Annotated in this window: 33 protein-coding genes, 1 pseudogene and 1 riboswitch (1 of these 35 only partly in view); of the genes and pseudogenes, 14 read left to right on the forward strand and 20 right to left on the reverse strand. The window is 44.1% G+C overall.

Annotated features, from left to right (window positions below):
- The first annotated feature begins 592 nt into the window (after positions 1 to 592).
- The 4 genes from IP485_RS07470 (at position 593) to uvrA (ending at position 7,934) form a co-directional block, all read left to right on the forward strand.
- Positions 593 to 2,254 (forward strand): DEAD/DEAH box helicase, encoded by a 1,662-nt coding sequence (locus IP485_RS07470; RefSeq protein WP_197176780.1) that lies wholly within the window; start codon positions 593 to 595, stop codon positions 2,252 to 2,254.
- A gap of 193 nt (positions 2,255 to 2,447) precedes the next feature.
- Entirely contained in the window at positions 2,448 to 3,692 is a 1,245-nt protein-coding gene (locus tag IP485_RS07475) for a DUF819 domain-containing protein (RefSeq protein WP_198326686.1), read from the forward strand.
- A gap of 191 nt (positions 3,693 to 3,883) precedes the next feature.
- The gene (locus tag IP485_RS07480; RefSeq protein ID WP_198326687.1) at positions 3,884 to 5,110 is read left to right on the forward strand and encodes an acetamidase/formamidase family protein; all 1,227 of its coding nucleotides are present in this window, start codon (positions 3,884 to 3,886) and stop codon (positions 5,108 to 5,110) included.
- Between the two features lie 265 nt (positions 5,111 to 5,375).
- The gene (gene uvrA, locus IP485_RS07485) at positions 5,376 to 7,934 is read left to right on the forward strand and encodes an excinuclease ABC subunit UvrA (RefSeq protein WP_198326688.1); all 2,559 of its coding nucleotides are present in this window, start codon (positions 5,376 to 5,378) and stop codon (positions 7,932 to 7,934) included.
- Positions 7,935 to 8,037: 103 nt separating this feature from the next.
- Here the strand turns inward: uvrA and IP485_RS07490 are convergent, their stop codons facing one another.
- The 7 genes and pseudogenes from IP485_RS07490 to IP485_RS13880 form a co-directional block, all read right to left on the reverse strand.
- On the reverse strand, positions 8,038 to 9,438 hold the full coding sequence (locus tag IP485_RS07490; protein WP_198326689.1) for a reverse transcriptase family protein: 1,401 nt from the start codon (positions 9,436 to 9,438) through the stop codon (positions 8,038 to 8,040).
- Between the two features lie 3 nt (positions 9,439 to 9,441).
- Positions 9,442 to 11,658: a hypothetical protein gene (locus tag IP485_RS07495; RefSeq protein WP_198326690.1), complete on the reverse strand. Its 2,217-nt coding sequence runs from the start codon at positions 11,656 to 11,658 to the stop codon at positions 9,442 to 9,444.
- Positions 11,655 to 19,403 carry a HEAT repeat domain-containing protein gene (locus tag IP485_RS07500; RefSeq protein WP_198326691.1) on the reverse strand — a complete coding sequence of 2,583 codons (7,749 nt, stop codon included), beginning with the start codon at positions 19,401 to 19,403 and terminating at the stop codon, positions 11,655 to 11,657. The genes IP485_RS07495 and IP485_RS07500 overlap by 4 nt, the downstream gene beginning before the upstream one ends.
- Positions 19,404 to 19,473: 70 nt before the next feature.
- Positions 19,474 to 22,860, reverse strand: a complete 3,387-nt coding sequence (locus IP485_RS07505) for a BRCT domain-containing protein (protein ID WP_198326692.1) — start codon at positions 22,858 to 22,860, stop codon at positions 19,474 to 19,476.
- Between the two features lie 595 nt (positions 22,861 to 23,455).
- Positions 23,456 to 24,196, reverse strand: a complete 741-nt coding sequence (locus IP485_RS07510; protein WP_198326693.1) for a peptidase — start codon at positions 24,194 to 24,196, stop codon at positions 23,456 to 23,458.
- Positions 24,197 to 24,230: 34 nt separating this feature from the next.
- Entirely contained in the window at positions 24,231 to 25,016 is a 786-nt protein-coding gene (locus tag IP485_RS07515) for a transglutaminase family protein (RefSeq protein WP_198326694.1), read from the reverse strand.
- A 957-nt stretch (positions 25,017 to 25,973) separates the two neighbouring features.
- Positions 25,974 to 27,560 (reverse strand): annotated as a pseudogene (locus IP485_RS13880) (circularly permuted type 2 ATP-grasp protein); the annotation flags it as partial.
- Positions 27,561 to 27,790: 230 nt separating this feature from the next.
- Here IP485_RS13880 and IP485_RS07525 point away from each other — a divergent pair.
- Positions 27,791 to 28,429 (forward strand): GDSL-type esterase/lipase family protein, encoded by a 639-nt coding sequence (locus tag IP485_RS07525; protein ID WP_198326696.1) that lies wholly within the window; start codon positions 27,791 to 27,793, stop codon positions 28,427 to 28,429.
- Between the two features lie 152 nt (positions 28,430 to 28,581).
- On the opposite strand, the gene IP485_RS07530 is transcribed toward IP485_RS07525, so the two are convergent.
- Together IP485_RS07530 and IP485_RS07535 are read right to left on the reverse strand one after the other, a co-directional pair.
- Entirely contained in the window at positions 28,582 to 29,664 is a 1,083-nt protein-coding gene (locus tag IP485_RS07530) for a DUF2855 family protein (RefSeq protein WP_198326697.1), read from the reverse strand.
- Between the two features lie 50 nt (positions 29,665 to 29,714).
- The gene (locus IP485_RS07535) at positions 29,715 to 31,154 is read right to left on the reverse strand and encodes an NAD(P)-binding protein (RefSeq protein ID WP_198326698.1); all 1,440 of its coding nucleotides are present in this window, start codon (positions 31,152 to 31,154) and stop codon (positions 29,715 to 29,717) included.
- 119 nt (positions 31,155 to 31,273) lie between these two features.
- On the opposite strand from IP485_RS07535, the gene IP485_RS07540 reads away from it, so the two are divergent.
- From IP485_RS07540 to IP485_RS07555, 4 genes are all read left to right on the forward strand, one after another.
- On the forward strand, positions 31,274 to 31,861 hold the full coding sequence (locus IP485_RS07540; RefSeq protein ID WP_198326699.1) for a TetR/AcrR family transcriptional regulator: 588 nt from the start codon (positions 31,274 to 31,276) through the stop codon (positions 31,859 to 31,861).
- 222 nt (positions 31,862 to 32,083) lie between these two features.
- Positions 32,084 to 34,138, forward strand: coding sequence for an autotransporter domain-containing protein (locus tag IP485_RS07545; protein WP_198326700.1), 2,055 nt, complete (start codon positions 32,084 to 32,086; stop codon positions 34,136 to 34,138).
- 174 nt (positions 34,139 to 34,312) lie between these two features.
- Positions 34,313 to 35,056, forward strand: coding sequence for a zinc-dependent peptidase (locus tag IP485_RS07550; RefSeq protein ID WP_198326701.1), 744 nt, complete (start codon positions 34,313 to 34,315; stop codon positions 35,054 to 35,056).
- A gap of 73 nt (positions 35,057 to 35,129) precedes the next feature.
- On the forward strand, positions 35,130 to 36,125 hold the full coding sequence (locus tag IP485_RS07555; protein WP_320159123.1) for a virulence protein RhuM/Fic/DOC family protein: 996 nt from the start codon (positions 35,130 to 35,132) through the stop codon (positions 36,123 to 36,125).
- Positions 36,126 to 36,264: 139 nt separating this feature from the next.
- Here the strand turns inward: IP485_RS07555 and IP485_RS07560 are convergent, their stop codons facing one another.
- Positions 36,265 to 36,933, reverse strand: coding sequence for a hypothetical protein (locus tag IP485_RS07560; protein ID WP_198326702.1), 669 nt, complete (start codon positions 36,931 to 36,933; stop codon positions 36,265 to 36,267).
- Positions 36,934 to 37,157: 224 nt separating this feature from the next.
- Here IP485_RS07560 and IP485_RS07565 point away from each other — a divergent pair, with 224 nt between their 5' ends.
- Entirely contained in the window at positions 37,158 to 37,664 is a 507-nt protein-coding gene (locus IP485_RS07565; RefSeq protein WP_198326703.1) for a hypothetical protein, read from the forward strand.
- A gap of 529 nt (positions 37,665 to 38,193) precedes the next feature.
- On the opposite strand, the gene IP485_RS07570 is transcribed toward IP485_RS07565, so the two are convergent.
- Complete coding sequence (locus IP485_RS07570) at positions 38,194 to 38,733, reverse strand: TetR/AcrR family transcriptional regulator (protein WP_198326704.1); 540 nt, start codon at positions 38,731 to 38,733, stop codon at positions 38,194 to 38,196.
- Positions 38,734 to 38,861: 128 nt separating this feature from the next.
- Here IP485_RS07570 and IP485_RS07575 point away from each other — a divergent pair, with 128 nt between their 5' ends.
- Positions 38,862 to 39,380: an HPP family protein gene (locus tag IP485_RS07575; protein ID WP_198326705.1), complete on the forward strand. Its 519-nt coding sequence runs from the start codon at positions 38,862 to 38,864 to the stop codon at positions 39,378 to 39,380.
- An 87-nt stretch (positions 39,381 to 39,467) separates the two neighbouring features.
- On the opposite strand, the gene IP485_RS07580 is transcribed toward IP485_RS07575, so the two are convergent.
- Complete coding sequence (locus tag IP485_RS07580; protein ID WP_198326706.1) at positions 39,468 to 40,397, reverse strand: DMT family transporter; 930 nt, start codon at positions 40,395 to 40,397, stop codon at positions 39,468 to 39,470.
- A 114-nt stretch (positions 40,398 to 40,511) separates the two neighbouring features.
- A riboswitch (FMN riboswitch) is annotated at positions 40,512 to 40,677 on the reverse strand.
- Positions 40,678 to 41,037: 360 nt separating this feature from the next.
- The gene (locus IP485_RS07585) at positions 41,038 to 41,526 is read right to left on the reverse strand and encodes a hypothetical protein (protein WP_198326707.1); all 489 of its coding nucleotides are present in this window, start codon (positions 41,524 to 41,526) and stop codon (positions 41,038 to 41,040) included.
- A gap of 1,007 nt (positions 41,527 to 42,533) precedes the next feature.
- On the opposite strand from IP485_RS07585, the gene eat reads away from it, so the two are divergent.
- The 3 genes from eat to eutC all read left to right on the forward strand — a co-directional run bounded on the left by eat (position 42,534) and on the right by eutC (position 46,533).
- Positions 42,534 to 43,976, forward strand: coding sequence for an ethanolamine permease (gene eat / locus IP485_RS07590; protein ID WP_198326708.1), 1,443 nt, complete (start codon positions 42,534 to 42,536; stop codon positions 43,974 to 43,976).
- A 186-nt stretch (positions 43,977 to 44,162) separates the two neighbouring features.
- A complete protein-coding gene (locus IP485_RS07595) occupies positions 44,163 to 45,557 on the forward strand; it encodes an ethanolamine ammonia-lyase subunit EutB (RefSeq protein WP_198326709.1) in 1,395 nt (464 codons plus the stop codon).
- Between the two features lie 43 nt (positions 45,558 to 45,600).
- Positions 45,601 to 46,533 (forward strand): ethanolamine ammonia-lyase subunit EutC, encoded by a 933-nt coding sequence (gene eutC / locus IP485_RS07600; protein ID WP_198326710.1) that lies wholly within the window; start codon positions 45,601 to 45,603, stop codon positions 46,531 to 46,533.
- A 163-nt stretch (positions 46,534 to 46,696) separates the two neighbouring features.
- On the opposite strand, the gene IP485_RS07605 is transcribed toward eutC, so the two are convergent.
- From IP485_RS07605 to IP485_RS07635, 7 genes are all read right to left on the reverse strand, one after another.
- The gene (locus IP485_RS07605) at positions 46,697 to 49,096 is read right to left on the reverse strand and encodes a TonB-dependent receptor (protein WP_198326711.1); all 2,400 of its coding nucleotides are present in this window, start codon (positions 49,094 to 49,096) and stop codon (positions 46,697 to 46,699) included.
- Positions 49,097 to 49,281: 185 nt separating this feature from the next.
- Positions 49,282 to 49,944 (reverse strand): RraA family protein, encoded by a 663-nt coding sequence (locus IP485_RS07610; RefSeq protein WP_198326712.1) that lies wholly within the window; start codon positions 49,942 to 49,944, stop codon positions 49,282 to 49,284.
- Between the two features lie 97 nt (positions 49,945 to 50,041).
- Positions 50,042 to 52,147: an IucA/IucC family protein gene (locus IP485_RS07615; RefSeq protein WP_198326713.1), complete on the reverse strand. Its 2,106-nt coding sequence runs from the start codon at positions 52,145 to 52,147 to the stop codon at positions 50,042 to 50,044.
- 4 nt (positions 52,148 to 52,151) lie between these two features.
- On the reverse strand, positions 52,152 to 54,077 hold the full coding sequence (locus tag IP485_RS07620) for an IucA/IucC family protein (protein WP_198326714.1): 1,926 nt from the start codon (positions 54,075 to 54,077) through the stop codon (positions 52,152 to 52,154).
- 120 nt (positions 54,078 to 54,197) lie between these two features.
- Positions 54,198 to 55,682 carry an MFS transporter gene (locus IP485_RS07625; RefSeq protein ID WP_198326715.1) on the reverse strand — a complete coding sequence of 495 codons (1,485 nt, stop codon included), beginning with the start codon at positions 55,680 to 55,682 and terminating at the stop codon, positions 54,198 to 54,200.
- The gene (locus IP485_RS07630; RefSeq protein ID WP_198326716.1) at positions 55,682 to 56,284 is read right to left on the reverse strand and encodes a GNAT family N-acetyltransferase; all 603 of its coding nucleotides are present in this window, start codon (positions 56,282 to 56,284) and stop codon (positions 55,682 to 55,684) included. The genes IP485_RS07625 and IP485_RS07630 overlap by 1 nt, the downstream gene beginning before the upstream one ends.
- Positions 56,285 to 56,354: 70 nt before the next feature.
- Positions 56,355 to 57,671, reverse strand: partial view of a lysine N(6)-hydroxylase/L-ornithine N(5)-oxygenase family protein gene (locus IP485_RS07635; RefSeq protein WP_198326717.1) — the 3' portion only. Its footprint extends 81 nt past the window's final position; 1,317 of the gene's 1,398 nt are visible here — the last part of the coding sequence; the start codon falls outside the window, past its right edge; it ends in the stop codon at positions 56,355 to 56,357.

Below are 57,671 nucleotides of genomic sequence, written 5' to 3' on the forward strand. Positions count from 1 at the left end.
TGCCCATACTTTGCATGCGGAATACTTACTATTTCGATAATTGAATGAATTTATCATCAGTGATTATCAGTAACAGCGGTCTTATTTACCCAGTAGTTAAAGAAATAGCTACACATAACGTTTTATTGTGATATACTGCGTCGCCACGTTAGCTTAGCTTTCGTGAATTATGAGATTGATAACATCGCCTGCGATTTTGGGTCTAGGATGACCATAAGTAATTGTTGCCGATGATTTTGTGTACTTAAATAACCTTTTATAAAAATATCCGTTATTTTTGACTCATATCTTATCTACTGGCCTATCAATAGGGTCTAGATTGGTTGTTGTTTGCCTTTATCTGCTTTGGACAAAGCATTGATAACGCGCTTATGTCAAGCAAGGATAAGACACTCGGCACTACCACCAAAATACGTCAGACAGCACGAACGCATTTATTATAGAGATTCTGAGCTTTATTGGCTTAGCTTCTGGTTATCGACACTTTTTGTGGTTCGATGATTCTTTGATAAAAGCAGCGTGGTGAACGGTTATCAGTGGTATGCATCAAGTTTGCTGAATTTACAGCAACTTATACTTACCAAGGATTCCTATGACTGACATCTTATCTGCAATTGCCGCTGAAAACGGTATCATCGAAAGCACTGACACCCCAAACACTAATACTCAAGCGGCTGCTACTGACGCTGTTGACGAAAACCAAGTTACTTTTACTGATCTTGGCATCGCTAAACCTATTCTAACTGCACTTGATCGCAGTGGTTACACCAACCCAACGCCTATCCAAGCACAAGCGATTCCTTTTGCTCTAGCAGGTCGTGACCTTTTATTGTCAGCGCAAACGGGTAGTGGTAAAACAGCTGCATTCGTTATCCCTGTTCTTGACCGTTTGAGCCGTGCTACTAGCTTTGACAAACTAACCAAAGCACTTATCCTAACGCCAACGCGTGAACTTGCTCAGCAAGTACATGACAGCGTTCGCACTTATTCTAAAGACATGCGCGGTTTGTTCTGTGTGCCACTAGTTGGCGGCGCACCGTACAATGGTCAGATCACTGCTTTGAAAAAAGGCGTTCAAGTTATCGTTGCGACTCCTGGTCGTCTACTTGACCATATCAATGCAGGCCGCGTTGACTTGTCAAACCTAGAAGTATTGGTACTTGACGAAGCTGACCGTATGCTAGACATGGGTTTTGCTGATGACATCAGTGACATCTTGCGTGCTGCTCCTACTGATCGTCAAACCATCATGTGTTCAGCAACTTGGGATGGCCCAGTAGGTAAAATCGCTGCCAGCTTCACTAAGAACCCTGAGCGTGTATCTATCAAAGTAGAATCTGCACACATCGAAGAAAAAGTGTACTACTGTGATGATTTCGAACATAAGAACCGTTTGCTTGACAAAATCGTTTGCCAGCAAGATATGGAACAGATCATTATCTTTGCTGCTACCAAACGTAGCACTGAAAAACTGGCCAAACAGCTACAAGAAGCCGGTCATAAAGCCAGCTTCCTACATGGCGACTTGCCACAAAGCAAGCGTAACCGTATCGTTCAAGATTTGCGTAATGGCAAAGTAAAAATCCTAGTAGCGACTGACGTTGCTGCTCGTGGTCTAGATATCCCAGCTATCTCGCACGTTATTAACTATGATTTACCACGTCAAACTGAAGATTACGTCCATCGTATCGGTCGTTGTGGTCGTGCTGGTCGTACTGGTGTGGCTATCAGCCTATGTAGCATGGATGATCGTCCACAGCTAAACGCCATCAACCGTTATCTAGATCGCAAAATGGAAGTATGTATCATCGAAGGTATGGAACCTAAGAAGACTTACGTACCTAGCGAAAACAAAGGTAATGGTCGTGGCCGTGGTCGTGGTCGCTCTAACGGCGGTGGTAATGGTCAAGGCCGTGGTCGCTCAAGCGGTGGCTATCAAGGCAATCCTGCTAATGCTCGCGGTCGCTCAAGTGACAGCAGCGCAGCAACTGGTCAACGTGCTAGCAATGACAGCGGTTATCAAGGTAAGCCACGTGACACGTCAGGCAAACCAAATGAGCGTTCAGGTGGCAAGCCTTATCAAGGTAAGCGCACTGGTGGCCCTAGCCGCGGTGATAGCACTGGCGTTCCACGTGGTGAGCGTGCTGCAACTGGTCGCGGTCGTCCAAGCGGCAGCCAAGGTCGTCCAGCTGGTCGTTCTGACAGCCGTGGCCAAGGTCGTCCAAACGGCGGCAATCGTGGTAACAACTCGTAATACCGCTATCGTTAATGATTGATAGAGGGTGAAACAACCGACTATCAATTGCATGACTTAGCATCAAAAAGCCAGATACTTGTTATTTGGCTTTTTTGTGTTTGATAATTCTGTATTTATCCTTGAATGAGTTTTTTGGCTTGTCTATACTGAGTCACTTTTGCCCATTGTATCTCTCTCTCGGAGCACCCTGATGCCTAACGCCTCAAACTTAGCAATCGATAGCCTACCATTAGCGTTCGGTATCATCATGGCCATTATTGGCCTAGTTTTTTACACCCAAGGGCTGCCTGGAAAGTTTTGGCAGAGATTCTATGCGGTACTGCCCGGTATCGTACTGTGCTGCTTTATCCCTGCCACGCTTAATAGTTTAGGCGTGTTCGCTGACGGTATTGGCTCACAGATTTATGGCTTTACCGCCACGTATCTGCTGCCAGCAAGTTTGCTGCTGATGACCTTGTCAATGGATGTGCCAAAAATACTGGGGCTAGGCTGGAAAGCGATCGCGATGTTCTTCGCTGCCAGTATCGCTATTATCATCAGTGGTCCGATCAGTTTAGGGATTGCCAAATGGGTATCGCCTGAAATGTTCACGGACGATACATTATGGCGTGGGTTCTCTGCTGTAGCGGGTAGTTGGATAGGCGGCGCGGCCAACCAAGCCGCGATGAAAGAGTTGTTTGGGGTCAGTGATGATTTGTTTGGTATGATGATTTTGGTCGATACGACCAATGCTTCACTGTGGCTGCTGGCTATCTTGGTCATGGCAAAACACAGCGAAAAGATAGACCGTTTTTTACGCGCGGATACCAGTAGTATTGATAAGGTAGTCAAAGCGGTTGAGAGCTATGAGCGTGATCATGCCCGCCCAGCCACCATCAATGATTTGATGGTGATGTTTGGTTTGTGCTTTGCTATGGTCGGCGTGGCGCACTTTGTCGGTGGCCAGATTGCTGATTTTTTTGCGCCATATCAATGGGCAGTGCAATATAGCTTTGCCAGCGCATTTTTTTGGATGGTGGTGATTATTACGGTAATAGGCGTCATTTTTTCTTTCACCAAGATTCGCAGACTCGATCATGTTGGTGCATCAAAAATCGGTACCGTATTTATCTTCGTGTTAATTGCAGCAATCGGTATGCAAATCAATCTAGCCGGTATCGTCTCGCAGTGGCGACTACTGCTCATTGGTCTATTATGGATGAGCATCCATGTCTTGATTATCTTTGCTGTGGCTAGGATGATTCGAGCACCGTTTTTCTTCTTAGCAGTTGGCTCTAATGCTAATACGGGCGGTGCATCCTCTGCGCCAATTGTCGCAACCGCATTTCACCCATCACTGGCACCTGTTGGGGTGTTTTTGGGTATTTTAGGATATGCGGTGGGTACGTTTGGTGGTTATATCAGCACGCAGCTGATGCGCTTGGTAGTGTCTTAATATATTAGGGTGTATTTGAAGTACCTTAATGCTCTAAAGAGGTTCTTTTTATTCAGCAATGCACTACATTAAGTCAAATTGATGCCATAAAATAGTGCTTTTTTTAGCTAAAATGGCGTTTAGGAGATGGCATAAAACTTGCCAAGTTATAGATGTACTTATAATCTATTTAACTATTAAGGGTATCTTTTATGTTCAAAAATACAGTGCTTTCCTTGGTTGTTCTTAGCGCACTTGGTACTTCAGCATCTTACGCAGACAGCTTTATTATGCTTAAGCAAATGTCTGACAAACCTGTTCAGTTAAAAGAAGGCGACTATAAAGGGAATTATTACGTACCATCGACTTTAGATACCATTACGTGGGGTTATTTGCCCAACAAAGACGCCAAGCCAGTATTATCTGTGGCGTCTGGTAGTACTGTCACATTTGATACGGTGTCACATGAAGGGTTACTTGAAGATCAGGGGCGTGACGCTGAAAAGTTTTTCACCTCAAAAGGGGTTAACGCGGCATTCATTTTAGATGAAGCAAAAGCTATCACTAAATCTACATTGGATCACGATTTTGATAAAGATGGGCCTCATATTGTTACAGGTCCTATTGAAATAAAGGGCGCGAAACCTGGTGATGTATTAAAGGTCGAGGTGTTAAAGGTAGAGCCGCGTGTTCCTTACGGTGTTATTTCTAATCGTCATGGTAAGGGTGCTTTACCTGGAGAGTTTCCCAAAAAGACACCCCAAGCAGGTGCCTCTGCCGCCAACCCTGAACGCTATGGTAATGTTTCGGTATTCACACCCATAGAAAAAAATGCCTCAGGTGATTATGAAGGTGTCTTAGAGACTGCTTCTGGTCCATCTATTCGTTTTCCGCTTAGTCCGTTCATGGGCTTAATGGGTGTTGCAGCTAACACCTCAGAAAAGGTGCATTCAGTACCTCCTTCGCTTTATGGTGGTAATATAGATATTAATGAATTGGGTGCTGGCTCTACTGTTTATTATCCAGTGCAAGTAGATGGTGCTTTGTTTTATACAGGTGACAGTCATTTTGCACAAGGTGATGGTGAGGTGGCACTGACAGCATTAGAAGCATCTGCTCGTGCAACATTTAAATTCACATTGTTGAAAGCTGGAAAGGACCCTGTACCTGGCAAAAAAATTGAGCAGCCATTGGCAGAAAACGCTGATTTCTGGATCACCCCTGGCTTAGATGCAGATTTAGATGAGGCAATGAAGAAGTCTACTCGTGAAGCGATTCGTTTTTTGAATCAGGAGTATGGTATCGATGAGTCAACAGCTTATGCTTATTTGAGCGCCGCAACCGATTTTGAAGTGTCGCAAGTGGTTGATAAAACCAAAGGCGTTCATGCAAAAATTCGTAAGTCAGATTTCAAGGAATTTGGAAAAGACGCTAAGTAAGCACCTAATTGATGCGCTTGGTCGTGTCTTAATCTCCAAGTCATCATTATCCTAATAGTATTTTTTGCTAAACGAAACCCGCGTTCATGCGGGTTTTTTATTGTCAAAATATCAGCCATTTAAGTTATCGTTTTGTCTATCTATGCTATTGATACGTAAGCCTAACCATAGTTTTGGATAAGTACATGTTAACCTTTCTGCTAATTCAATAAAAACAACTAAGCACGTTAAGAATAAACAACGATTCGATAGGAACAGTAGCATTATGGCAAACCCAAAAAAATTAGAAGAAAAAACAAGCGAAGTTAGAAACACCCTTCATAATTCTGACCAAGAAAACATTCAGGTCAGAGGCGCGCGCGTACACAACTTAAAGAACGTTGATGTTGACTTACCTCGCAATGCACTAGTGGTCTTCACCGGTATATCAGGCTCAGGGAAGTCGTCATTAGCATTTGGTACGTTGTTTGCTGAGTCACAACGCCGCTATCTTGATTCAGTATCGCCTTATGCGAGACGGCTGATCGATCAGGTTGACGAGCCAGACGTCGATAGTATAGAAGGATTGCCACCAGCCGTTGCTTTGCAGCAGAAGCGGGGTACACCTTCAGTGCGCTCGTCCGTGGGTAGCGTAACGACGATATCCAATGGTCTACGCATGTTGTACTCACGCGCAGGAGAGTATCCAGCTAATCAGGATATATTGTACGCAGATGCGTTCTCTCCCAATACACCAGATGGTGCTTGCCCAACTTGTTCAGGTATTGGCCGCGTATTTGAAGTCACTGAAGAGTTACTGGTGCCAGATAACACCAAGACCATCCGTGAGCGTGCGATTGCAGCATGGCCACCAGCGTGGCAAGGACAAAACCTTAGCCGTATATTGACCACATTGGGCTATGATATTGATAAACCATGGCACACATTGCCGAAAAAAACACGCGACTGGATTTTGTTTACGGATGATACGCCGACGGTACCTGTCTATCCTGAATACAACATTGAGCAAACGCGTGATGCGATAGAAAAAGGCGAAAAGCCAAACTATATGGGTACTTTTACCAGTGCCAAAAACTTCATTTTGCACTCTTTTGCCACTACTCAAAGCCCGCGTACTAAAAAACGTGTCTCGCAGTTTATGCAGATATCTGAGTGTCCAGAATGTCATGGCAAGAAACTAAAGAAAGAATCGCTATCGGTTAAGTTTGAAGGACTCGATATCGGTGAGCTATCACAGCTAACGCTAACAGAAATGGCGGAAAAATTAGAAGTAACCGCTCGTACCAAGGTAGCCGATAACACACCAAACCGCGAAAAAGCCATCGTCGCCCAGCGTATCGCCAGTGACATTCTCTCTCGTGTTGAAGCGCTGACAAGGTTAGGGTTGGGCTATCTCTCGCTTGAGCGTACCACACCGACACTCTCTCCTGGTGAGCTACAGCGACTGCGATTAGCCACTCAAATTCGCTCGCAGTTGTTTGGCGTAGTATATGTCCTTGATGAGCCATCGGCAGGTCTGCATCCCGCTGATACTCAAGCATTACTAGATGCATTGGATGAGCTGATTGCAGCTGGGAATTCGGTGTTTGTTGTTGAGCATGATGTGAGTGTCATTAGACATGCTGATTGGATAGTCGATGTCGGGCCAAAGGCAGGCACGCATGGTGGCGAGATTGTTTATAGTGGGCCTATAGAAGGCCTTCGTGAGGTTACACAGTCGCATACTGGCCAATATCTTTTTGCCAATGCCATGTCTAACGCACAGTCAAAATCTAGTACAAGGCAACCGACAGAGTGGCTTAAGCTTGCAAATATCGAGCGAAACAATATCACAGGATTAGACGTTGAGTTTCCGCTTGGTGTGATGACCAGCGTCACAGGGGTCTCGGGCTCAGGCAAATCAAGCCTCGTCAGTCAAGCACTGGTAGAGCTTATCAATGAAGCACTGGGGCAAAAGACAGTCATAGAAGCGCCTGTCGGTGAGGCGGACTTACTTGAGCAGGAGCTTGAGTCAGTAACTGGCGGTGAAATCGTCGCTGGCATGGAGCACGTCCGCCGTCTTATTAATATCAATCAAAAAGCGATTGGTCGTACACCGCGATCTAATTTGGCAACCTATACTGGTTTGTTTGACTATGTACGCAAGCTGTTTGCAGCGACTAAGCAAGCAAAAGAAAAAGGCTGTGATGCTGGCAGGTTCTCGTTTAACACTACCAAAGGCCGCTGCCCAAATTGCGAAGGCTTAGGGTTTGTCAGTGTTGAGCTGTTGTTTTTGCCAAGCGTCTATGCGCCTTGTCAGGTTTGTCATGGTCAACGCTATGACGATGAAACACTGGCAATCACTTATCGAGACAAAAACATCGCTGAAGTCTTGAACTTGACAGTGGAAGCAGCATACGAATTTTTCGTCGATGAAGCACCTATTTTGCGTGCATTAGAGGCGTTACTACAAGTTGGACTTGGCTACTTACGTTTGGGTCAGCCTGCTACAGAGCTGTCAGGCGGCGAAGCGCAGCGTATTAAGCTTGCCACCGAGCTGCAGCGTGTGCAACGAGGCGACACGCTATACATATTGGATGAGCCAACCACAGGTCTACATCCTGCTGACGTGTCTATGCTCATGGCACAGTTAAATGGTCTCGTCGATGCGGGCAATACCGTCATCATGGTTGAGCATGATATGCAAGTGGCGAGCAATAGCGACTGGATCATTGATATCGGGCCAGGGGCTGGGTATGCAGGCGGGCTAATCGTCGCTCAAGGCACACCATGTGACGTTGCCCAATCAAAAGGAAGTCGTACTGCACCGTTTTTATTGGTGTAATGGCAGTATATTTATATCAGTGTCTTTACATCAGTACATGTTACCGATGTAAAAATGAGTATTAGAAATAGAATTTTTCTAATACTCATTTCTTTATAAATATTTATGCAGGTCTCTCTTCTTGTACTTGCAAACGTTCAATTCTAGCTAGATGACTGTGTCCTAACTCTGGCTCTGCCGAGGCTATCCAAGCGGCATATCCTGACAGCGTATTTAAAGTCTCATCAGCGCGTAATGTACCGCCTGACTCTAGGTTATGGACAGCTGCTCGTAACATGCGCTTAATCTGACGAGATACCCTAGGTACGCCTTGTCCATTGACCACCATACCAGTAACGTTATGCTGATTGCCTTTACGAATCACACGTGTCTTGTCGTTATTCAGCGCAAAACCTTCTTCACGTAAGATTTTATTCACTGATCCTAAGAGCTGACCAATCAATTGGTTGTGCTTAGTGTCTAAATCGCTCTTTGCAGAGGTGGATTTCTGACTGGATACTGGCAAACTAAACGTTAAATCATCGGCATAGCGGCTATAGCGCAAGCCAATTTTGTCAGCCAGTCCCGTTAAGCGTCGATCTAAATTTAAGCAGACAATATTGGATAGTGCAGGGCTAGTGGGTGCGCCTTGTGGCAAAGCTCTATCACCCAACGCCACATAGTAGGTAACGCCATCTTGTTTGATGATTTGTCTAGGCGCTTCGGTGCACAATAGCGCCAGTAGCGTGGATATTTGTTCTTGATAACCGGCATGACGGAACACGCCTTTGACGCGGCGCCAGCTGACACTAGGGAAAAAGTCTTTGACATCCAGCTTAATAAGCAGCTCACTATTGCTGTGTACGGCTGCATTGGTCACGATGGATTTGCCACGAACAAAACCATGTGCGGCATCATGCGTTGTTAAGTTGTTTAAGACTTGGTTCAAAATCCAACGCTGCACGAATTTTAAGCGCGGAATGGGCGACCATATTTGACGCGGCGACCCATTGCGTTTGGCAATAGTGAAATGCGAGTAGGCCAGATTGGTTGCGACGTCCTTTTGGTAGCAGAGCCCTTTCAACTGGGGTACGGTTAGGTTAACTGCGTCTGCCAGCTCAGTATGCTTGTTGAGTATTGGCAATTTATTTTCAATAAGGCGATTGGATGCGTCTTTGATATCCCATTTATCGGAACTGGTGTCATCTGACCAGTAGACTTGGTGACCAAGATGGACAATATGGTGAGCTTTGTAGGCTTGCCAAGCAGCCTTTTTGAGACTTTTTTCTTCAGCTGCTTCCTTTTTTAAGGCTTTTTTATAGCGATCCCGTTCTTTTGGGCTCATGTTATCGACAGGTTGGCGATCTACCATAAAGCCGTTCTTCACGAGCTGCTGCTGAACGTATTGATAGCGTCCGCCTGCCAGCTCAATGTCTTGCCATAGTTGCTGCCACTGTCGCTCAAAGGGCGTGGCATTAGGCACAGGGGTTATATAATCATTCTGCTGCTCTGTCTGCGTCGTCATACCTTACACCCCTTGGTTTTCGATAAAGCCTTTGGCTTCAAATCTGGCAATATGTTGTAAATAAGCCGCTTTGGCTTGAGCAGGTTGGTTAAACACAAAGTGCTGATGTGTACTGTCATCACCCGTGGTCTGCTCAATCGTTATTTTTTTATGTGCGATGGTCAGATAGATATAAGTGATACAAGTCTCGTCTGTTGTAGCAATCGCTTTATCTTTGATACTGTCTGTCTTATTATCTAATGATGGTTCTGATAGTTGTGCTAATGCAGATAAGTCCATCACCAAATCTGAGGGTGCTGTGATAGCCTCGTTTTTATACTGAGTGGCAGCTTTAGTGGAATGGCGAATAGAGTGGCGAATAGGCACACGCTGACTCAATATACGAGTGTCATGCCAGCTGTCGTTTTTGGCAGTAGTACTGTCGTAATTGTTATAACTGAGCCTTAATGCTATGAGATGCGCACACACACCTTGTGTGAGTCGGTGCTGTAAATACTGCGGACAGCTACATTCTGCTCGGCTGACCAGTGCTTCATCACCCAGTTGTAGCTGACTGTGGTAAGTACGTCGATCCTCTTCAACATAGATATCAGCACTGATGCTCACGCCTTTGGTAGCGACAGTCTCGACAGAGAACTTCTGCACAGCATCCGTACGGCCAATCAAATCAAAGGCCTGTTTTTCTGCCTCATTATGATAAGCAAACTGCGCCATATCGAGCGGTGTCTGCGTCAATGGACGATAATAATAGCTCCCTTGCGCAATATCATAACGAATCAAGCCTTGCTGCGTTCCCGCTAGCAGCCACTGTCGCACTTGTGCTTGCGTGATAGGTGCTGATTTTAATTCTGACTCTTGCGTTGTTAGCTGCTGGGTCAATACTTCTACCGTACTTGGGCGGTGAGTAAGGCTATCAACGACCTTTACTAAATCACTATCAGTACTTTCTAATACTTGCTCACTATCCGCGCTAAGTGTGTTTTGCTGTGGACGCTTAGGCAGTAATAAGTCAAAGTTCAATGACTGTGACCAATTGGCTTGGCTAAAGCCAGTCATAGCAAAGGTGAAATGAAAGCCTTTGCCTTTTAGTGTCCAATAGCTTGGCATGCCTTGACCCAGTAGCGATACCGAAACGCTGTCAGTATGTGGCAACAGACGTTTTAATAGGCTGAGACGACGGCGACCCCATAAGCGAATCAGCTTTGCCTGTTGACCTTGATAGGGCTTTTGCTGTTGGCTGACTTGGCTAGTAACAGTGATGTCAAATGGCTCTAATATAATCACTGGCAGCTGCTGAGGTCTGAGTTCAATCAACAATCCACGCCGTTTGCCTTTGATATCAGCATGCATGCGCAGCTCAAACAACACGTTGTATAGCGCGATTGGATCAAGATGAATGGTATCTTGTGGCAATTGACCTGCGGATTGAACTTGTAGCAGTGCTCTGATCCAGCTTTTGGGCACATTGATGCGCTTTTCTATGATCTGTTTTTTTACGGTGGGCGTGGTTACTGTACTGTCAGTATCTGCTTCAGCGGTCTCTGGCATAGTTTCGAGTAACTGTAAGCCGACCGCTTCATGACCAATGTCTAATACCGTTTGTTGATGGTCACGAATTTTTTCAATGCCGTTAAATAAGGCCGTACTGTAATCAATACTTGTGGTACCAAGGGTAGGCTTGGTACTTTGCTCAAAAATCTCATTGGTCAAGGTCAATTGAGCATAGCAACCTTCATCACGGCTAAATACCTCAAAGCTGACACCTTGCTCATGCACTTGAATAATTGGGTCTAAAATACAAAAGGCGAGTGGGTCATTGTCGAACAACCACGTGAAATAATCACGCTGTGCAGTAAATAGGTTTTTATTGCTGCTGGCACGGCGCATCTGCATAAAGACCGTATACGCTGAGCGGTCTTTTGGCACATAACGGTAGTCACTACTCACCACATCAAACAGAGCTAGCAAACTGTCACGAAAGACAAGGGGAGACTTGACCTTACCGTGGAAGTTAACCTCCGATCGATTCAGCTGAGTAAATAGTGCCACATGCTGAGTGTGTTCGGTCGTTTGCGCCTCCGACAATGAATCTGACGATTCATTAACTTGACTGATTTGGCTAGGTGCGGCGTAGTCCAACTGCATCATCAGGCCATCAGTGTTTGCCATTACTTCTGACTCTGTTTCTGATGCTTGGTCTAATTGATTGTCTATAGTCATTGACTGTCTCCTTCACCCTGATTGCTTTTTTGACTGCTGTCCTGACTATTTTGTGCTGCGATGGTCGAGCTAGGTTGCGATTCCATATTGCCAGATGATAACGGACGCTTTTGCTGTGCTCGTATCATGGCACGTTGCCAGCGGCGTAGTACTTTATAAGCAAGCTTCTGAATGTCTGAGTTTTCATGAGCCATGAGCGTCGTCAGCCATTGTTCGATATTTGGATCATGTAGCTGTCCAATCGCTTCGATAGCACGGATACGAACCGTCAGCTCCATGTTGTCATTACCTGCACAATGATAAAGTGCGTTAGCATCTTTTGCTTTGGTCCACTGTAGCAGCTGTTGATTGATTGGTATCTCGGTAGACGAGCTCTTATGTTTTAGCGCATTCTTTACTACCGTTATTATGGATTTTTGGGTAGATGTACCGCTTTGTTCAATACGAGCAATCACAGTTCCTAGCAAGGCTTGGTTGTCGTAAGTGAGCTGCGATTGAGTTGCTGTCGAGACAACGCTCAACGTTGGCAAGATACTTGATAGCACCTTATCTTCAGCGACAGGTCTAGCCAGCAATGCCAACAACGCTTGCTGCCACCAACCGCTAACAGTCGTAGAGAGCAGTGGGACGGAAGTGATGGTCAATGGTTGACGAGCATCATTGAGCCAGTCAAGCATTGCCGCGATTTGCTTAGTAGCCGCTTTATCGACAGTTCCTTTGGCAGTTGTAATGGCTATATGACGCATGATTAACCACACCAGTTGCGAGATGGTGGTACCCACTTGCTCAACCATATCAATCCACTGACTATTATTGATGGTCGTTGGACTGCGGTTGATGGTATCGATAAGCGTGTGCCATTGCTCGCTTGCAGCACCAAAACGCTGCTGCAACATCGCAACCATTTCTTTGTCTAGATAGTTGGTCGGACATTGGGTCAGATAGCACAGTCCAATATGCTGTGTCAGGGGATTACTACTACTAATCAACGCGGTAAGCTGCGATGTCGGCATGTCTTGCTTGGCCATAATGGCATTTTGCAGTGCCATCAGGGTATCGGCTGGCAAGTGCGCACTATGCTGGGTGATGAATGTTGCCAGCTCATCGATGCTGCTATTATCAATAATACGCTTTAGGCTCAAACGCTCCGTCTCTTCTACAAAGTCATCATTATGGCTTTGGATGGCTGCCCAATCATAAGGGTAAACCTGCGATGCGAGGCTGCCCCAAGTTTTCTGTGCCGCCGTATAAGCTGCCATAAGCACAGCATGGTCTAAACTGTTCTGCTTTAAGATATCTAAGATTAATGCTTTATTGGCATCGTTATTATTCATCTGCAATAGCCATACCGCATGCCTTTGCGGACGGAAAAATATGGCTTTATCAAGGTGAGTGCGTATATAACTGCGGATTTGTTCCCAAGCAGGCGTTGTGTTGAGCCAGCGCAGTCCATTTAACCAATGGACAATGGCGGGATTGGTGAAATGGACTGCGGGGTCTGACAAGTGCGATTTTAATAGCTCAAAAATATGCGAACTATGCTCAAAGTCACCACCTTGTGCAAGGCGACCTAAGGCTTCACTGGCCACGTCTTGCAGGTAATGCTCATCATCTTCGGCCAGTTTGATTAACTTATCATAGGCTTTGTATAAAGTATGAACCTGTAAGTTTTTATCGGCATTGTCCGCAGGTGAGCTAGCATTAGGCGAGTGAGTATTTTGACTTTGGTTGTTACTGCCTAGCAACTCGCCAATGGCTAACACACTGCAGCTGCGGAATTCAGCATCAGGGTTGTAATCTATCGTGGCCATCAAGATATTGACCCCATCAGCGTGACCACATTTAGCCAGTCCTTCAGCCGCGGCAAATTGTACATCGGCGTCTTTATTACGCAGGGCGTTTTGTAATGAGGCAATGCTGCCGTGTCGTCTTTTGGCTCGATATGCCAGTGCCTCGACCAATTTAAAGGTATGGTTAGCTGGCATCTGCTCGTAGGCGAGCGCCAAAGCACTATCAATGCGCGAGGATAAATCGCTGTCGTCCGATTGTACCCATGCCAGTGACGGCAATAGCTGCGCAGCAAGCGCATAGTCACTATGATTCATAAGGGTAGTAAACAGTGATAGCAAGACTTGCGAGTCTCTTGGATGCTGACGTTGTAACCAGCGTGTGTCTTCACGCTCATCTAGGTAATCATCGATGTTTTGATCGTAACCGCTGATTTTTACTAAGCTATCAAATAAGTATTTACGCTCTTCTTTGTTTCTTTGCGGCGTATGCTCAAACAGATTTTCTAAACGCTGTAGTAATGGCGCCACGAGATTTGTGTTACGCAGGTCAGCAATATCACTATAAATGAACTGTTTAGGTTTGTTGATATGTGGATCATCGAGTAAGGCTAGTAATCGTAAGTGCGCCTCATTCGCGACCTGTTCAGCAGTAGCAATATCAAAGCTACTCTCTAAATCATTATTAAAGCCACCATCTAAAATATTCTTATTGATGAATTGGTACGACGTGAGTGCATCGACAAGCAAATTCCAGCTACGGTACTTTTCATTGCTCGCTTGAGCGTCTTCAGCAAAATCAAACAAGCTATCAAATAGCGTGCTGTCTGCAAAGAGTACGTCATGAAACTCGACCAGTTGACTCAGTGCTTGATATTTTGCATTCCAATCATCACTCTTCACAGCGTGCAGCAAAAACGTCAGTTTGTCTTGACGCTGCACTGACGGCGATTGACTGTTTGCAAAGGGTGTGACAATGACTTGTTTCCATTCAGCAACGATCTGAGGCAGTAACGACTGACAATAAGTCTGTAGCCCAAGCAAGCTGGCTGGCAGATGGCCTAGTCGGCCTTTTAGCAGCTGATAGGTCTCTTCTGCTAAGGTGTGATTATTGGTTTTTAACAAATCAATGAGTTGTTGATCAGCGCTACTGACAGTAGCCGATGGTTTGCTTTGCTGCTGTACGGCATTATTATTTGCGGTATCTAACAATAAATCTAAGCCGCGTTTTACCATATCTCGGTAGGGCGTACTCATGGCATAGTCAGCCAGATTTTTGGCAGGCATGTCCAGCTTATACAAGCATGCCCAAGCCAGATCACGAGTGTCAAAACTACTGTGGTTCAGTAGTGGCAACAGCACGCGACTGGTACTGTCTCGCCAGTCCTCATCGTTATTAGTGTTGTTATTGGTGTTAAGCTCTGATGGTTGAGTAGCAAGCCACATTAACCCTCGAATGGCTTGGTCTGTGGTGCTGCTATTCGCATAATAATCATCGCCTGCGCGTATGACGCCAATCCAAGCACCAAAAGCAAGAGACTGGTAAGGATAATCTACTTCCTGACAGTCTTGTTTGTCAGTAGGCGAGCTACCTACTGTTTGTGCATCGCCTGCTACCTCATTAATGGTGGCCGTAACTGGGTGAGCACTTAACAATGCCTGCAAACTGCGTTGCCATTTTTGTAATGTCTCAAAAACATCGTCCTCGTCGTCATAGTAGTCATGGGCGAATAATTCAGATAAGTTGCAAATGACACTAATGGTTTGTGCGCGTACCAATGGCTGCTGATGTCGACTGAGGTTGGCGAGCTGTTGTAAGTTTTCGGTACTCACCGTCGTTAGAATACTTGCTCGGATAGAGGCCGTATTATTCGACTGTCCTTTAACACCACCTTTATCTACCGTGTTTGGCATGGCATCCATCATCATCGTGATGACTTCAGAGTGAGCGGATAAAATACCGCCTACTTGACGTGACAAGTAATCATTTAAGTACTGCCACGTTGACGATAGTGCTGGCTGATTATTAGTGTGTTGTACGTCGTTCGGGTAACGAGCGAGTATGTTGGCATAGACTACTGCCGTGTCATTATCCGCAAAGCTTAGGGCTTCTATCAGTCGATTGGGCCTGACAGTGCTAGTAGCGGTCGCTTCAGGAGCTTGCCTGCCACCTTGCAAGCCATTCTGTAAATCATTAAATATCAATAACAGTCTGGCTGCTACTGCATAAGATTCTGACTCAAACAAAGGCTGTAATTGCCGTGCATGTGTAACACCTAAACCGTGCTGTGCTTGAAGCCAATGCGTAGGTGTCATCGGTGCGACAAGCGTACTCAGATTGTCTGTTTCGTCTCTTATGTCATGAGTAAGGAAGTACTGCCCGCGAGCGTCACCTAAAATAGCCAAACATAAACTGGCTGATTGACTGATAATGGCGTGCTCATCTTTCTGCCATTTCACCAGTAGATCAATGTCCTCAAGCGAGACTATCTGCGTAATCTTTGGTGCAAGAGGCTTAAAATCAGCATCAGGGTGGTGTAGATATTTAGCATACCAACCTAGTGCATCATGCTTTGATGGATATGCCAGTTTAGACAAGCCAGACAGTGCTTGGCTAACATGACTGTGCCACTGAGTATAGCTATCACTTTTCTTACCTTGAGAAGGCATAGGTATCTCTAAGTAGTGCTTAAAGACTTCGTACGCTTGTTCATCACTCCGCTGTGCCTGTTCTTCGTCAGCATAGAGGCGTGATTGGCTGGCCAGTAGTTGAGCGACTGTCAGTTGGATGTCAGGATAAGGGCTGTTTAAGGCTGCGGTAATCAATGCTTCGTGATGATTCGGTTGATCATCGGTGCTACTATCATCTAGGCTGCTGTTATCCGCTAAAACAGTAGGCTTTAAGTCTGTTAGTGCCAGAGCGACCGTTAAGGCTTGTTTACGTAGCTCAATACTGTCATCAGCGAACATGGCCACGAGCGCTGGCATCAGTTGTGTCAGCTGAGTCATATTCGCTCTGGCTTGCACCGTCGTAAGGGCTAGTTGCTTGGTATCAGCATAAGGGCTGGCAAGCGCGTTCAGCATTACGTCAGCAAACCCCAAATGCTTGCTTTGCTTAAGTGTGATGTCAAAGGCTTGCTTACGGATAGCGGCAAACGTATCTGCAAAAAACAGGGTTAAGACGGCTTGATTGGTCTTTTGGCGGCTGGTTTCTTCAGTGTTATTGGCTTTATGCTTCGAATTCATCGCTAGCAGCAGTCGTTGCCATTCTTCTATCGCAACTTGATGTACATCTTCAAACAGGCTTTGCTGCAATAGCTTGATGATGTCAACGATAGCGCTGTCAGAAGTGTTTTTAGAAAAATTGTCAGATGACTGCTCGAATTGGCGGTTTAATAGAACTTTAACCACTTCTAACCGAATACTGGTAAAAGGGTTGTTCAATGCCTGTAGCAGTATGTCCGTCATCTCTGACGACATCTGAGTGTTTTTATCACTGCTATCACCACTATTTGAGCTATCTGGCGTAACATGCTTTAAAAATAGTGCCAATGACTGCTCATGAATATCTTGATGTTTAGAAGCAAAACCTGTCGCTGCCCAAGACAATGCATTGTCTGCCAACTTGCCATAGGCTTGCATAGCCACTTGGCGCACGCCAGCGTCCTTATCGTCCAATAATGTCGGTAGGACTGCTTTGGCGTCTTCTATATTTAAATGACCAAGCGCGGTGGCCACACCAGCACGGATGATGGCACTGTCTTCATGGCTCATCAGACTAATCAGGGTGCCAAACGCACGTTTGTCTTGTAGACAGGCCAGCGCATAAGCCGCTCGAAAACTGATATCTTCATGACTATTGCTTAAGCTTTGTAATAAAGGCTCTAACGTGTCATTGCTTAGATTTATAGATTCAGTAGCAAGCTTCTTGGATTTGGCCGTTTTAGCCTTACTCTTAGATGCTTGGGTATTATCTGCTTGCGAGATAAAATCTTGCGTAGATAAGGTTAAACGGATCGCCTCATCGGATTGTTTAACATTATTATCATTTGCCGCTGTGCTGCTAGCATTATCTAGTAGCGTGCCGCGCAGTAAGCGAAAGTCATCAAAATCAGACAGGGTACGTAATGTTTGCGTGTCGCCTTGCTGTTTGAGCGCTTCTATCAATTTAGGCTGAGACAGTAATGAGACGTAAAACGCCGTTTGCCTAATCTCTGTATTACGATGGTTCTGTAGCAGCATCAGCTGACGCGAGATTTCAAGGTGGTTTAGCATGCCGCGCTGATACAGACGAATCAACCCTGACTGGACAATGTCTGACTGATTGCAGTCTAGTGCCATTAAATCTGCTTGCGGGCTGTTGTCTGGCAACAGCGTCTCAAGTGAGGCCAATGCTTGCTTACGAATATTCGCAAAACTGTGTGACAACGCTTCTCTTAAAATAGGTAAGATGCGGCGCTGGCTCGTAGCATCCTTCATCGCGACCTTTAGGTAACCTTGTAACGCAGAAGCCACCACTTCTTCGTAGTAACGGTTTTTAAAGGCTTCTTCTAGATAATGCAGCGGGCGCTTCGCCGTACTTGCGCGGTCGGCCAAGGCATGAAAAGCAGCAAGACGTACTTTTGCACTGTGCGCCGAGCTTAGTTGCTGCTCTAAAACCTGTGCAGTTTTATCAAGATTAGTAGTAGCAATCCACTGTACCAGTTGCAATGCTTGATTGGCCGTGAGTGTGTCGCTATCAGCAAGTAATTTTTTAACCAGCTCTAATGTTTGGTTATCTGCTTGCGCCTGTAGCAGCGCCAATCCTTCTTTAAACGACACATCGTTATTGTTTGAGGCATCTGTCAGTAATTGAGCGATTCTCTGATAGCCGTCTTTGATGATATAAGTGACTGGGAGCAGCTTGCTATTTTTTGCCGTACTATTTTGTGAGGTGCTATTCTGTGCCGTACTTTGAGTATGGTCAATAGGTATGAAACGTAAGCTCTGATCAGCACTGACTACAATGAGCGTTGGTTGTTCAGCATAAGAAGATAAGACGATCTGTCGAGCCTTGGTTAGATCCTCTTTACAGCTATTTGGTTGACCCTTATCAAATGCCCATGATTTAACACTCTTGTCATCGGCGGCAGTGAATATCCGAGTGTCTGAGACACAAAGCGCGGTGATCATTTCACTGTGTTGGCTGGACTTGGCTCTATCAACAGGGTGTAGGTCGCCTTGGACATGTGTGCGGTATAAGCACTTATCTGCGCCTGCTGAGAAAAAGTACTGACCAACCGGCTCAAAACAAAGCGCGTTTACTTTACCTTGGTGGAGCTGTTTGCGACTACTTAGATTGAGCTGTGCACCATCTGATACCCATTGATAGCTACTAACATCTCCTGTTTTATCTGCCACAACGAGCCACGAGCCATCATTCGAGGTTGCTTGCGCTGTTAATGCGGATTCTTTACCTGATGCTGCTATAGAAGACGAATAAGGCTCAATGATGACAGTACTGCTGGCTTGGCTGTCTTGATAAGGCCATACTACGATATGTTTCGGATATAAAATAGCCAGTGCATCTTGTAGTGGTGCCATTGCTACGGCACGGCCTATAGTACTGTTATTATTTTCAGGTGCATCGAGTAAGGATTTGGCACTGGTCTTCTTAACTTTCTTGGCTTGCCAATCCGTTTGATAAAGATGACCATCGTCACCAATCATTACCACCGTACTATCATCTATTTTAGTGATGGCTTGCATCGCACAAGGCAGCGCAGTTGTCGATAAGCTAAATTGCTCACCTTGTTGATCAAGGACGTATAAGACCGTAGTAGATGCTTGCTGCTGGCGAGTAATAAAAAGACTGCGCCCATCTTGCTTGGTTGTCTTTTGAGTTGCCGCTTGGGTACTGTTGGCCTTACTGACTAAGCCAATAATTTGACCCCAATAGGGGAGTGTTATTGTTTTCATGGTGTTATCTCAGTTGAGGTGACGTCATATTTTTTAAGTATCTTTTATCTATATCTGTTTGCCAAAGCCGTTAAGCCGATGCCACTGGCTGCAGGTTTTTGGATAGCTCAGGATAGCGATGTAATAACCGTGTGACGGCAACCAAACACGCATAACGCTCCATCTTGCCTGCCGAGTGCGTAAAGGTGAACAGTGTGGGCATAATGAGCGCCGCAAAGGTGCTGTCAGTCAACGCCACATCACGGAACGTTTCAATCAACGCCAATTTGGCACGACTCGCAGATATGGGTTTTAGTGTGATATTGCTATCTGACTCAGCTGCCTCATATGACTGTGATGATGCTGAGTTTTTATCTGAATAACGTTGTTGCTTATGTTTATTGCTGTCACTAGTACTTGGCTCTTGTGAACCGCCTAGACGTCCCGGTGGTAGCTCAAAGAGACCACGACGTAGCAGCATTAATAACTGATCAACTTCTGCAGGTAAGCTTGCCAAACGTTTATCTGTCTGCTCTGTTATGACTGGTTGAGCGATGCTGTCTTTGACAGCATCTTTATTGATACTGGTTGGTTGCCAGTTTGGAGACACGTGACGCGCCTTGTAGTGTTTCCATAGCATGGTTACGGCGGCATAACGTACTTCGCGGTCTGTGCTTTGGGTCAATCGATATAGAGACTGCACATCTTGGAAATTGGCATGACGCTGCAGCAAGGCGATGCCGATTTGGCGAGCGACTCGCGCTTTGCTTTCAATCAAAGCGTTCAGCATGCCAGCATTCAATTGTTCTGACTGGATGTGATAACGTCGATTGGCAACAGATGGCTTGTCCAATAGCGCACGCTTTAGCAGTTGAGTGATATCCGTATAGGGAGATTCTGCCATCATCAGCCATAGGGTTGGCGTTGGTTGCCACGTCGCCATCTCATACTCACTCAGCAACAAGCCAAATTCTCGCAGCTGGCTGTTACGGTGTTGCAGTAAAGGAATGACACGCTCCGCATCAAAGAAAGAAGAAGGGATAATCGCATCGGGATCGACTGGTCTGTCTGTCAGTGCCATACAGATCTGTTCATGATGATGACTGAGGTAGCTAATCGCAAGCTCACTGATAGGTGCAGTAGCGTCATCTGTTGCCATATGCCACAGGGCGTTGGCACCTGCAAAAGTATCGTCTTCAGACACCTCTCTCGATTGACCACTCAGCATCTGTAAAAAGGCGGTTTCGGAAATAATCTTTAGCGGCGCACCATCGGCGATTAAGCTTTCGGCTTTAACTTGCTTGCTACCTTTACGGCCATTACCGTATAACGGTGAACCATCATCACCGATGACCAAGTAATCTAACTTGCCGTTGACAGCGCCACTGATGGCACCATTAGCCGCTTTCACAACTTTTTCGGCCTCGCCACGAGTCATACTTTGCATTTTGCCTGTGAATAAATAGCGTTGGCCGGTCAAATCTACTTCAGTAGCAGCGTCGCTATTTGAGTTTTTATTGTCAGTGCCATTACTGGAAGCGTTGTCAGTAGAGGCGCCTTCATTGCTGTCAAGATATGCGATAAAGTCGGCAGGCAAGAACCCTTTGTTAATGCGCTCAATAGCAAATTCACGATAGAGTGCTTGTTCGCTATGCGCAAGGTTCATAAGCCAGTCGAAACCTAAATCTATCGGCGCAAACCGGCGCACATCAGACAGCCAGTCACGCACGTTTTCTGCTAAGTACTCATCAAAGGCCAAGTGCTTTTGCCAGTTTTTAATAGGAGTGTCAGCAAATTTTAATTGTTCAACATATTCACTCACTTGCCAATCAAGCTCATAGGCAAGCGCATGCCAATAGCTCATATCAAGCGTCGCCGCTGACAGTACATCTTCATCAAACCAATCGATAATAGTCGCTTGCGATAGTGAATGTAACAATAGCATTTGCCATACTGCCGCGTTTACTTGGCTCAAATCCAAACGTCTGAGCTGGTCCAATGCAAAGTCCATGCAGTAGCTGTCGTTATAAGCAGAGAAATCCTGTTGCTCTGGTATATCTAATTGCTGGGCAACGCGAATAAAGTATTCAGCACCCAGCTCTTTAGCACTATAAAGCTCAGGCAGTTTTTTTATGGCAAATTTTACGCTGTGTGTTCTACCGCTAGTCAATAGTTCAAAAAACCACTCAGGGGTCAAGTCACGTCGCGTAAAGTGTTTGCTAAGTTGTTTGCTCGCGGTTTGATAGTGATGCTCTGTGTCTAATAGCTGACCCCAACCGTTGACACCGATATCAGAGACAGAATCACGACTTAAGATATTGTTGATGGCAAATACTCTAACAGGCTCATAATCTGACATGGCCAGTAGCATCAGCTCAGTAAGCGATAAGTCCTGAGCGTAGCTTTTGGCATAGCTAATCGCATACTGATAGGCGGCAGGATAGTGTGAATGGAGTAGCTGTAGCACCACTTGATGCAAGCCCAATGTTTGAAATTTAGACTTTTCAAAATGTGGTGCGTTCTCTAATAGCCAAACAATCATCTCATCACGCGCTTTGCTATGCGCTTGTCCGGCAGATAAATATTGTAGCGTCTCACCACTCACATCACGTAATTGGGTTTTGAAATCGTGCTTTAGGCTATCGGTTGCGAACTGTCTGATAGCCTCGTTTTTGGCGATGGCCAGCAACTCAATAAGTGGCTCAGAGTCTCGTTGCCACGCCTCAGAAAACGCGCGACCTTTTGCATCAAAGAGCTTGCGAGGTGAGCGACTGCTGAATCGATTGACGCCATAATCAAGACTGTTATGGAAACAGATATGATTAAGTACCCAGCTGTTCGTTTGTTCAAGGCTGCCTGCCGTCATAGTTTCGTCATAGCTGGCGAGTACAGAGACGGCGGCATCAATGTAGCCAATTGGCATTTGCTGTCCTAGCTGGCGCAGATAACGCCATGCTCTGAGGCTCATATAGGTTTTGGTGGCTAGGCTGACCGCAGAGTTGGCGGTTTGATTAAAGCGCTGTAAATCAATCTTGGCGGCAATTTGTCCGAATATCTCATAATCTTGAGAAAATTCTGCTTGCTTATAAATACGTTTTAAACCTTTCCACACACCATAGCTGACTGGCAAAGCCGTAATGGCTTGTTTTAGAATAGTTCTAGAATAGGCGCTGCCATCTTCCCACAGTGCGGTTAATATTAAATGGATTTTGTAGCGATCAGGGAGAGGGTAGACGCCTTCGTCTGCCTCAAGCTTGGCAATCATTGCCACACGCTCTGCAAACTGTACTTCGGGGTTTTGCTCTCGGAACTGATGACTTAGAATTTTGTCCAAAAATCGCTCAAATGTCAGTTCGTGCTCGGGGATGGGCGACTCAGGAATATCATCAACTTGTGTTGCTAATAAACATAACTTATCAACCAAGCTAGGGTCTTGAACTTGCCAAGCTTGCTGAATTTGTGCGAAGGACAGACTCATAGAAATTTGCCTTGATTTTTATTTTGTCGGTGCGCGTGGTTTTGTAGACCCATAAAAGCGCGTTTCAGAGAAAATATCAAGGACTTTTGTAAGGAGGTATACAACCTGCGACACCTAGTGTCGTACATAATTTGGTTTTGCAATTATGTATTGACAATAATAACTGTTATGAGGCAAACTTAATGCGTTGTGAGATTTAGCGTTTCACCGTTTACGGTGAGGGGCGACGTTGCGTCGTCCACGAGTCAAGCCATTACATTTTACCCAAGGAAGACTGTTTCAGTCCTGCTAATACCTAGATAAAGGCCCTAGTGTCATTAGCTCGCTGGCGCAATCACGCAATCGTGATTGAGCTAATGCACTAGGGCCTTTATCTAGGTGCAGTCCAGTGAGTCTTCCATGTACCAGGTCATGAGGTAGATTACACAACAATTGAGTGTGATATCACTATGATGGCATTCAAGGTCTTTAAACCAAAACCGGAATAGGGCTGTTTATTCAGCGCTAATCTGGTTTTTTATTGGCTATAAGAAAAGCCCTTTGTCTATCACAAAGGGCTCTTTAGTACAGAAAATATGATTTTATACGGAACCATTTATCCCCAATAACCATCAGGACATTTAGGCAATTCAACCAAAATACGGCGGAGCTCCTCTGACCATTGATGACGAATACTATTAAAATACTCATCATTCTCATCAATACGTCGGCCATTAGGCATGGCTAGGCTGTCATTGTCATAAAGTACAAAATCTATTGGCATACCCACTGACAAGTTAGATTGAATGGTTGAATCAAATGACAGCATCAACGCGCGGGCTGCATGTCTTACGTCCGTATTGTAGCTGACAGAACGATCTAGAATGGGTTTGCCATATTTGCTTTCACCTAACTGAAAAAACGGTGTGTCTTCAGTGGCTTTGATACAATTGCCTGCAGGATAAATCATGTATAACTCAGGCGGCTGCCCTTTGATTTGACCACCCAGCATAAAAGAGCTGGTAAAGGCACCATCGACACTAGCATTAGCGACTTTTTTTGCATGGTTCATTTTTTCACGCATGCATTCACCAACCATTTGCGCGGCATCAAATAAAGTCGGGACCGTATTGAGATTGCTCTCAAGACGCTGGTCAATATCGTTTTGCAGTTTGTTAAACACCGCCTGCGATGTCGCTAAGCTGCCAGCTGTCTGTAACACTATAAAGCGCTCGCCCTCAACGCCATACTGATAGAGTTTTCTAAAGGTTGAGATATGATCAACCCCAGCATTGGTACGTGTGTCGCTAGCAAAAACCATCCCTTCTTTCAGACGTATAGCGGCACAATAAGTCATAACTGATCCTTAGTAGAATAGGCTTAAAAATAGCCTATGATAATCTCGAAACCAATACTTGACTGTAAAGGTTTTCATAACCGCCGCCCATTCTAACACCGCGGACAGGAGCTGTATCTAAATAGTCTCGACCAATGGCAACGTAGACATGAGAGCTTGGCTGAAACAGCTGATTTGAGATATCAAAGGTGTACCAGTAACCGTCCAGCCATACTTCTGCCCAGGCGTGACTGGCCATATGGTTTTCGGTATCGTCATACAGATAGCCTGACACATAACGGGCTGGGATATGCTGATCACGTAAGCAGCCTAAAAAAACATGGGTGTGATCTTGGCACACGCCAGCGCCTGTCGCAAAAGACTCAGTCGCTGTCGTACCTACATGGGTCACATCTTTCACAAACGGCATTTTCATGATGAGGGCATTGGCCATCGATTTCAGGCTGTCATGTGTGGGTTTTTTTAGATAGGGTGCTGAAAACTCACGCATCTCTTGTGAGCATTTGGTCAATGGTGTTTGTACAGTAAAGAGCAGATAGGGGACATGTGCCATATCCTCTAAACGTTTGGTCTCTGTATCAATCTCCACGATACCTGACGCTTGCATCTGCAAGTTATTATGTGCCTCATTACGGCTTAGCGTGAGCCAGTCATTGCCAAAGCCGTCCTTTTGATTGGTCGCCACTTTAGGGAGCATAACCTCCCATTTGTGAATGATTTGGTGCGGCATCTGCATGGGAGTCATACGTATATACTGGACACTGCGCTGTGCAAGCTCGCCGTAATAATAGTTGGTTTGATGGCTGATTTGAAGTTTCATGATAGCTTCCTATTTTTCTGTTTATTTCATATGTATGGTCAATCCCATATAAATCGGATATAGCGTCAGGCGAGCTTAGTCTACTATTAGTAGTACTGTTACTCGCCTTCCTATTATCCAAATTATCTGAAATCGACTGTATCATTAGCGCCTGTAATCATCTTGCGGCTAGACACCTTGACGCAAGATGATATTAAACTCCTTGCTAATCAGCTCGAAATCACTAAATTTCTTCGATCGGATCATCTGATTGGCCAGACGTGTCAGCTCACGCCAGCGTGTGTTTTCAGGCAGCTCATTGATCCAATATTTAAATTCAAGACTAACTTCTATTGAGTCTTCCTCTAGTAGCACAGCCCGCTCAAGCTGCTCGAAATGACGCCCTAATTGCCAGAAACAAGTCACGGTTGGGTGCTCTTGTTTCATCGCAGCATTACACGCATGTAGCTGCAAGGTCGCAGCACGATAAGTACCAGCACTTGAGAGCCGCTTAATCAAGTTATATAACTCAGCGGTGTCTTTACCAATGACGCCTTTGGCCTCTTGTACATTGTCATCTATCGATTGAACGATGTTTGGTATGATATTTCGTTCCAAATCAGACATCATCTGTGCTTTCATGGTCTTAAACGATTCATCCGCATCCACATCAAAACCTAAGTGGCTGATCAAATGCTTAAGCTGTGATTTTTTTAGATCGTCTTTAACCAGTTGCTTCATGACATTATCATAGTAATACAGGCGCTCGCTGTATCGGCCTAGCCATATGAGATGGCTGGCAGTGGAGAGTAGCAAGATCATCGGTGCATCATCTAGCATCTCATAGCCGGCTTCTTTAGGCTGTACACGATCATAATAGTTGGCGTGATCTGAGGTATTGGTCTCTGATGATAAAGGCGAGCATTTACCAGATTCACCATTGCCGTTTGGTTTTTTGGTCGAAGACTGCAGATGACTGTCATCGACGACCCACGTGTCCTTGATACCGCCCCCTTGAGATGAATTGACGACTAAGGAGCCCTCAACCATGGCCACACGAGTCAAACCACCTGGCACAATATCTACCGAACCATCGCCATGACTTAAGATAAAGGGACGCAAATCAATGTGGCGCGGTGCGATGCCATCGCTGACAGCAGTAGGGTTGGTAGATAGCGAGATAGTCGGCTGGGCAATGAAACCGGCTGGATTTTCAAGTAGGCGCAGGCGATACTCTTCAATCTCTTTCTTGGTGGATGTCGGGCCAATGAGCATGCCGTAACCACCTGAGCCTTGAGTTTCTTTTACGACCAGCTTATCTAAATTATCAAGCACATATTTGAGCTCATCAGGCTTACGGCATTGATAGGTTTCTATATTGGGTAGGATAGGCTCTTCATTTAAATAGAATTTGATCATATCTGGTACAAAAGGATATAGACTCTTATCATCAGCCACGCCTGTACCTGGCGCATTCACAATGACGACATTACCAGCACGGTAAGCGCTCATCAGCCCTGAGACGCCCAATATCGAGTCAGATTGAAAGGCTAGCGGGTCGATATAGGGGTCATCAATGCGTCGGTAAATAACATCGACTTGTACCTTGCCACGAATACCTTGCATGTAGACCTTACTGTCCTCAACCACCAAATCATAACCATGTACGAGTGGCACGCTCATCTCGTGTGCTAAAAATGCATGTTCATAGTAGGCGCTATTGAAGCGGCCAGGCGTCAAGATAACGATTTGTGGATCATATTTGGACGTTGAGCTAGCAAGACAAGCTTTGAGGCGATTGGGGTAATCACTGATGCCCATAATAGGCGTGTCAGAAAACATATCAGACAGTAGTGTCTCTGATATGTTACGGCTCTCAAGCATATATGAGACACCTGACGGAGTACGCAAATTATCCTCTAACACACAGAACTTGCCAGACTCATCACGAATCAAATCGATACCGCTGATGTGTGAGTAGATTGGTTTGTCCAGCTCAATACCCATCATCCAAGGCTCATAGCAGCCGCTGGCATAGACATAGCTGGCAGGCACGATGTCGGCCTTCATGATGGCTTGGTCATGATAGATGTCATGCAAGAATGCATTGAGAGCGGTGATACGCTGCTTACAACCAGCTTCTATCAGACGCCATTCGCTTGCCGCGATAATACGGGGGATAATGTCAAACGGTATCATTCGCTCGATGTTTTTGGCATCGCTATAGACGGTAAAGGTGACGCCTTTACGGTAAAAGATGTTTTCGGCTTGTTCGTTTAGATAGTTAAGGGCATCCATGTTGATGTTATCAAGCCAGTTGCCAACGGTTTGTGCCACTGGGCGATACTTACCCTTACTTATTTGCAATTCATCGAAACTTTTTGCTTTTTTCTCAGGTTTTTCTAAAGCCTCTTTGCCTTCTAAAGTCTCTTTGACCGTCGTGGAAACAGGACTTTTGGTAGTGGGCGCTTTGATGGATTGACTCTGACTCTGGGTTGGATGGTCAGCGTTTTCTTTGTCTTGAGTGTTATCGTTAGACTGACTTTGAGATGCTGTTTTATTCATAAATACCCCACGTATCCTTGGTAAAGTTATACTTTATGATGAATACACTGTCTATGCTAAGCCGCGTAGCACTTGTATTGCGCCCAACAGGTAATCTATCTCCTGTATTAACTATACAACGTATACTGATTGATATACAACAAAAGTTAAATAATGGATTTTGAGTAGTCTCAAATTATTAACGCAAATAAATCTAGCTCAATTGGTGAGGATGTGGGAGTGGAACAGATATGAATCTAGATGGTAGATTTTTAGCGCTGGCAAGCATGGGACTTGCCGCAGCGATTGGCATGACAGGCTGTAGTAATGAGCCAACACAAACGGCTTTACCTGCAGGCAGTACAGTGGTTGCACTTGGTGACTCACTGACCTATGGCTATGGGGCAAATACTGAAACAGCGTATCCCGTGGTACTGGCAGAGCTAAGCGAATGGAGGGTCGTTAATGCGGGTGTCAATGGTGATACTTCTGCAGATGTACTGACTCGAGTGAATGAGATCACTGAGCAACATCCTGATTTGGTACTGCTGGGTGTGGGCGGCAATGATGTATTGCAGCGCATTGCACCTGATACGACGCGGGCCAATATCATCGAGACTATAGACACCTTACAATCCAAAAATATCGACGTTGTTCTAATCGCTGAGCCGCATCTGAGTACTAGTGCCTTGTTTGGCAAAGCCAGTGATAATCCACTGTATGAAGAGATTTCGGAGGCTGAAGGCATACCGCTATATTCTGATGGTTGGTCGACTGTGCTATCAGATGATGCGCTGAAATCTGATAAAATCCATGCCAATGCGGCAGGCTACAGACAGTTCGCCGAAGGGCTACATGAGTACTTAACAGAGCAAGGCTTGGCACGTTAGTGCCATGAAAGGATAAGTAGAACAGGTATTTGGTTTAAAGCCCTACTACACCACTAAATGAAACGAAAAAAGAGAGCTCTTTTGAACTCTCTTTGTCATTCATTACTAATACCTTGATTCAGCTGATGCTTATGATGGTAAGCATGCATGTATCACATAACCACGATCAGACCTTCATCAGCGGCTATCTTGCCCTCACAGATGTCTTGATAAATATCTAGTAAATCACTAATCTCATCAAGCTCTTTAATTTTTAGCCATGCATTGGTTTTTGCAGTGCTGTTCATGATATAGCCCATAGAGCGTTTATTAAATTCTTCAGGGCCCCATTCTTTCATGCATTGCTGTACATGACTGGGCGCAAAAAACTGCTGGCTACGTTCTTGAATGATACCGTCTACATGGCGCGGTTCGTCCCAATGCGTGATACCGACATTGCTGGTGTAGCGCATGTTTTCGCCTAAGTGCTTATGTAGTCTACTCAGTACATCGGTATTGGCCGACATATCGACAATGACTGTTGGTTTGCTGGCGTCAATCTGCTCAAGCGTGTCATAGCTCAATACGCTGTCATAGGCGCCGATTGACTTAACAAAATCTATATGACGGTTTGAAGTTAGGCCGATAACGTGCGGCGCGTCTTTATCATCAGTGAGTCCATAAGCTAGGCCAATACTGGTTTTACTAGAGGCACTGATAATCACCACTTGCTCTGCACCAAACCAGTCATTGCGCTTTAATAAATCATGCAAGCAGAATGAGGTTAAGTGCAATACGAACAACAGCATGCGCTGATTGTCATTGGCACGGTCATAACCCGGTTCGTGGTTAACGCGCTGATACATATTGTAGCCAGGCGGCAGCTCGGCACGATGAGCACTACCATCGAGCAGGCTGGTCTGCGTGACTCGCTTGGGGGTAATCACCAATTCGCTGGCAGGCGGAAAGTAACCAAATAGTCGTTCACCGACGGGCAGCGCCTCGCTATTTGATTCGATGACGTCGGCAAAGCCCCATACAGGAATAATGCCCCATTTTTCGGGTTCATTCCCATTTGGCGGAAAAAACTGCCAATAGCGTAATTGGTCGCCCATGACTGCATAAGTAATATTATTCGCAGTAAAAGCAAAGCGATCAACTTTGACGCGTACTTCACCATCGCCGAGAGTGTGTATAGGCGTCTCTTGCAGGCGAGCTTGGGTTAGGTTTGCTTTGTTGGTTTGAAATTCTGGCATAGTCGCTTCCTTGATAGTTGTTCTTGATAGATAGTATTGGCAGTCATTTTTTAGGCATTAGAGGTCTTGGCTTGACGTGCTGCCGTTATTTGCATAATTTCACCCATGAGTTTGGGCATGTTTGCAGCGGCTTTTGGTCCTGCTTCCTTTAGACGCTTAAGAATAGCCAGCTCTTCAGGTGGCGTATTTTCGCTGGCACGTACCAATTTAGTGAAGCCATCTAAGCGATTGTTAATCATCCATTCACGTAGCGCAGGCTCTTTTGACCAACGCATCTGGTTTTTCATTTGTTTAACGAGCCCAACTAGAAAGTCTGTGTCATGATTTGGGATCGGTACCACTTGGCACAACTCATTTTTGACAGTTTCATCATCATAATTGGCTTCAATGTGAGCGATGAATGCCGCACTAAATACAGGCTGATAGGTACGTACGGTTTGTACCACCACAGTATCACCTTTGAATACATCGTACGTCTCTGTCACTGGTACTGCCCGTGCAGAGCAATCAATATGCATCGTGTTGGGCGTGGTAGCAATACTGTCATCACCGAAATAAATCTTATCAGCATCTAAACGAGTCACACGACCTTTACGCACAATGTTTTTAACACGGCGTAACTGCTTAAGCTCTTCACTACTAATGGTAGCACCATGGAACATTTGCGGGCGTACATTTGGATCAATACGCATTAATACGCCGCCTTTTTCTAAACGATTAAAAAGGTCTTCGATGCTTTCTGCCTCAGCAATCGCCTCTGCCTGAGTAGCCTGCGCCCCTATAGTGTTCACAAAAAAATCACGAGAAGGCTGGGTGTTCTGACGATCGATCAGCCAAGCGTCTCTTGGCATAATCCATGTAATGTGGTCTGGGTCAATTTGATTCTCTAGTAACCATAAAACCGCATCAATACCTGTTTTACCACCGCCGATAATCACGTAACCATCACGGGGTTTGGTTAGACTCGGTAGATTATTTAATGGCTCAAACTTAACGCCTTCAGAAATTTCAAAGTTTGGGGTATGGGTTGCTGGTACTGAAGTTTTGAAGTAAGTGCCATCAATGATTTTTTTGTTGACCTTGACCTCATAGCTGGTATCAGACAGTAACGATGAAAATTTACCATCGCCTTGATACTCACACCTCGGGAAGTATGTCACACGGCCACTCGGTAAAAACGTATGCTTCATGACTTTATCAAAGTACGACATGACTTCTGCGCCTGATGCCAGCTCAGACAAACCTTTGTTTAAACCAATCTTATCAATCATACCGCCGCAAAGCTCACGTGAGCTCACGCCGTAAAACGACGATGGCTGATGTAAGGTAACAAATGAATAAGCGTCATTCCAATGACCACCTGGCTTATGATGTTTATCGACGATAATAATATTAGCATCTGTCTCTGTAAGTAGTATGTCGGCAAAAGCCATGCCCACCGCGCCACTACCAATGATTAGATAATCTGTTTCTAGCTGTTGAATACTCATAGCGTCCTTACTCTTAAGTTAAATTTCTATCAATACAATCAATTTATAATCGTTTGTGTATAACAGTGTTATATACTAGAATAACGCTGTTATAATTGTCAAGAGATAGTGAGAATCTAATGGATGCCAGAACCAAAATACTAAACGCCGCATCTGAGCTTTTTTTAGAAGGGGGCGGGGATGCCTTAAGCGTGCGAGCCATCTCTAAACGTGCAGGATTGTCCACTATTGGTATATACAGTCACTTCCAAGGTAAGCAAGGCATACTGGATGCGCTGTACATAGAAGGGTTTAATCTCGTTCGTGAAGCCATGAATGTCATTCCGGATGGTAAGGCAAATAAAGAACAAGTACTAGAGGCGTGCTTAGGGTATCTCAACGTCGGAGAAAAATATGAGGCGCATTATCGACTGATTTTTGGGGAGTCTGATGCAGGATATCAGCCCTCAATCGAGGCCATTGCAGCAAGAGATAGCGCGTTTTCAAAGTTGGTTCGGGTGGCTGGTTCTTATTTATCAGAAGATGCTAACGTGACGGAACGTCGGCAAATAGCGTTAGATATCTGGGCCATCGTACATGGATATGTCAGTATCAGCCACCACATGGTGTTTACCGATGACATAAAATTGGATTGGAAATCAATGGCACTGCGAGTGGTAGCAGTGCAGTTGGATGCCATTGACACAACTAAAGCTAAACCTTCTTAAACAACCCGATAAATCAGCAGTATGAAGGTGAAAATGAATACCGAACAGCGATTCGTAAGTACTGATCACGGATAGCTAACTACATAGGTACATAGCGTTTCGATGATTCACCATTATGCTCAAAAAGTAAATAAACAGACATATGTCTTTTATCTTGTAAACTGCATTATTTTAGGTTATTTTTTACTGTTGATTACAGTTCTTTAACCAAGGAGAAGCAGTTTGGATACTAATTTATCACCGCTTAAGATTTCAGTGGTTGCGGCGCTGACACTGCTTACAGGCTCGCAAGTATTTGCAGAGGCCAAGTACGGTGATTATGGTACAGAAACGGCGCTGACGCTTGCCCGTGATTATGCTGGTCGTTATACAGGTTCCGATAAAGAAGTCCAAGCTGCTGATTATATGCAGCAGCGCATGACCATCGATGACAGTAACAACCAAGTCAATCGTCAAACTTTTGATTTCGTAGCGCCTCGTGGTTTATTCAGAGGTCAAACGTTAACGAGTAATAACGTTGTCGTGACCCAAAAAGGCAGTGCTGATACCAACAGAACGCTATTTGTTGGCGCACATTATGATTCTGCAGTAGCCTATCCAAACTATGCAAATCTAGAAGCATTAGACGATAACGCTTCTGGGTCTGGCGTCTTAACTGAGTTGACAAAAAACCTGACTGGCATTGAGACAGAGCACGACATTCAGTTTGTGGCATTTGGTGCAGAGGAGGGCGGCCTTAATGGGTCAAAGGCATTTGTTGAGCAGCTCACTGACGCAGAAAAAACGACAGCACTGGGTATGATTAACTTAGACAGTTTGATTACAGGCGATAAGATGTATGCCAATGCAGGGCGCAATGCTTACGACGATGATGGCAACGAAGTGGCTGCCAATGTAAGTTTGCGTGAAAATGCGCTGCGTATTGCTAAAGAGCTTGGTATTACACTAGAGGTCAATACAGCCATTATTGCACCAGGTGAGACCGAACCCTACGAGCCTTATGGCGTTGGCTGCTGCAGCGATCAGGAGTCTTTTGATAGTGTCATGCAAGTCGTCGGATTTGAGGCAACCAACTGGGGCCTTGGGCCTGATTATGATGGTTACACACAAACTGAAAACCCAGATATTCCAGGCGGCTATACGTGGCATAACCCTGCATTAGACAATGAGGAAGTACTTACTGCTGCCTTTGGTGAAGAACGCATAGCGCAAAGAATGCGTGACTACTCTCGTATCATCAGCAGGTTGATTGTGGAGCAAACCAATGCTGATATCATTGCATCAACCAAAAGTGCGCTCAATCTGCAAAATACGATGGGCTTAGCTTTACAGGACAATGCCACCGACTCACACTCAGCAGTGCTTGAGCGCGCCAATGCTTTGGCATTACATACTCTCGATGATGCGGAGCCTTTTGATTCCGAGTCGCGCACCCAGGTTTGGGTAGATGGCTCCCAAAGCTATGTAGATGCTGAGGACGCACAAGAGGGCACTCGCGCCAATATTGGTCTATATGGCGAATATACGGTACAGCCAAGCTGGCGTGTTGGCGCAGGTGTGCAAGCGGCCAATCAAAACAATAACACCGTAGAAAACGGTATTAAAAAAGATACGAGCTATGGTATTCAGGCCTATTCTTTATTGGGCGGAAAAGACACGGCTTGGTGGAATACCACATCTCTGAGCTTATCTAAACATGACTTGGACGTTAATAGAACTGTAAAACTGGATGGTAATGACGGCATAAACATTATCAACAATAGCGAACGCGGTGATGCCGATGCCGATGTGTTTAGCGCATACAATGAGCTTGGATATAACTTTCTTATCAAGAAAAACGTCGCGCATGGCGCCTTTTTGGGTCTGAATTACAGTGATACAGATATAGATGGTTATACCAGTGGCAATGCTGATTCTCGCACTGCATTAAAGGTTGATAGCACCTCTAGCGAGGCATGGAATTCAGAGCTTGGTTACCAGTTACAATATGGCTTTGATTTGATGGGCACACCTGCCAAACTTCAAAGTAAAATCGCTTACGTGCATGTTATCGACGGTGGTTTAACAGATAGTTTGTCGACAACGTCTTTAGCTGATGGTCAAACAAGAGAGGTTAGCATCACTCAAGCAGATAAAGATGACGACTATGGACGTTTTGAGCTGAGTGTGAGTAATAAGGTTCATAAAAACGTTTATGCGTATCTGAATGGCGATACCACCTTTGCACGTGATGATAAAGACAGCTCAGTACAACTAGGCTTGCAATATCAATTTTAAATCTTAATGTGTGAATGTCAGACTGCGCTGCTCAATAATTCATTTATGAGCAGCGTTTTTTGCTTATGCATGTCAATATATTAATTATAAGTGCGTATTACTGATTACCGTTACAGTACTCAGATTCAGTAATACCAATGTGTGCGAAATATTAAAAGAATAGGGGTGGCGTGTATGTTTGGCATCATAAAAGACTGGCGTGAGCAGCGCATACTAGATAATAGCGAGTTTACCCATGCCGATTGGGAGCAGGCGGCTGAGCGTATCGTGATACTCGACAGATTGAGTGCTGACGAGATGAAGCATTTATTTGAGCTAGCAACGTTATTTTTGGCTGACAAATTCATCACTGGTGCACAAGATTTTGAAATTACCAATGCTGTCAGACAGTCCATTGCACTGCAAGCATGCCTGCCGATCTTGAATCTAAGTCTTGATTGGTATGCTGGCTGGTCATCCATTATCATCTATCCGGGTTCATACAAAAGCGACAGAACCACCGTAGATGAATTCGGTATCGTCCATGAGGGCAGCCAACACCGTAGCGGGGAAGCGTGGCTACGTGGGCCCGTCATCTTGTCTTGGAAAGATGCCAAACACTCAGGTGAGCGTGATGGGCATAACGTCGTCATTCATGAGTTTGTGCATAAACTTGATATGATGAATGGCCGTGCCAATGGCTTTCCGCCGATGCAATCTGATATGGATCCTGCTCGGTGGACACAGATTATGTCGCGAGATTTTGAAGACTTTCAAACACATCGCAAGTCAGGGCTTGATCGTTATGGTACGACCAATCCTGCGGAGTTTTTTGCGGTACTGAGCGAGGTGTTTTTTGAGACACCACAGAAGCTGGTAGATGCTTATCCGGATATTTATGAGATTATGGTGAAATTCTTTCGTCAGACACCGTTATGAGTGATACTTATAGAGATGGTGACAGTAAGCTGTATTCAAGACAGCATAAGCATATTGGAATTAGGCAGCTAAGGTGATTAATACTATAAATAATAATGTGGCAAAAGTAGAAATCTATGAAAGTGCTGATGGAAAGGCGCAAGTAGATGTACGTTTTGGGCAAGAGACAGTCTGGTTGTCACAAGCACAAATGACCGAATTATTCGGTCGTGACCAGTCAGTGGTTTCTCGTCATATCGCTAATGCTATAAAAGACGAAGAAATCGATGAAAAAAGCAATATGCAAAAAATGCATATTGCAAATTCAGACCGTCCGGTGACTTTTTATGACTTAGATGTGGTTATATCAGTCGGTTATCGCATCAAATCTCCTCAAGGTGTGCAATTTAGGCGTTGGGCAACACAGCGCCTACGTGAGTACTTGGTACAAGGCTATACGCTCAATCAACAGCGCTTCGATAAAAACTCTATTGAATTGCAACAAGCGCTAAAACTAATCAAAAAAACCGCACAAAGTCCCGAGCTTAAAACCGACGAAGGACGCGGACTGGTTGAGATTATCAGCCGTTATACACAGACATTCTTATGGTTACAGCGCTATGATGAAGGTCTACTGGATAGTCCTGCAGGGCAAGATGGTGGTATCTTACCCAGTACGGCTGAGGCCATGGCAGCGTTAACTGATTTGAAAGCGCAGCTGATAGATAGGGATGAGGCGACTGAGTTATTTGCCAAGCCTCGTGGTGATGGTTTGGATAGTGTATTGGGTAATTTGCAACAAACGGTCTTTGGTGAGCCTGCGTACCCGACTATCGAAAGTAAAGCGGCACATCTACTGTACTTTATGGTAAAAAACCATCCTTTTACTGATGGTAATAAACGCAGCGGCGCTTTTTTATTCGTGGGTTTTTTGCACCGTAATCACCGACTGCTGAATGATAAAGGCGACATGGTCATCAATAATACAGGGCTTGCGGCATTAACCTTATTGGTCGCTGAATCTGACCCCAATCAAAAAGAGACTTTGATCAAACTGATTATGAATATGTTGTCGTTAGAAGGGCAATAAACAAGCTTGTCATCAAAAACCAAGTAACATAAGTTGGTATATATTAATATTTGAATATATTGTATTCATAAGCAGATAGAGCAGTCTGCCACTTTAAACAGGCCCTATAAAAGTGGTCAGTCAATCGTTTCTATACACTTTAAACCGTCCATTGGTCATTAATGATCGCCACCAGATAACGCTTGCCTTGATACTCATCAAATACCAAGCGCAATACACGCCAGTCCATACCATCATATTCATCAGTGCCTTTATCATAAAACTCTACAACGTATGACCTTTGGTATATCTCTTTTAAATTATTGATTGAATTGCCATTATTTTTGAATTCATTGATGCTGATATTGGCATTATTGAACTTCTTACCATCTACCCACGTATCCAAGTACGTTGGCAGTGGCGTGATTAATACATCACCCGTGCCGTCTTTTTCACCCCATGTAAAGCGAATATTGGACTGTTGTAGATACTGTGCGTATTGTCCGCGACTAAAGACTTTGTCAGTCTCGGGCCGCACATAAGCATACATGGAAAAGCGAACGCCACGTGTGGGATGAATATCATTGGTGATTCTAGAAAAGTCCTTATTGGCCAGTGCACGCTGTATACGTAGCGCTTGCTGTCTAAGGGTTTGTTGACTGATGTCAGCACTAATAGGCGTTGATGAGATACTGGTAGATTGAGAGACAATAGCCTCGCTGGACTCAGAAGCAGACTGGCAACCAGTTGCGCTCATAGCGAGCAATAAAAGGCTACTGGAGGCCAATGTCGCAGATTTTCCCTTAAAAAAAGCAGGCAATATAGTCATAAAATTGTCCTTCCCACAGTTGTTAGCGAAAGTTATTAGCTAATAAGTCATTAATAAAACACTATAAATTGTCATGAGAACAAATAAGGAAATACCATAAAAGCGCTATGTAATCGAGATACTAGTAAGTAAACCTGAATGATACGATAATACAGCAGAGTCCTAATATGGCTATGATGTAATAGACTGTAACATTCATAGGATAAAAGCTCGTAGAGAACGACATGCCAACATATAAATCGCTGACATTGACACTAACCATAGCACTGACGACTGTTGGTACTGCTACAGCAGATGTGGCAACAGCAGATCAGAAGCAATCTGGGATGGAAGCTATGAAAATTGTGACCATTTCAAAAATGTATCAACAAGACATAGATGAGCAAGGTATGAGTAATCCTGTGGTGCTACAGCAATACGCCAATACTGAATTACAAGCAGCGATGGCACTTGAGCAAGCGTATTTTGATAAAAATCAAATGTCCTGTAATGTCGATTATGATGTGCTGTGGGATTCTCAAGACCCTGACTATACACAAGACAAAAAGCTTTCGATGACTGAGCAAGATTTAGTTCAGGTCAGCTTGGCGCAAGGTAGCGATATTTATTATGAGTTGTCGTGTGCTGACAATAGCAATAGTGATGGCAGCACAGATTGCCAAGTTGCAGATGTCAGCTTGAATGAGCATGGCAAAACGTTACGCAAATATTTGATCGAGACTTGTCGTTAGTAGAAAGCTGAGGGTGATATCAAAAATTTCTGAGCTAAAAGTATTTTTATTCAAAACTTATATTCAGCACTTAGCTTAGCAAGATGTGCGAATGACAGTCGGTAAATTATTATGTACCAACCTTTTTGAAACCGTTGGTTTGTTTTCGCATAATGTATATTATGTTAAATTAAGTCTATGTAGTACTAAGTTTATAGCCAGAACTTAAAGATGAGTTCATATCTCTATAGCTATATGATGCTTGTCTAAGTAATCACTGTGATCATTACTAGGTTCAACATGAACTGAATCACTCTAATTGATTATTATAGAATATTTTTAGATTCTAATCTGCTTATGCTCAAGCTTGATTTGTTCTGCCTCAAAAATCTTTGATGGTTTTTTCTGCATATCAGCACCAGACTGGCTACCTCTGCAAGAATGCTCATTCACTCAATAAATGATTTATCCAGCCCCTCATTTTTAATCACCATAACCATGGCACAATAATCCAATCCGCTATCATGGGCTTATTGATAACGGATGCGACCTAATCAATACTATATAAAAAATCAGTATCTAACGTTAATGACTCTTGACCGGTCTGCGCGGCAACGATAAACCCTTCGCCAAATACAAACAGCGTGTCAGACTTCTGCTTAGCATCCTTGGCACTTACCTTTTTAAACTCAGCGAATAGCCATTGCCTAATATCAGTTTTGTGCTGATGGGCTATTTTATGTGGCGAATACTGAGTGTCTGAATACTCGGCACAAGCATTGATAAACAGGCAACCATAAAACCCCTCTGATGATGTCCAGTCTTTTAAAAAGGCTAAATAACGCCTTGCAACAGCTGCTGCATCCTTACTCTCAACATCATCAAAGCACGCTTTTAATTGAGTCATAAACATCTGATGACGATACTTAAGTACCTCCTCAATCAAGCCTTCCTTATTGCCAAAATGAGCATACAAGGTTCGCTTGGTCGTGCCTGCCTGTTTTGCTAATAGCTCTACTCCGCTATTATGAAAGCCTTGCTTATAAAGCAGCTCATAACTTTTCTGTAAAATAGTATCTCGCAATTCCATTGGTTCTGATTCCTATCGTTCAATAAAAAAATACTGTGTTAATATACCGTTCGGTATACTTAGCTAATATACTGACCAGTATACCAGTAGTAATACTGTTAATTGTTTATTTATTCATAGGAAGTCGTATGCATTCATTTTTTAATTGGCAGAAGTTAAATGGTCAAGTCAGCCAATGTCCAGAAAGATTGCCTTTATCAATGATACTCGTCGCTTGGCTTGGTGGTACCATTGCTATATCAACGCTCGCTATACTAGGAAGCTCAGTAGAAATCATTATGATTCTAGGATCATTTGGCGCAAGTCGTTTACTGATGTTTGCCTATCCTGCCAGCCCTTTTGCTCAGCCAAGAAATGTCATAGGCGGGCATGTGATTGCTACTTTCACAGGATTAGCATTTATGGCGTTATTCGGTATTTACTGGTGGAGTCTGGCAACGGCTGTAGGCACTGCTATTGCGTTGATGTTGTTATTTAGAATGCCGCACCCACCTGCTTGCTCTAACCCTTTGATCGTCATGCTGGGCGCGGTAAAGTGGAGTTTTTTAATCACACCGACTTTGCTTGGCGCTATCACTTTAGTAATCGTGGCGCTCATTTATAATAATGTCGGTAAAGACAGACAGTATCCAACGTATTGGTGGTGATAATCTCATATTGAGACAGCACAAAAAATCTAATTGATGACACGCCCTAGTTTTTTGTGCTGAAAGATGGTTCATCTGTCGCGTGTTTTACTGTAGCACAGGGCTTAATTCATTCCTTCTCAGTTGTTTCATGCGCAGGCCGATGTTACCCAGTATCAGCATCATGCCACCAATGATTTGGTAGCCGGTCAGCCCCATGTCGAGAAAGACCCAGTTGATTACGGCTGCGAAGACAGGAAAAGACAATTCGGCCAAGGTTGCCAGTTGCGCGGGGATGGTTTTCAGACCTTGGTAATAAAACCACATGCCAATAAAGCCACTTAGCAAGGCCATGACAACGACAAGGATCAGATCCACCGGCGTCATCAGCGACAATCCATCCGACTGCACCAAGGCCATGGGCACAAGGACTAATAGCCCAGCAACAAATCGACCCGACATGATGGCATTTGCTGGTATGTTTTGATGGGATAGATACTTACCGCACACAGTGGCTGCGCCCCATGCAATCACCGCGATCAGCGTGTAACCGTAGCCTTTGAGCAGACTTATCGTATCGCTCGAATAGTGCCATTGAGCGTTGCCCAACGTACGTAAATCTGGCCACATCATCACAAAGCTGCCCAGCAAAATCACCGCCGCCCATTGTAAAAACCGCCCTTCAATACGCTCTTTCAGTAACCAATAGGCCAGTAAAATAGCAACGATAGGCTGAAGTTTTTGTAGCAAGATCACAACAGTAGGATTTAAGTAATGAAAAGCTTCGGTAAATGCCAAAGTACCTATGGCCGAGCCAATACCGCCGATAAAAAACAAGCTGGAAAATCCGCTGAGTGACATATGACGATAAACATTGCGATAACGCCATAACATAGGACTGACGAATAATACCAGCGTCAGGTGTTCGATAAGAACGATCTGCAAGGTTGAATAACCAGCGCCTAACAACGGGTAGCGGATTAAGGTATCCAATGCCCACGTAAAACACGCGATCATGATAAAGAATGTTCCTGCCATCTTGATTTTCTCCAATCAATAAGATGTACAGGGGTGATGAGAACAAATAGTACCAATCTCTGCGCTTAAAAAACCACAGATAAAGCCCCTATTGCTAGGCGCATCAAAATCTTGGTCGATCCTTCTATCATCCGGACTGTAACCGTCGGCTCTGGCATCTCACCAGATCTGCTGACCCTTGTTCACGAGGAATAAGGCGCTCGCGGGCTGTTTAACTGGATGATGTCACCCAAGAAAAAATACCGCCGGTGGGGAATTTCGCCCCGCCCCGAAGTTCGATTAATGTAAATTTACGCGTCTAATTCTAAACCCATCCGCTTCCTTAGGCAATAATTAACAAGCCTTTTAAGCTTATTAAAGGCGCAAAATCTAACTACTTATCCTATCCTTATGCTAACGATAAAAGCTCTAGGAACAGTTTTGAACCGTCCCGCCTATATTGAAGGCTGATTCACTTATGTCAAGTTGCCAATAACGTTTCTGCATGTCTTTCACAGACCTCTTATAGACGTGTTATAGCATCAAGATACTTTTACCCTTTACTTAACTCAAAATTAATCATCATCTAAAAACCAAATACTCTATACATATAATAAATAACTCTATTTTACAGTGTAATACCAATATCCTGCCTTATTTATTAATCATGATACTCATAATCCCAGTCGCCATTTTCATCGCCATCATAGCTGAAGTTATTTTCCTCGTACTCATCCGGATCAGTTCTATAGTGTCCAGATACTTCAGTACCATCGCTACGTACATAACTGTCTATATAACCGTAACCTACTTCGCCGGAATATTCGTCATCATAAAAGTCTATATTTTCTTTATAAATCTGACTTTCATCATAGTCTGAACCGTAACTCTTATCATACGAAGGCGCATCAAAAATACCTGTTGTGTAAAAAATCAGAAAACCTATCGGCAGGACAATATTTAAAAGTAAATAACTCCCTCCTTGGTGTACTGTATCAAATATATACCATACTTTCTTTATATAGCTTATACCAAAACCTAGCTCCGAGTTAGACCTCACTGAGGTAGCTGTATATTTAATCTTTTTTAAAAGAGGTAATAAAACATATATTAAATAGCAAATAAAGATAATAAATATTATGATTTTCATCTATGTTAACTCTTAATTTACTCGAATGTATCTTAGTTATTTATATGATCAGATAATGTATCAGAGCTAAAAAATTCTTATCAACTATACCTATAGCGTCTCTTATAGATATACTCCTCTCATATTATCTTACTACTGATGAAGATAATATAAATATTGAAAACGAATGATCATAATTATTAAACCAACATTTTTTTAATTATATTAGCCAATATTAGCCCCTAGCTAATACCTTTCAATGAACATAAAGGCTCGATTCCGTACTACCAATATTTCGAGAAATACCAATCGAGTTAGCCATAACTTTTTGTTATTATTAACGCGGTTTTATTTTATTAAAATAAGCTATGAACTTATTTGAAAACTAAGTACGATGAAATAACAACGTGATCAGGAAGATCAATTTTAGGTAGCTCTAGATACCTTTATGACATGACAGGGAGTAGTCCATGCTATACCCCAACTCCAATACTAGTCCCAATACTGAACACCGTAGCATCCACTTCCGCAAAAAATACGACAACTTTATCAATAGTGACTGAGTCGCCCGTATCGATCGATAGCAAATATTTTAAGAAATCCACTCCAACCGATGGTAAGTCATTTTTCATGGCCAATATATTATCTTTTAAACCCATCACCCCTATTCTACTTTAAGTTTGAGATACCGGTGTTTGAGGTGCCTGTGATGGTGGTTGATATGTACTACCCCTCCACATGAATATAAAACATTTCTGTATTCAAAGTACGTGCTCTAAAAATATGCGTTTTTCACATTACAGCACCGAAATGACGCAAATAGTTGTATCAAAATAGTGCTTTTCCTACCTGATTTATGGGAAAAGACCGTTTTCTGTATGGCACAAGATTTGCCTTTGATGAAAGCATGACGATGTTGGTCACGCTTTAACCGAAGAGAGTATGTTGTCTTTACTTATAAAGCACTTAATATATTTTGATAATAGCTTACCAATTCACTACTCATTGGCTGAGCTTCGGAGAACGATATGTCTACAAACGCTAATGGCCAGATAAATGGCGTAGCAGGAAATACTCAGGCTGAAAAAGACTATTTTGCTAAAAGACAACTCAAACAAGGTGCGGTTGGCTGGGTATTATTAATAGGCCTTGGTGTTGCCTACGTTATTTCTGGAGATTTTGCAGGTTGGAACTTTGGGCTTGCTCAAGGTGGTTGGGGCGGGATGTTTGTTGCCACCATCGTGGTCGCTATCATGTACCTTTGTATGTGTTTATCTATGTCAGAAATGGCGACGATGTTACCTACGGCAGGTGGTGGTTATAGTTTTGCACGAACCGCTTTTGGTCCTTTGGGCGGTTATCTAACGGGTACAGCCATTTTAATTGAATACGCGATTGCGCCCGCTGCGATTGCTGTATTCATCGGCGCTTACTGTGAGTCTTTATTTGGCATTGGTGGATGGATGGTATATCTGGCTTGCTATATTGTCTTTATAGCGATTCACTTGAAAGGTGCTGGCGAGGCCTTAAAAATTATGTTTATTATCACAGCCATTGCTTGTATCGCACTGGGTGTGTTTATAGTAGCCATGATTCCTCATTTCGACAGTAAAAATCTTTTTGATATCGCCGTTGGCAATCAAGCCGGTGCCAGCACCTTCTTACCCTACGGTTATGTTGGAATTTGGGCGGCTGTGCCCTATGCAATTTGGTTCTTTTTAGCCGTTGAAGGCGTACCCTTAGCCGCTGAAGAGGCCAAAGACCCTGCTAAATCATTACCACGCGGACTGATTGGCTCAATGTTGATACTCGCAACCTTTGCGACTCTCATTCTATTCTTAGGACCAGGAGCGGCTGGTGCTGATGCGTTAAAAGACTCAGGTGCACCCTTAGTAGACGCTTTGGTTTCTGTGTATGGCAGCAGCTCTTGGTTAGCAAGTTTTGTAAACTTTGTTGGTTTAGCTGGTTTAATTGCAAGCTTTTTCTCGATTATTTATGCCTACTCTAGACAGATATTTGCCTTGTCTCGTGCAGGATACCTACCTAAGAAACTGTCATTAACCAACAATAATAAAGCCCCCTATTTAGCGCTTATCGTTCCTGGCGTCATAGGCTTTCTGTTATCACTCACAGGTGAAGGAGACCTTCTTATTCTCATGGCTGTGTTTGGTGCAACCGTTTCGTATGTCTTAATGATGGCATCTCACATCAAATTACGTTTGTCTCGGCCTGACCTTGCTCGCCCATATAAAACACCTGGTGGGATTTTTACTTCAGGCGTGGCTTTAGTATTGGCATTACTTGCTGTCATAGCAGGGTTAATGGTAGATCCTAAAGTATGGTTTATGGCCGCTGGTATTTATGTCGTACTTATTCTATATTTTGTGATATTTAGTCGGCATCATCTAGTCAGTGGTACACCAGAAGAGGAATTCGCGCAAATAGAAGCGGCAGCGGATGAATTGAGTTAAAAGCACTAATTATAAAGTCACTGATTATGATGTTGTATAAAGTAATTAGACACTTCTCACATGACTTTAAGTTACAAATTGGTTGAAACTTAAAGTCATGATGATTTGAAATACATAATACATAGTTTCGTTGGCAACTCACATATCAAAGCTGAGTAATGTGATTACGCAATAAAGGTGGTTAACATGGCATATAAACATACCGTAGGACAGCGAAGCTACCAATTTAAAGACTTAAAAACCTTGCTGGCAAAAGCATCGCCAAGGCGTTCGGGTGATGAGCTGGCTGGAGTAGCAGCCAGCGATGCAACTGAGCGCGTAGCAGCACAAATGGCATTAGCAGACTGCTTATTAACTGACTTTCTAGAGGACTTTTTAATACCCTATGAGACGGATGAAGTCACTCGCCTCATTGTGGCACAGCATGATTCTCAAGCGTTCTCTAAAATAGCCAGCTTTACGGTCGGAGACTTAAGAGACTGGCTTTTAGGAGAGTCAGCGACCACAGAGGCCATCTCCGAATTAAAATATGCCTTTACACCTGAGATGGTCGCAGCCGTCAGTAAAATAATGCGGGTACAAGATCTTATCTTGGTAGCGAAAAAATGCCGCGTGGTCACTAAATTTCGTAATACCATCGGTCTAGAAGGGTCTCTATCCACACGCTTACAGCCCAATCATCCAACCGACGATCTATTGGGTATTTCTGCAAGCATCATTGATGGATTGATGTATGGCAACGGTGATGCGGTCATTGGTATCAATCCTGCTACCGATAACATCCAGAACCTGTCTGAACTATTGAAACTGCTAGACCATGTTATCTCCGAATATCAAATCCCTACTCAATCTTGCGTCTTAACCCATATCACGTCCGCTATACAGTTAATCAATAAAAACGTACCTGTCGATTTGGTTTTCCAGTCCATCACAGGTAGTGAAAAAGCGAATACCAGCTATGGCATAAACTTAGCGATGTTAAGAGAAGGCTATGACGCTGCCACGAGTCTTAATCGCGGCACGGTCGGTCAAAACGTCATGTATTTTGAAACCGGTCAAGGTAGTGCCTTATCGAGTAATGCTAACTTTGGTGCTGATCAGCAGACGCTCGAAGCCAGAGCTTATGCTGTGGCTAGAGAATTTAAACCCTTATTGGTTAATACCGTGGTTGGTTTCATCGGGCCTGAGTATCTTTTCGATGGTAAACAAATCATTCGAGCAGGATTAGAAGATCATTTTTGTGGCAAGCTGCTTGGCGTACCCATGGGTTGTGATATTTGTTATACCAATCACGCTGATGCAGATCAGGACGATATGGATACGTTACTGACGTTGCTTGCCAATGCTGGCATTAACTTCATCATGGGTATTCCAGGTTCAGACGATGTCATGCTGAATTATCAAACGACTTCATTTCATGATGCCCTATATATTAGACAACTTCTTGGTCTTTCCCCTGCCCCTGAATTTGCGCTTTGGCTGAGTAATAATGACATCTATACCCAATCTGGAAATAGTATCAATTGGTCAGATAAGCCGTCTGCCTTACTGTCGGGGATAATGGGTAGTAAGCTTACTTAAGCGAGAGTATAGAAAACGTCGATAACCTATAAAGAGAAATGCTATGTCCATTGACTACTCACAAAACAAGACATCATTGACTGTCAAATCGAATACAAACAGTACTAGTGATTTAGTCCATTTAGACCCGTGGGAAAAATTAAAACAATACACAGATTCTAGAATTGCTTTGGGACGTGTAGGCTGCAGTGTCCCCACTAAGCCCTTGCTGAAGTTTCAGCTTGATCATGCTGAGGCAAAAGATGCTGTATTGCAGGACTTAGATGTTGATTCCTTAATCGTAAAGCTTTCTGAGAATTGCCGTTCGCCTATAGTAGAGCTAGATCTAGAACTGGTTACAGAGAGATCAGATCAGATAAACAACCAAGATGATCAGATGAATGATAGCTTAAAAATACTGAAAGTAACCAGCCAAGCGCAAGATAAGTCCGAATATCTTAAACGTCCAGATTGGGGCAGACTGCTTAGTATTGAGTCCGCTAAGCAATTGGAAGTATTTGGTAAGGACAAATCTTACGATGTTGCTATCGTCATGGGAGATGGCCTATCAGCGAGAGCGATAGCCGAGAATGCTCCCAAACTTGTTGCAGAACTCCTCTCGCTTTTTAATGATAAAGGCTGGACTATCGCCCCCTTAGTTATTGCTACTGGTAGCCGTGTCGCTTTAGGGGATGAGGTCGCAGAGCGTCTTCATGCCAAAATGTTGGTCATGCTGATTGGAGAGCGTCCAGGTTTGAGCTCTCCTGATAGCTTAGGTATTTACTATACTTGGGATGCTCAATCTTCGAGTCATGATGCTATGAGAAACTGCATCTCTAATGTGCGTAATGCTGGCCTGCCAACCAGAGTGGCAGCAAGCCGTCTCTTAGCATTAATGGAGAAATCTTATGAGCTCAAGCTATCTGGGGTTGAGCTAAAAGATGAGCAGGAACTACCGGTATTAGATCAAAGTCAAACAGCGATCAAGCTACTGTGATGAAGCAAAAAAAACCTTTTAGGCTAACCAACAGCCTAAAAGGTTTCTTCTATAGTCATATCTACATAAATCCGCTACATCGCCATCCTCGTTAACCATACTACTGTATAGCTGCACTCGATTGACTTATATCGAAATTACTCGAACTCAACTATTTGTTGATTTAGTAGTCAACAGTATAGCTCAAACCATAAGTCGTGCCTGCTGCAGGTAAACGGTTCAGATCACCATACGTGGTCTGATGATAAACTGTTAAATAGTCTTTATTGAGCAAGTTATAAACCCCATAACCTACTCGGCCTACTGGCATCTCTACTTGTCCCAACACATCAAGTGTCATGTAACCCGTAACTGGCAATGCACTAGAATCAGGGTCTTTTTGTTGATCTTTAGAGGCTCTGTCATCACCGCCAACGGCCAATGCTTGTAGACGTATGTTGCTGCCTTCATCAAAGTTATACTGAGCAAATGCGGTGCCTTTTAGTGGTGTTAGGCGTACAGCATCCAGCTCCAGCCAATCACCATTATAGTCATATTGACCACGGGTATATGCCACACTACCACCTACTTGCCACTGATCGCTAAGGTCATGAGTCAGTGAACCTTCTACGCCATAAACACGCTCATTAGTATCTACAACCTCGACAGTATAGCTGTCTGTAAAGCGCACTACTTTATCTGATTCGTTATAAAAACCGCTTAAGCGTGCCGCTGTATCGCCGTGTTTGCCCTGCCAACCAAACTCGTAGTTATTGGTTGCAATCGGTTGAACATTGTCTGAGTTAACCACGAAACCTGCACGCACATCACGCAGTGCTCGCTGTATATCTGCAGTATCAAGACCTTGTGAAAAATTGGCAAACAATTGATCTTTCGATGTTATCTGATAGCTGGTACCAAGATTGAAAAGTACTTTGTCATGGTCGGTGTTGCCTTTTTCTACGTCGCCTGCTTGATAGTCAATGCCATAAGCTGCACTTGTCCCGCTAATAGCAGAACTATTAAAATACTCTTCAAGCAGCTGCTCATAGATGGGCGTAAAGGTATCAGTCTCAGATTTTAGCTTTTGATAACGCACGCCAGCACTAGTATGCCACTTGTCGGTCAAGTCAATATCTGCATTGACAAAAGCACCCAATTTATCGATGGTGGTATCTGGCCCACCATTGTAAGTAAGCCCATTGGTTTGGGCGGTCAAGCCATTACTTGCAAGAAATATATTTAAGTCTTGACCATAATAGGTCTGCTCACTGTTTTCGCGTTCGACATCCACACCATAACTAAATAGTGTGTTTTTGCCTGCGATTTCGGTTTCAGTTTGCATGGCTGCACGTAGACCCATCACTTCGATATCAGCTTCTGACTGGGTCACAAATACTGCGGCACTGGTAAGCTTGTTCACTGTGTTTTCGTTAGTCAAACCATTGGCCTGCCATACTTCAGCTGCTTGGGTTGCTGCACTCTTGGCAGAAGGATAAAAACGGCCTTTTTCATCTCTATAGTAGCCCGTTACACTTAAGCTAGAACCTGAACCCGCAAAATCATCATCACTATAATTTAAATTCACGGAGCTTTTTTCGGTATAAGGCTGGTTTTCTACGTTGGCACCATCGATGGCTTTTAAGGAAGGTTTTGCGCCAAACAACACGGCTAAACCATCACCGTAGTCTGGGCCATAGTCGGTATCTTGCTTATCTTTATAGTAAGTCGCTGCGAGATCAAGACGTTGGGTATCCGTTAGCTCTACACCTAAGCTACCATTCACACTTAGTGACTCGGTATCTTGTTGATCCGTTTGATTGACATCAGGACTAACTCGGTCGCCTTTGCTATCGAACTTGCCGCCTTTGGTCTCATAATCAACATCTAAGCGTCCATAAGCCCGCTCGCCGCCATATCCTAATGTTTGCCCTACGTTATAGCCAAATGAATCTGAATCAAAGTCGCGGCTACTACTAACGCCCACTCTGGTTTGTCTAATAGGGCCATAACCCACCAGAGATTTAGTCACAAGGTTAATCAGACCACCTGACGCGCCAGCACCATAGATACTGGTGGCACCTGAAAGCACCTCTATCCGCTCAAGCTGTGACGTATCAATACTGTTAAGCTCACGTGAAAGACTGCGTGAACCGCTTAACGGTACACCATTTAGCAAAAACTGTACTGGACGGCCATGCATGGTGGTGCCGTAGTTACTGGTCGAACCACTACTGGTACCCAAGCTCGGAATCAGCTGTGCCAAGATGTCACCAGTGGTACGGTTGCCCGTCGCCTGCATCTGAATCTCGCTTTCAGTAATTACTTGCGTGACGGCTGGCATCTCACTAATCTTCTGAGCCAGCGCCGTACCCGTTCTGGCTTTAGCCGTGACATTGATAGTGTCTAAAGTCACATTAGGTGTCTCATCTGACGACGAGTTTGCTGCTGAGTTTGACGTCAGTTCTGTCGAAGCCTGCACATCTGATACGGCATTCGCTTCATTGATATTGGTTTGAGCATACAGTTGCTGGCTAATACAAAGGGTGAGAACAGATAGAGCAACTTGATGATGGCTTTTCATGATTATTTCACTTATGTTATTTCACTTAGTTGGATAGATAGACAGTGGTATGAGTCATATTTAGCTAATGATACTGTGTGTACTAACTTTGTGAAGCACATTCTAAATGATAATCATTTCTATTTCTATATATATTTCTATATTGCTAGTAAGTAATGCTCTGTGACAATCGTAAGTTTAACTGTCTATCGTGTATTTGATGAGCTACTAAACAGTTCATCTAATGCGTTATGAGTATAGGCCTCAAAAAACATCTGAAACTTAGCCTCATCTGCTTTGTGCTTTTTTTGGCAATCTAGTAATAGCTGCTGCGCTACATCAACAGGCAGTATAAACACACCATCATTATCCATCAGAGCGATATCGCCTGAACAGATCATCGTTGTCTGCTCACCAGAGCGATAGGCAATATCGGATGCTAGCGTGCCTGTGCCTGGTGCTTGGTTGCTCTTGAAAGTGGTTATGGAACTGATACCTTGTGCAAATACAGGGAAGCCCAGCTGCTCAATTTGTACCGAGTCCGTTGCCTGTCCAATGACAATGACGGCGGATAGCTTCTCATAGATAGCCGCGCAAGTTCGCAGTGCTCCCCAACATGCCTTGATGCCTAATACTTGAGCATCAATACATAACACATCATTAGGCGCTGCTTGAATCAATGCCTGATTGATCGCATCCGTGTTGTCAGAGGTTAGTTGCACCGTCAACACTCGGCCGACTATGGTAGCCGTGCAAGGATTGAGTGCTTTGATATCTGGTAAATACCCTACTCCCGTTAGATGACCAATGGTTGAAGTGCCTATCTCTTTATAAGCATCCATAAGATCATTAATATCGATGTCATTCATTATATTCTCACTATCGCACTTTTTAGCTTTTGCTTGTTTCTTGATAACTTTTGTCGCATCACTAAGTAGCTATTAGTTAGTTAAAAGAGTTAATTGGCTAGCGGCTTTTCTTGACACGCTTGAACGGATTGATCGTTTTACTTTCTCCCGCTGGCATACTGCCATGAGGATCAGCGCCACGGGTAATCACAGGCAATAGCAATGTTTTATGCGGGTAATGTGAACTGTTTAATAACCCATCACGGAGTATCTGACGCTGATCATCATCAAAATCGATAGTCACTAAGGATTCCTCGATACTAGTCATTGCCTCGTGCCACAGAGTCTCTTCATTGATATGATAGTGCTCAACCAATGACTCGATAATCGCCCGAAGATTAACCAGTAACCCTAGCGACTGTAGATAAAATATCAGCGCTTTCGGCGTCTCTCGATATAGATGATTTTTAAAACCTGGTGGGCTCAGATATTCAGGATCTGCTATTTTATGGCGTGCCAGCCATGGTGGATAGATACGTACGGAATCATGATCACGTAATAACAGACTGGTAAAACGATTGTCTTTTAATACGATAACAATATTTTGCCCGTGCATCTCGGGCGCAAACCCTAGGCGTAAGCAGCGAAGCATCGTCCCCAAAAACATATCGCAAAGACTTTTAAAGCACGCTATGACAGCGAGTTTCTTATTCTTTGGCGAGCCTTCTTGAAAGCTGTTTTGGCTAGTACTATGAATGCCCTCCTGAGCAATCCCGTCAAAAATGTGATGGCTGACACCTTGCTTATAGACCAACATGCCCAAGCTTGCCATGGGTAACAGTTGAATCGTATCGTCACAAAGATCTGCTGGCAGTTGACGTAGCATCGCGCCTAAATGCGTGGGTTTTTCTTGATAAAAATAAGGATTGATAGCGCTTTTATCATGCAAATGAGAGGGCAACATATAACCCCACCACAGACGTTCATCCCATAACCGTAGCTGTGCTGATAGCTCAGGGTCTAATGTTCTTGCCTGCATCAATATGGCTTGGTTTTTTTCACCATTGATCAGCTTGAGGGCTGGCAAGTAGCGTTTTGAGTTTAGTGCGTACACACCTATAGGCAGCTTAATGCTATTTGGCGTATCAGCATCAATTAACATACTGCGCATGGATGAGCTGGCATAAGTGATGAGTGCATCAAAAGTCAGGGCGACAACTGTGCCATTGGCAAGATCGTCGGCATACATCTCATCAATCACATGAGTCATTTGCCAAGGGTGTACGGGCATCGCAATGTGCGTGTCTGCAATACCTTTGTCATCTAGCTCTCGCATCAACTTCTGCTGCTGCGTAGTATCCAAAAGATATTTCGCTGGATTTTGCGTTGTTGTGTCTTGAACATGCTCTGCCACCATGACATGGCTTTTGGCAATGGCGACCCATGCCAGCGTAATGGGCTGATTAAACTCTGCCATATAACGTTTGTATTCTGTTGCCGTAAAGCCCAATTTACCTTTTGCCAGTGGATGAAAAGGACGATCCATCAGTGAGGCCCACTGCTCCGCTGCAATCAAGGTTTGATACCAATGCGGATTCTGACATACTGTAGTCGTGATGTTTGCCACTGCTGACTGTTGCTGCGCTATAAATGAAACCTCTAAGCTTTCTTTTAGCTTTAAGACACCGATATCAGATAAGCTGGCACTATCCATCATTGATAAAAAGATATCTAACAACTGCTGTGCTGAGCTTACTGGCTCTAGCAAAGCGCTATCTACATGATGGCTATTATTAAGATTACTATCAAGACTGTCATTCAAATTGTTGTTCAGACTGGCATTGACGTTGTGTATGACAGGCAGACAAGATTTAGACAATCGCCACGGTGACGCGTAAGCAGGCTCTATCAGTAGTAATAACTGTCTCTCTTGGTCGATTCTTATCACCATTAACGGGTTATTTTGGTCAAAGAAATCTCGATATTGCTCTGATAGCATTTCTAAAGATTGACGTACATTTTGAGCTTGAGTCGTCTGATGATTTGCTAAATACTCAGCGGTGGTTGTTACCTGAATATAGCGCTCTTCCACCCACTGCTCTAATAGAAAGCACTCTACCAAATGACTAATCAGCGACCATTGGATGGCCTCGATATCTGGTTCAGGATTTACATCAAGAGGGCTGTTTTGCGCAGAAGTTTGCACAGGAAATAAGGTATGCATCGTCTTACCCCTGACTTTTAAACAATGGGTTGTTAATATATTTAATCGGGAATGCCTTATCTCCGAATAATCGGCGCTTAGCCAATGACTCAATGCGCGTTTGTTCAGCGAATACATCAAACAAGTCAAAGCGTACTTGATGCTCTGGATGAGAGGTTTGATAGTCAGTTACGCAGTCAGCAACCTGTTGCCAAAACGCCACTTCAGCATAGTTATAATACGTCTGTATAAAAATCGCAATATCTGACAATGCCACAAAAAACAAGCAAGCAACCGTCATATCACGAATGCCATCTGTATCTTCGGTCTCGATGAATGAGCCTCTATTTAAGGCAGCATGAGCAGGTGGCAAGCTATAAAAGTCTGGACGCAAGTGTTGTTGAGTCAAATGCGTGGGTGAATAGCGAACCCCGTCATGCAAGTCTTTTAATAATATTTTTACGGGATAACCATCTTCATGTACCAAGATGATGTTTTGCGCATGGCACTCTAATGCCACACCATAACCAAATAGGATATGTAACAAAGGGGTAACAGTGACCTTAATTAACTGCGCAATCCATGTCTCTACACCATATTTATCAAGCCAAGGTGCTATCAGATGCGAGCCGTCAGCATTGATATAACTGACACCATTGAGCGGAAATGCAGTTTGACCTTTTGATAGATACTGACTGACATTTTCCCGCCAAATCGCAGCCAGCCCGCCATACATATTTGGATGCTGATAGCCACGTGTGCGTAACGCCTCATGGTCTAAACTAACGCCAACGGTCTCACCTAAAAACGCAATGGGTAATGCTTGGGCAGTTTTGTCATCTGCAATCAGTTGATTTAACCAAGTGGTGACAACAGCCGCATTCATCACGGTATGCTTTGCCAGTATTCGTGTGCTTGAGGTGTTAATCAGGTGCATACTTAGCTTTAGGTAGGCTTTATTATTACTGACGTCATTATTAACATTGTCATCAGCATTACCAAGCATCGTCAATGAGCGAATAGACTGCTGAGCGCGGTACTGATGACCCGCACTACCTAAGTAGATAACTTCCTGCGTGGCAAGCAGTGGCTGTAATGCTTGAATTAATGTGTTTTGCCATTGCCAAGGATGCGCAGGTATTAAGCAATAATTATTAGCCGTACCTTCGTCTTGCTTATTTGCGATTGCAAGTACTTCTGTGAGTTTGGCATTGAGTGCATCAAATTCACTAGTACCCACATAATCTTTCACCCATTCATTGATATCGATGTCAGTAGTGGTATTGCTCACCAGTAGCTCTTTTTTGACCGCCAACCACACCACACCGATATTTTGATCAAACTCTGGGCCATAGTCATAGTTATCTTGCAAATCAAAACCAATACGAGACTTAAAACACGGATGATAAGGATGCCCTGCCGTCAAATAGCCTTCGAGTTGCTCATAAGTGAGCGTATCAATAGGCATAGGCATATTAGACATCAGTATCTGAGACTGTGTTTCGTTCACTAAGGTATGGCGCAGCTCTTTGATAAAGCTGTCTTTGAGTTCTGCACCTTCAATATTGAGCAAGATATCACTGATCACATGCTCAAGAATAGCGTCTTGAGCAACACCATTAACCACTCGCTGCACATTTAACTCATTCAAACGAATGATGTCAAAACTGTAATGAATATAGCCTTGCGCGGTATAACAGACATCACCATCTACTTTGATAATAAAATTCAGCAGAGTCTCACTGTCAGCACTGTCATTAGCGGTGTTCGCACTTTCAGATTCAAAATCAATGATATTTTCATATAACAATGCTTGTAGCAATTGCTTAATCACTCGTTGCTCAGCGCGTGCGATAATTTGAGAATTAACAGGTGCTTGCCACGGTTTAGTTGCATAAGTGACATTTGCACTATTATTATTTTTGGTAGAGTTTGCTAGATTATTGGACATAGATATAAGCTTCCTGTCTGAAAATTGAATCAAATAAAAGTATGAATTTAGATGCGTGTAAAGCGAATGATAATTATTTACGTTAATAAGTTAAAGTAAACCCCGATACGGGGTATTTGTTTATGGGGATCGTGGTAATTTGCACGCTGAAGGAATCGTGAATAATAAAATCACCGCGATTACTACCAGTATTTCTTGGATCGCGCTTGCCATGCCGTCACTACTACCTGCTGCTAATAACTGCGCACTTCGACTGCCTATATAAAGGGTGGACAGCGTGATAAATATGGTAGAGATGATGCGGCGACTGATGTTATTAAGGGCGGCTCCCTCAGTGACTGCGTCTTTGGGTAAGCTGCTAAACCCAACGGTAGTGGTTGGTAGGTACGCCAGACCCACTCCGACGCCTCGCATACTCATAATTAGCATTAATAGCCAAAGCGTGGGCTGATACAAGCACCATGCCAGCATCAAGGTAGACAGCGCACTAATCGCAATTCCTACGATGCCAATCCCTCTGGCACCTTGCTTATCTACCATCTTTCCAGCGTAATGCGTGGTGATACTGGCCACGAGCGTCGCGACCATCAGGACAACACCTGTCCATAAAGCACTCTCGCCCATCACGTCTTGTATCAGCACGGGTAATAGCAAGAGACACAGCATCAAACCGACTGTTTGGCTAATGCTAATGATATTACTGTGTAAATAGGTTTTACTATTGAACAAGCGCACGTTTAATAACGGATGACGCTGACGCCGCTCATAGGCCCACCAAACCATCGCGGACAGTAAAAATCCGACAGACAATAAACCCAACGTGGCTATCTTTAATAATCCGTCACTACTGAACAATCCACCAGTAAAGTCTATCTTCAGCGTGCTCAGCCAAACCATCATCGCAAGCAGCCAAGTGAGTAAGCTGATAAACCCGATGGTATCGAAAGGGCTTTTTTCATCATGTGAGCGCATATCAGGTATTAACCACCACACCATCGCCATGACCACCATACTAAGTGGCAAGGTAATGGCAAACAGTGTCCACCACGCAAACTGCTCAACCAAGTAAGCACCTACCAAAGGGCCAAACGCCAACGACATCATAATAACAATGCCCCATAGCGCCATTACTCTGCCGTGCTGCTTCTGCGGATAAATCTGATATAGCATACCAATAGACAGCGGGATAATCAGACCGCCACTCAGTCCTTGTATGGCTCTGGCAATGATGACAAAGCTCATACTAGACGCCAGCATCCCAATGACTGAGCCCAGCATAAATCCAAAAATTGCCGCCAAATAAACATGCTTAAAAGGAAACTTTTTGTTTAAGTAGCCACTCAGCATCAGCCCCACACTCATGGCCAATACATAAGCATTTAGCACCCAGCCGCCCATCACGATATCGACATCAAACACCGACATAAAGACAGGAATCGCTGGATTGAGCGCGCTATTACTAAAGCTGACCACCGTACCGCCGAGCAGTAGTGTCAGCAACACCTGCTGTACCTGTTTGTCGGTAAAGCCATTACCACTACTATTCGAGGCTTCGTTTATAGGCGACTCATTGGTAGATGCCTTATTTATAGGTGCTTTGCTCATTAAGCAGTGGCACCATAAAAGCTGAGATACCCTCTAGATTCTAAAAACTCATTGCGATTGCAAAAATACAAGGCGGCGGTCTTTTCTGGCATCTCAATCAGGCGTTGTACTCTATAGGCAAAGCTATCTGCTAGCCATTGATACACCTCAACCTTACTATCGGGCTCACCCACGATTTTTTTGGCCTCAGTATGCTCAAATATAAACTTGGTAATCATCATGCCTGTGGGCTTTAGATAGCCTTTGCCAACCACCGCCGGATCGCCAAGCAAAATATGCCAACCCATGTCCGTCTCCTTGGCTTTGTAATAATGAGACAAGCGGTCACGAGCCGTTTCATAAATCTCTGTATAGCCAATCGGCTTATCATCACAAAGTATGAGGTAGAGACGCTGATGGTCATCGGCCAGCATTTTTTCAAAGTGGGTTTTTAATTGCGGCATCGGGAGATGTAGCTGCCACTGATCGACCACATGCTCAGCATGCATCCATTTATACAGCAATGGCATATCATCTGGATAGTTGACAGGTCTCAACGCAAACGTCTTTTGATAAGCTTCAATACTAAAAGTATCAGGTAAGTTTTGGGTGATGGTCGGCATGACTTGCTCCTGATTGTTATATTGTTATGTGATTAATAGAATTTTTATGAAATACGAGTCTTATAAAACATTACGCGCCAAAATTTTGAAATACTTTTAAGGCATCGGTGTCGTAAGTCTGCTCACCTGTTAACTGATTGATGATACATCCTGCTCGATAAGCACCCAGCCCTAAGTCTGGTGCCCCAACGCCATGGGTATGCACCTCTTGATTTTGCACAAAAATTTTGCCATCAGTCGTGATATCTTTTTGATCCGTCAGCACATATTTCAGTGCATAGTCTCTATCAATGATTGGCTGCTCAAACGCATCATGCGCAATGCTAGGCAGTATCGTGTTTAAACACTCAGGCAGACCGTAACGATAGCCTGTACCAGCAATCACACAATCATACTCAGCAGTAAAATCTTGATTCTGCTCACGCTGTCTACCTACCAGTTTTATGGTGTCTGTCGGTTCTGGCGCTTCTAGCATTGTTGTCAGAGTGGCTTCAACCACTTCACAGTTAGACAGCAACGTCGAATGCAGATCTTGATTGGTAATACTGCGCTCATAGAGACGATGATAGATATCACGTATGGTCTCAAAGCCCATGCCTTTATAGAGCAGGTCTTGCTTGGCAGTGACTTGGGGTTTGGTTGCTGAGTCTAACTCATAAAAGTAGTCTGTATACGCAGGGCTAAAATGCTCTAAACCTAATGGGGAATACTCCATGGGGAAAAATCCTGCCGAGCGAGTCATCCAATCTAACTGAAACTTAGGGTCGTCATTAGTACTATCATCGCCATCAAACTGCTGATCGAACAAGGTTCGATACACCTCTGCTGAGGACTGCCCAGATCCCAACACCAATATTTTGGTCAGTTTGCCTTCAGTCTTGGTGCTATTCACATCAAGGCTACTAGCATTATTGAGGCTGTCCAAGTCAAAATTGTCTGCGAAATGGGCGGTGTGCATACAGCGGTTAGGCGCTTGTTTGGCAATGTCCTGCAACGATGGTGGTAGCGTGGCCTGTGTGCCCGTCCCTATAACTAAATTTTTAGCATGATAGGTGTTTTGTGTACCTTGTTCAGAGACTGTCACTAAAAACCCATCATTATTGTCGTCAAACGCCACGTCGATCGCTGCCGCATCAAAGCTCAAACTATCTAGCTGCTCTGCTACCCATTGGCAATAATGATTGTACTCTTTACGATAAATTTTAAACTCTTCTAAAAAGTAAAACTTAAGCAATCGGTGCTGAGTATGCAAATAATTCAAAAATGAATAAGGACTGGTTGGGTCTATCATCGTCACCAAGTCTGCCATAAAAGGCACTTGTAGTGTGGTGTTTGGCAATATCATGCCTTTATGCCAATTAAACTCAGCTTTTTGCTCAAAAAACTT

The sequence above is a fragment of the Psychrobacter sp. NG27 genome, from assembly GCF_016106655.1.
GTDB lineage: Bacteria > Pseudomonadota > Gammaproteobacteria > Pseudomonadales > Moraxellaceae > Psychrobacter.

Excerpts from the sequence above, each read along its gene's own strand:
- IP485_RS07570 (WP_198326704.1), bottom strand. The coding sequence starts at position 38,733 with ATGGAATTGCGAGATACTATTTTACAGAAAAGTTATGAGCTGCTTTAT.
- eutC (WP_198326710.1), top strand. The coding sequence starts at position 45,601 with ATGTCCATTGACTACTCACAAAACAAGACATCATTGACTGTCAAATCG.
- IP485_RS07605 (WP_198326711.1), bottom strand. The coding sequence starts at position 49,096 with ATGAAAAGCCATCATCAAGTTGCTCTATCTGTTCTCACCCTTTGTATT.
- IP485_RS07535 (WP_198326698.1), bottom strand. The coding sequence starts at position 31,154 with ATGAGTATTCAACAGCTAGAAACAGATTATCTAATCATTGGTAGTGGC.
- IP485_RS07615 (WP_198326713.1), bottom strand. The coding sequence starts at position 52,147 with ATGCATACCTTATTTCCTGTGCAAACTTCTGCGCAAAACAGCCCTCTT.
- IP485_RS07490 (WP_198326689.1), bottom strand. The coding sequence starts at position 9,438 with ATGACGACGCAGACAGAGCAGCAGAATGATTATATAACCCCTGTGCCT.
- IP485_RS07470 (WP_197176780.1), top strand. The coding sequence starts at position 593 with ATGACTGACATCTTATCTGCAATTGCCGCTGAAAACGGTATCATCGAA.
- IP485_RS07525 (WP_198326696.1), top strand. The coding sequence starts at position 27,791 with ATGAATCTAGATGGTAGATTTTTAGCGCTGGCAAGCATGGGACTTGCC.
- IP485_RS07580 (WP_198326706.1), bottom strand. The coding sequence starts at position 40,397 with ATGGCAGGAACATTCTTTATCATGATCGCGTGTTTTACGTGGGCATTG.
- IP485_RS07540 (WP_198326699.1), top strand. The coding sequence starts at position 31,274 with ATGGATGCCAGAACCAAAATACTAAACGCCGCATCTGAGCTTTTTTTA.
- uvrA (WP_198326688.1), top strand. The coding sequence starts at position 5,376 with ATGGCAAACCCAAAAAAATTAGAAGAAAAAACAAGCGAAGTTAGAAAC.
- IP485_RS07475 (WP_198326686.1), top strand. The coding sequence starts at position 2,448 with ATGCCTAACGCCTCAAACTTAGCAATCGATAGCCTACCATTAGCGTTC.
- IP485_RS07595 (WP_198326709.1), top strand. The coding sequence starts at position 44,163 with ATGGCATATAAACATACCGTAGGACAGCGAAGCTACCAATTTAAAGAC.
- IP485_RS07610 (WP_198326712.1), bottom strand. The coding sequence starts at position 49,944 with ATGAATGACATCGATATTAATGATCTTATGGATGCTTATAAAGAGATA.
- IP485_RS07625 (WP_198326715.1), bottom strand. The coding sequence starts at position 55,682 with ATGAGCAAAGCACCTATAAATAAGGCATCTACCAATGAGTCGCCTATA.
- IP485_RS07495 (WP_198326690.1), bottom strand. The coding sequence starts at position 11,658 with ATGACTATAGACAATCAATTAGACCAAGCATCAGAAACAGAGTCAGAA.
- IP485_RS07585 (WP_198326707.1), bottom strand. The coding sequence starts at position 41,526 with ATGAAAATCATAATATTTATTATCTTTATTTGCTATTTAATATATGTT.
- IP485_RS07480 (WP_198326687.1), top strand. The coding sequence starts at position 3,884 with ATGTTCAAAAATACAGTGCTTTCCTTGGTTGTTCTTAGCGCACTTGGT.
- IP485_RS07630 (WP_198326716.1), bottom strand. The coding sequence starts at position 56,284 with ATGCCGACCATCACCCAAAACTTACCTGATACTTTTAGTATTGAAGCT.
- IP485_RS07565 (WP_198326703.1), top strand. The coding sequence starts at position 37,158 with ATGCCAACATATAAATCGCTGACATTGACACTAACCATAGCACTGACG.
- IP485_RS07550 (WP_198326701.1), top strand. The coding sequence starts at position 34,313 with ATGTTTGGCATCATAAAAGACTGGCGTGAGCAGCGCATACTAGATAAT.
- IP485_RS07530 (WP_198326697.1), bottom strand. The coding sequence starts at position 29,664 with ATGCCAGAATTTCAAACCAACAAAGCAAACCTAACCCAAGCTCGCCTG.
- IP485_RS07560 (WP_198326702.1), bottom strand. The coding sequence starts at position 36,933 with ATGACTATATTGCCTGCTTTTTTTAAGGGAAAATCTGCGACATTGGCC.
- IP485_RS07575 (WP_198326705.1), top strand. The coding sequence starts at position 38,862 with ATGCATTCATTTTTTAATTGGCAGAAGTTAAATGGTCAAGTCAGCCAA.
- eat (WP_198326708.1), top strand. The coding sequence starts at position 42,534 with ATGTCTACAAACGCTAATGGCCAGATAAATGGCGTAGCAGGAAATACT.
- IP485_RS07620 (WP_198326714.1), bottom strand. The coding sequence starts at position 54,077 with ATGTCCAATAATCTAGCAAACTCTACCAAAAATAATAATAGTGCAAAT.
- IP485_RS07510 (WP_198326693.1), bottom strand. The coding sequence starts at position 24,196 with ATGACTTATTGTGCCGCTATACGTCTGAAAGAAGGGATGGTTTTTGCT.
- IP485_RS07515 (WP_198326694.1), bottom strand. The coding sequence starts at position 25,016 with ATGAAACTTCAAATCAGCCATCAAACCAACTATTATTACGGCGAGCTT.
- IP485_RS07500 (WP_198326691.1), bottom strand. The coding sequence starts at position 19,403 with ATGAAAACAATAACACTCCCCTATTGGGGTCAAATTATTGGCTTAGTC.
- IP485_RS07505 (WP_198326692.1), bottom strand. The coding sequence starts at position 22,860 with ATGAGTCTGTCCTTCGCACAAATTCAGCAAGCTTGGCAAGTTCAAGAC.